This is a genomic window from Acinetobacter sp. 70_2 (assembly GCF_056736115.1).
The window spans coordinates 1,613,141-1,670,811 of the sequence record NZ_JBWZIP010000015.1 but is presented as its reverse complement, the minus strand read 5'-3'; the positions used below and the strand labels follow the sequence as shown (position 1 = coordinate 1,670,811).

The following is a 57,671-nucleotide window of genomic DNA, read 5'->3' as shown; positions in this document are numbered from 1 at the left end:
ACAATGAATCAAAAATATCAAATTAAACTTTCACAATTAATAAAAGGCTGTTTTATTTATGCGATTGCAAATTATGCTTTAGCACAGCCAATTGTTGTTGAAGGTGTCGTGCCAAATGAAGCGAGTAAACAGGCCATTTTAATGAAAATGCAGTCTGTTTATGGTGCAGACCAAGTGGTAGATAAAATACAAGTTCGACCAGTAGCAGCTCCAAATGGCTGGAGTGACTCTGTAACAAGAGTGATTACACCAGACCTTAAAAAAGTTTCTCAGGGCAAGTTAAGTGTTAACGGCACGCGATTTGAACTGACTGGAAAAATGCTAAACCCTACAGAAATACAGCCAACTATTCAGATATTTCAAGGTTTAGTACAGCCACCATATCAATTATTTTCACAGCTTTCTGTAAATCAGGCAGAGCAGAAAGTCATTGATGATGCTTTAAAAAATCGAATTATTGAATTTGAATCTGGTAGTGCCGTGCTCACAGATGCTGGCCAAAAAATTCTAGATGAAATGGCGGTTGCTTTAAATAAAGTTGGCGGTAAAAAAGTCAAAATTGTAGGACATACCGATAGTTCTGGAGATGCGACTAAAAACTTAAAACTCAGTCAAGACCGTGCATTAGCAGTTAAAAATTATTTGGTGAGTAAAAACATTCCTGCTGATCATTTATCTGCAGAAGGATTAGGTTCGACTAAACCTGTAGCGGATAATACCTCTCCAGAAGGAAGAAAGAAAAACCGTCGAATTGAGTTCACCGTTTTATAAACATAAGGAGAAGAATATGGCTAGCCCTTATATTACGATTGGTTGCCCAACGACAGGTGGAGGGCAAGTCATTTCTGGTAATAGTGCATTTTTAATAGATGGAATTGCAATTGCGTGCGTAGGTGATAAAGCAACTTGTCCGGCGCATAAAACGGTTTCTACGATTGTTTCTGGAGATCCAAATATGCAGGTCATGGGAAAATCAGCAGCAAGAGTAAATGATTCATTATCTTGTGGTTGTAAATTATTACCGAAACAAAGTTTGGTTAATCAAGGATAGCAGAGGATATATCTTTTCACTTAAACTATTAACTTGAAAAGATATATGTACTAATTAAATGTTCTTAATGATATTAGATTTTTTATATAGAGATAAGAAATCGACCAAATCATATTAATGATTATGATGCTAGGTTATTTGTCGGATAAAGCTAAATTTTGGTAATATACGGGCATTATGATTTTAAGTATTAAATTATTTAAAAATATTGAGAGTAATGATGAGTAGTTTAAAAATTTTAATTACAAAACTTTCTACAGTTGCGCGCACTGCTTTAGAAAAATCAGCTAATGCTTGTGTTCTTCAGCAAAACTACGAAATTGAAATTGAACATTTATTTTTAGAGCTACTTAATCAGCCTTTAGAAAATGATTTAAAAATTTTATTAAAAAAATATAAAATCTCAGCTGACGCTTTGGCAGATGATTTAAAAGAGACAATCTTTCAATTACCAAAAGGGAATACACGGACTCCAATTTTTGCCAAATCAATTGTGCGTTTATTTGAGCAAGCTTGGTTACTGGCTTCAGCGGAACAAAACCCTGTCATTCGTAGTGGTCACTTATTGGTTGCATTATTAACTGCACCAGATTTATATCAAATCGCAACAAGAGCTTCGAGTTTATTTGATCTTTTACCTATAGATTCAATGAAACATAAGTTTCTTGAGATTTGTGAAAAGAGCGTAGAACAACAAGAAGAAACTAAAACCTCTTCACAAGAAGAAGATGAGCTAGAACAAGTCGCTACTCCAACTGTAAAAACTCAAAAAACACCAGCTTTAGATCAATATACGATTAATTTAACTGAAAAAGCGAAGAATGGTGGAATTGATCCTGTTATTGGGCGCGAATTTGAAATTCGTTTAATGCTCGATATTTTAATGCGTAGACGTCAAAACAACCCGATCTTAACTGGCGAACCAGGTGTAGGTAAAACAGCTGTAGTTGAAGGGCTAGCTTTAAAAATTGCTCAAGGTTTAGTGCCTGAAGCTTTAAAAAATGTACATTTGCATGTTTTAGATATGGGCCTTTTACAAGCAGGTGCAAGTGTTAAAGGTGAGTTTGAAAATCGTTTAAAACAAGTGATTCAAGAAGTTCAGGCTTCGGCTCATCCTATTATTTTATTTATTGATGAAGCACACACACTTATTGGTGCAGGTGGCCAAGCAGGGCAAAATGATGCTGCTAACCTTTTAAAACCTGCTCTTGCACGTGGTGAGCTACGAACGATTGCTGCAACAACATGGGCTGAATATAAACAGTATTTTGAAAAAGATGCTGCCTTAAGCCGCCGTTTTCAGGTCGTAAAGGTTGAAGAGCCGACCGAAGAAGTTGCTGTTGATATGCTGCGTGCAATGATTCCAGTGATGCAAAAGCACTTTAATTTACAAATTGACGATGAAGCAATTATCACAGCTGTACATGCTTCTCATCGCTATATCAGTGGTCGTCAACTCCCGGATAAAGCAGTGAGTGTTCTAGACACTGCGGCAGCACGTGTAGCGTTGACCCAAAATGCACAGCCAGTCAAACTTGATCAATTGAAGGCACAAGAACATAACTTAAAGCTTGAGCAACAGATTTTGGAAAATGAACATCGTCAGATTCCAATACATCATGAACGATTAGAGAAACTGAAAAATCATTTAGAGTCTTTGCAAAATGAGATTCAAGAGACTCAGGAACAATGGCAAAAAGAATTAGAGCTAGTTCGTAAAATCCAGGAATTAGAAGCGCAGAGTCATTCTAATGAGTCTGAAGCCTATGATCAGATTAATTTAATGCGCAAAGACCTTGCTGATCTTCAAGGCCAACAGCCATTAGTTTTTGAGCGTGTAAATTCTCAAATTATTAATGAAATTATTTCTGATTGGACCGGTATTCCTGTTGGGAAAATGGTAAATGATGAAATTAAGCAAATCTTAACGCTTGAAGACAAATTGGGCGAGCGTGTAATGGGCCAAGATTATGCACTTACACAATTGGTTCAGGGCATTAAAACATCAAAAGCTAAATTAGAAGATCCAAATAAACCTCAAGGTGTATTCCTTTTAGTTGGACCTAGCGGGGTGGGTAAAACTGAAACTGCAATCACCTTAGCAAATGAGCTGTATGGCGGTGAGCAGCATTTAATCACGATTAATATGTCTGAATATCAAGAAGCACATACGGTATCTTCACTTAAAGGTGCACCTCCAGGATATGTGGGCTATGGTCAAGGCGGTGTGTTAACCGAAGCAGTGCGCCGTAATCCTTATAGTGTTGTACTACTCGACGAAATTGAAAAAGCACATAGTGATGTACAAGAGCTGTTCTACCAAGTATTTGATAAAGGTACTTTAGAAGATGGTGAAGGTCGCGTTATTGATTTTAAAAACACGACAATTTTATTAACTTCAAATGCAGGTTCTAGTGCAATTATGCAGGCCTGTTTAAATCAGCCTGTTGAAGAGTGGCCTACAGCAGAAGAATTAATCGAACATTTAAAACCAAGTTTATATAAACAATTTAAACCAGCCTTTTTAGGGCGTATGAGAGTTGTGCCATATTTCCCGTTGCATGACGATTTATTGGTTCGAATTATTAAACATAAATTGGGCAAAATTACCGCTCGAATTGAAAAACAATATGGAACAGAAGTCCAATATTCAGATGACTTGGTCGAGTTGCTACTCAGCCGTTGTACTGAAGTGGATAGTGGCGCCCGTAATGTCGATAACATCTTAAATTCGACAGTTTTACCTGCTTTGGCAACTGAGATTTTAGTGGCGTTAGCAGATCAAAAATTGCCGAAAGTGATCATGATTGATGCGAAAGATGATGAAATCCAATATTTATTAGATCCAGTTGCAAAGCCTCCTAAAAAACGGACTAGTAAAAAGTTGAAATCAGAAGTTTAAAATTAATAGAGCCAAAATTAGATGAGTATTGATATTTCTGAACTACTTAAACCCATTAATGACAGCTTACTTTGTGGAGAGGATTATTCATTTTCTAATGAATTTCACGAAATAAAGAAAGCGAGAACAGAGGATGATCTACTATTAGATCAGGGGGATTGGGTTGCTGAGCGGAAACAGGCAGATTGGGATTTTGTTGCAAAGAGTGTAAGTACTTTGCTCACAGAAAAAACCAAAGATATCCGTCTATTAACATGGTTAATAGAAGCCTGGACTCATCTAAATGGTTTTGAAGGTATGGTAAAGGGTTTAACGTTAACCCATACCATGCTGAACCAATACTGGCAGGATATTCATCCGATTATTGAAGATGATGATTTGGACCAACGCATTGGTTTATTACAAGGTTTAATTAATCAGTTGCCTGGTTTGTTGAAGAAAGTCTCTTTAACTAGCGCAGTGCCTTATTACAATTTGCTTGATTACGATAATTTTCTATATCACGAGAACATTCGTCGTAAGCAAACTGAAGAGTACGACAGCCAATCAGGCCCATCTGAATTGGAACAATTTGATCAAGCGATCTTTAATACGTCTAAAACCTTTCAATATTCAAATTATCAAGAGTTTACTTCAGTTTTAACTGAGTGGAATGTCTTAAAACAGACGCTTGATCACTTAATGGGATTAGATGCACCAAGTTTTGCTGCAATTGATTCTGCATTTGAAACAATTCACAGCACTTTACGCAAGATTTATAAAGCAGAGGCTTTTGGTACTGGGCTTGCCCAAACCCAAGAACAGGCCGCTGTGATCACGACTCCATCTATGGAAAATCAAGTGCCTGTACAACAAATCGTATCAGAACAGCCTATGTTTCAGCCTCAAGCACAAACTCACTTGGCTAACCGTGAGCAAGCAATGAAAGTGCTACAAGAAATAGCCGATTATTTTCAGGCCAATGAGCCACATAGTCCTGTGAGTTATATGCTTCAAAAGACCATTAAATGGAGTCAAATGCCATTACATGAATGGTTGGCACAAGTCATTAAAGATGAAAATCCATTACAAATGGTTCAGGAAATGTTAGGTGTACAGCCTAAAAATGAATACGAATAAAGATTGGTAAAGACATATGTTTAAAGCTGAAAAAGTCCTGTGGGGCGAAGGTTTATTTTTAAGACCTCAACATTTCCAAATTCAAGATACTTATCATGAACAACGCTTAAATCACACTGTTCGTGCTGTTGTGCCATTTTCATATGGTGTTCAAAAACTTAGTTTTGATGAAGCACAGCTTAGTACACATATACTTGCGCTTGAGTCGGTAGAAATGATTTGGCAAGACGGTGAAATATACCAAGCACCGGCTTATGACTTACTACCTGAACCAATTTTGCTTGATGAGCTTAATTTACGTGGTGAGATGGTCATTTATTTGGCATTACCACTACTCCAAGCCAATAAACAGAATTTAATCGATCAAAACCAGTCACAGAAGGGACGTTACCAATCGCATCTTGTGGAGACTCACGATCTTTTCACAAATGCGACAGAAGCAGATATCAGCTTGTTACGCCGTCGAGCTGTGTTTAAATTATTAGATGCAAACAGCAATCCTGATCATAATTTGGATGGTTTCCTCTATTTGCCAATAGGTAAAATTAAACGTCAGAGTTCAGGCGCTTTTGAAATTGATCGCAAATTTATTCCACCTATTTTGCATGTCGATGCATCTGAGACATTGGTTTCGAATTTAAAAAGAACATTGAATGTTATTAAGGCAAAAATTAAAACCATTCAAACCAACAACCGTGAAAATGAACAGAAATTAATTGAATTCCGTTCAGGTGATATCGTTTCGTTTTGGTTGGTCAATGCTTTAAATACTGCACATGCTGGTCTGAACCATTTCTTACAATATCCGCAAATTCATCCAGAACGATTGTTTTTTGAATTATTGCGTTTAGCAGGCTCATTATTAACTTTTTCGACAGCTTATGAAGTCGATCAGTTACCTGCATATAAACATCACAATTTGCAAGAAAGCTTTACTCAGCTCGACACCATTTTGCGTGATTTATTAGATACCATTATTTCTAGTCGTTATATCAGTATTGCACTTAAAGAAATTCGACCTTCATATTGGGTGGGAAGTCTTGAGACAGATAAGATTACTCGTGACACTAGACTTTATATAGCTGTATCAAGTAGTGCAATGCAGACTCACGAGTTGATTCAGATTGTACCTCTACGATTTAAAATCGGTAGTACGCTGGATGTTGAGCAGCGTGTTGTTGCAGCATTGCCGGCCATTCCATTACACCACTTAATTCAAGTTCCAACGGCTATTCCGGTACGTTCTGGCGTGAGTTATTTCGAAATCGAACCGCATCATGAACTCTATCAGCGCATGTTGGATTCGGAGACGATTTGTATTTACGTCCCAGCTGGCTTCCAAGATATCAGTATTGAGCTGATTGCGGTTATGAACGCTTAAAGATAAAGGAGAGAAAAATGTCACAATCTACAGGTGCTCCTTCTTTATTTGATGACGGGCAAATCGGGACTGGAGGAAACAATAATAGTCAGTCCCAAGCAAAACTTCAGGCGATTAATCTGATCGACTTATTGCACGATGGTTTTTATTTAATCTTTTTGATTCGAAATCAGTATGTACCAGCTGACCCACAGCGGTTTCGTGAAAAAATTTTAGATTTGCTTAATCGGTTTGAGCAACAGGCTAAAAAGTTGCAGTTTTCAGCAGATGATATTCATGATGCTAAATATGCATTTTGTGCGCTGCTTGATGAAACAATCGTGACCCAACAAGACCCAAGCTATTTTAATTTGCAAAATGCTTGGTTGATTAGTCCATTGCAATTGAGCTTATTTGGTTCTCAATTGGCGGGTTATCAGTTCTTTGAAATATTAGAACAGTTGAGAAGCCGTGGAAAAGACCGTTTAGCTGCTCTTGAAGTATTTCATTACTGCCTATTATTGGGTTTTCAGGGTAAATATCGGATTGAGTCTATTGAAAGCCTGAATCATTTGGTTGCGCGAGTAGGTGACGAAATTGATTATTTAAAAGGTAAAAAAGTTGCTTTCTCGCCGTTCTCGGCAATTCCCGATCAGATACGAAATATTATTCATCGCGAATTACCTTTTTTCTGGATTTTGATTTTCTTGTTGATTTTTGCATTGCTTACCTTCGCGGGTCTAAGATTTATGCTCAATAATCAAAATGATAAAGCATTATCTACTTATCAAAATGTGATTTCTGCCCCACAAGAGCAAGCACATATTACAATTTATTTACCTTGATGATGGAACGAAATGGCTCAGGAAAAACCAACTTCTATTCGAGTTTTGCAATCGAATAAAAAAAAGTCGAGATCACCAGTAATCTATATCATCATTGGTATTATTGCCGGGGTGTTTGTAAGCATCTCACTGTTCCTGTTCTTGTCTCAACCGTATTCGTCAGATCCTACAACTGTTGAGAATAAGTCAAATCAAGATCAGGAACATGATCAAGTATTGATGACGAACTCCTCTGCACATGGGCAAGTTGCAGCTGATCAGCAAGAGCAAGCAGATCCAATGAGCCATGATGGTTTTGAGCAACCTAAAGAAAATGAACTGAGTGGTATTTTTAAACCTGCTCCTCATAAAAATGCAGCTCCAACAACTCAGCAACGTGTTTCACCTTTTGATGCCCAGCTCACGGGGGAACGGGTACCACCTAAGCAACAAGTTGTGGCTAAACCCACTCACCCCATACAGCCAGCTCAGCAAAAACCTATCGCTCAACCTAAGGTAGTTCAAGCTAAACCTGCGGAAGCTAAGAAAGCTCCAGCTGAGCCAGAAGCTGAGGCGGAAACACCAAAAGCATCGGTTGATATCAAAGTGACTCGCAGTCCGTTTGCGGTGAATTAGTAAATTCATGATGATTTTTCTAATTTTCTTTTGTTTTGCCTGCCTTGCTATAGGGCTGGCTTTTTTAATGTCTTATGAACTCAGAAGTAAGGGTAGAACATTTGTTCTATCGTTATTACCTCAGGGGCGTCGGCAACTGAATCAGGTCAGGCAATTTGCCCAAACCATGAATCAGGCAGCCGCACCTGAAAAATTACAATCTCATTGGCATTTGCAGCAATGGTGGATTGTAATTGCAGGATTTTTCTTATTTGCCAGTATCTTAGTTTTTGCCTTTACTCGCCCGATTAGCTCAACTCGGATTGAAGCCGAATATTTGAAAAAAACTGACCCGCAAATTTACGCGTTATTAAATGGAGAAATCTTATCACCACCGCCTGAAGTTGATGAAGGTCTGATTGAAGCGGCAATTGTTGAAGCGACGCAATTAGAGCAGCAGTATGCTTCTCAAGACAGTGGTGCGATTAATTCTTCACCTATTGATAAAGCAAGTTTCGATGGCCGTTCAATTTTAGATACCAATATGGTCAATCGTAAGTGGGACAAAATGAATCCTCGTTATAAGCAGCGTTTGCTTATGGTCTTTAAAATTATGAAAGAGCAATATGGTTATGAGCTTGTTTTGCTTGAAGGTTATCGCAGTCCAGGACGCCAGAATATGTTGGCAGGCAACCCGAATACAACCAAGGCAAAAGGGTATCAAAGTTACCATCAATTTGGTTTAGCGGCGGATGTAGCATTTAAACGAAATGGTAAAGTTGTTATTTCTGAACGTGATCCATGGGCTATGCAGGGTTATCGACTGTATGGGCAAGTTGCAGAGTCAGTTGGACTGACATGGGGTGGTCGCTGGAAATCTATACAAGACTATGGTCATACAGAGTATAGAATGCCAGGTCTGAAGAAAACTCAGGAAATGGCGGAAAAATTAATTGCTGAAAGCTTAAATGAAATAAGTTAAAAGCTTAAGAGAGTGATCGAAAACGATCATGCAATACAGTAGTCATCTTATCAGCAAGCTGGGAAATCAACCCAGCTTTTTCCCATGTGTAAATTGAAACTACCATAGGTGAAGCTTCACCTAACGACCTATATTTACGTACACGACGACCTTTAGTGGTACTTACGGGAAGTAAAGATATTCCCAAACCTGTTTCAACACTCACTAAAACACTTTCTAAACTACTGCCTGTAAAAGCAATATACCAACGTCTCCGTTCGCGTTCTAAGGTCTCAAACATTTCATCTCGATAAAGTCCTCCTTGGGGGAAAGTCACTAAACGAATTGGATCGGACATTGGTGTAGTTGTATTTTCACTTTCAAACCACGCCATTTCTTCTGGAAAAGATGCATAACAATCAGCACTAGCGGCTGGTTCTTTTACAATAATAATATCCAGCTCACCATTTCGATAACGCTCTGTTAGGTTACGGCTTAGGCCAGAAGTAACATCTAAACGAATAGACCGATGGGCTTGTGCGAACATGCCGAAAATTTCTGCCATAGCGGTACTCATCATATCTTCTGGTAAGCCAATCCGAATAGGAATACTACCTGCTGGATCTTTTAGAACGGCCTCTGCTTCTTGTTGAAGTGTCAAAATCCTTTGAGCATAACCAATTAAATATTCACCTGAGGCAGTCAATTGTAAAGGTCGTGATGTGCGATCAATAAGTGAATGACCAACAGATTCTTCAAGACGTGCCAACTGCTGACTAATCGTTGATTGTGTCAGGTGCAACTTATCAGCAGCGGCGGTAAAACTGCCACTTTCGAAAATAGTCACGAATGCACGAAGAAGACGAGGATCAAACATAAGAATTATCACCAACTAGGCAAAGAATGGAATGCTTAAGTATTTATAATCTTAATACAATCGATTAAATAATTTAATTTCCAAATACTTTTAAGCACGCTTATTCTAGTTCCAAATTGTTCTGCTCTTAAAGTTTACTTAGATTTTTTCATACCTAAGTTTCTTATATGGATCAAATTGATCGTTGCTACAGCATGCATGTTCAAGCGAATACCGTGAAATTGAAAAGTTACTTCTTTTAGCAGGTGCAAAGTAGTTGAGGATAACGGATGAAAGAAAATCAAATGTTTTTACGCCAAGCCATTGAACTTGCTTATCACAATATTGAAATGGGTGGCAGGCCATTTGGCGCAGTGATTGTAAAAGATGGCCAAGTAATTGCTTCGGGTGTAAATCAAATTTTGACAACCAATGATCCAACGGCTCATGCTGAATTACTTGCAATTCGTGCAGCTAGTCAAGTTTTAGGATCTGCAAACTTAGAAGGCTGCTCTGTGTATGCAAGTGGACATCCATGCCCAATGTGTATGGCTGCAATGCGTTTAGCAGGTATCAAAGCAGTTCACTATGCGTATTCTAATGAAGACGGAACACCCTTTGGTTTATCTACAGCTGAAATATATGCTGATCTTGCAAAACCATTTGCTGAGCAGACTATGAAAATTGAATATGTACCCGTTCGGTTTGAAGACCGTACCGATCTTTATGTACTTTGGCAAAATTATCAAACCAATAAGTCAGGCTCAGAGTAATGAAGCAGTCTGGAGCTTTCTTGGCTAGGCCCATGCTCATCGTAACAGTCGCTTTGGTTGGACTTAATTTAAGACCTTTTATGACGAGTATTGGTCCATTAGTCTCCAGTATTCGGGCAGGAACTGGATTAAGTCTACAAGGAATAGCTTTACTCACTTTATTACCCATGATGCTGATGGGAGTTATTGCCTTTGTTGGTCCAATCGTCCAGAGCGTGGTTGGGGAACGTAGCGTTGTTTTAGGCTCCTTACTGACTATTTGTATTGGATGCGTACTTAGATTTTTATTTCCTACAGCTGAAGGTTTAATTATCAGTGCAGTCGTGATTGGTTTAGGCGTCGCGCTGATACAAGCAGCTTTTCCTGGCATTATCAAAAGAGAGTTCAGCCAACATATTGGACCGATGATGGGCCTTTATTCAGCCATGCTTATGGGCGGTGGTGCACTAGGCGCATGGTTAGCGCCTGTGGTCTCCAATATAACGGGGGTATGGTCTGTTGGACTGGCTTTCTTTGCTATACCAGCTGTATTGGCATTAATCTCAACATTTATTTTTTTACCCTCTATCGTAAGTTCGAATGCACCTCAAGCACCGGTAAAGATGTTGCTTAAGAAACCTAGAACATGGTTATTAATGCTGTGTTTTGGGCTCGTTAATGGTGGTTATTCTTCGGTGGTTGCTTGGTTAGCACCTTCATTTCAAGATCATGGTTGGAGTAGTGAACAAAGTGGAAAATTGCTCGCTTTACTTGCTTTAAGTCAAGCAGCATCGGCATTAATTTTGCCTATTTTAGCTAGACAATATAAAGATCGCCGTCCATGGCTATGGTTTACTCTATTCATGCAATTTGCTGGGTTTTCTGGACTTGCATTTGTGCCTGAACTTGCCTCTATTTTATGGGCAATTTGTTTAGGCGTTGGCTTGGGAGGCTGTTTTGCTCTAACACTTATTGTTGCACTTGACCATTTTAAAGAACCTAGCAATGCAGGAGCTTTATCTGCACTTATGCAAGGTGGTGGTTTTTTACTTGCAGCAATACCACCTTGGTTCGTAGCGGCATTACATGATTTTACAGGTGCTTATAAAGCGGGATGGATTTTTCATTTATGTTGTGTGATGCTCGTGATGGCTTTAGTGGTAAGGCTGACACCTAAAAGTTATCGCAAAATTCGCCTATAAAATATGGTGTGATTAGAGAATATGACCTATCTAAAGAAATACGATTTGCATGCAAAGAGCATCAAAGAATAATGATAGGATGATACTGAAATTTTTAGATTTTAAATGAATACAACAATATTTGATTTTTATGACATCTTCTTTGAAAAAAATTGCCTTACTTAAACAAGGCTTAGGAAAAAATAGTCCATTTGCGACAGGGGTAGATGGAACTTTACAAGCGATTGAACATTTAGGATATGTGCAGATTGATACCATCTCTGTCGTTGAACGTGCTCATCACCATATATTGTGGAGCCGAGTGCCTGAGTACGATTTAAGTCATTTAAACAGTTTGGTTCGTGAACGTCAGATTTTTGAATATTGGTACCATGCGGCGTCTTATCTTCCTATGAAAGATTATCGCTATGCTTTACCTGCCATGATGTCGGTTAAGAATGGGGAAAGCCGATATTTTAATAGAGGTGATCAACACCTGATGAATGAAATATTAGCGCGTGTTCGTGCCGAAGGTAAAATTCGACTACGTGATATCGACAAGAAAAATAAAAAAAGTTTAGGGAATTGGTGGAATACAGGTCCGGGTCGCCGTGCTTTTGAGCAGTTATATATGCAGGGTGATCTGATGATTTGTGAGCGTAACGGCATGGAAAAAGTCTATGATTTGACTGAGCGTTGCTTGCCTGAAAATATTGATTTAAGGATGCCCACGCTTTACGAATATGCGCAGTATTTATTTAATAATACGCTTCGAGCACATGGGGCTTTCACATGGAAGCAATTAGTTCATTTGAAGAAAAATGATTTAAAAGAGGCTATGCGAGTTGTGCTAAAAGAGCAGGTTGATGCTGGTGTTGTATCAGTGGTGAAACTTGCCGACGGTCAAACTTTATATGTGGATGTAGCTGCAATAGAACAAAAAGTGGAGACTGACTTTGGTTTAAAAATACTTTCGCCTTTTGATAATTCTCTCATTCATCGTGACCGCTTAACTTCTTTATTCGAGTTTGATTATCGGATCGAATGTTATGTACCAGCAGCCAAACGCGTATTTGGATATTTCTGTTTACCTATTCTTTATCAAGATGAGTTGGTCGGCCGAATTGATTGTAAAGCACATCGGAGTGTGAAAGAGTTGGAGGTAATTAGCCTGCATCTAGAAAAAACAGTGAAAGATAAAGAGCATTTCTTTTTCGAGTTAGATCAAGAGCTCAAACGTTTCGCAGCATTTAACCAATGTTTAACTGTGAATGACAAGGTAAGTAAGCTTCTTCGCAGTAAGAAGTAAATAAACACTATTTTGGGTTTAAAAATAAAACACCAAAAGAATTAAGGCTTTTGGTGTTTTTACTTGTTAGGTTAAAGACATACGGTATTCAATAACACCTGGTTTTTGTGCAATCCAGTCATAGAGTTTTTGAGCTGTATGATTGGTTTCTTGTGTATGCCAGTATAAACGATTGCAGTTTTGTTCAATGGCTTGCTTCTGAACATATTCGATAAGTTGCTTACCAATGTGTTGCCCACGGGCTTCAGGTGAAACATAAAGGTCTTCTAAATAGCAGTAATTATTCTCTGCCCATGTTGAACGATGAATAACATAATGCACAATTCCTAAAATATGTTCACCTTGTTTGGCAACAGCACAATACATAGGTTCTTTTGCATCGAAAAAACGATCCCAAGTTATTTTTGTAACATGAGGAGGCAAACTAACTTGGTAAAAATTTTGATAGGCAAGCCAATATTTTTCCCATTGTGCATAGTCTTGTGGCTGAACAGGGGCAATTTGAATATCTTGATTTTGCATAAAAAGTACACTCTATTTTTAAAGTAATGGAAAATTGACAGCTAAAGTGTAGTTTTGAAAGTGGTATTTTTATAAGGTACACTTTTGATATTTTTTACAGTACCAGTTTTGTTATGGCCGCTCCAATTTCTGCGCCTTTTCCTCATTTGATTTTGCCAAAGGGCCAGATTAAAGATGGGCTATATTCAGCTCTACGTGATGCTATTTTAGATGGAAGACTCACTGCCGGAACAAAATTACCCTCAAGCCGTGCTTTAGCAGACATGATGTCAATTTCACGAAATTCCGTATTGGCGGCTCTTGAACGTTTGCTTGATGAAGGATATTTATTTACTAAACCGAGTTCAGGAACTTACGTTGCTGAAGTTGTACCAGATCAACTCATACATATCCAAGAAAGTCCCAAAAAAACGACTACAAGTAAACCTCATGCCTTAAATATAAATCCGAATATAGAAGCATTATTGGCTTCATGGCGAGAGCAGTCATGGTCAAGCCAAAAGAAAAAAATGTTCCATGTAGGGGTAGGCTGCGTAGATTTATTCCCTCATCAGCTTTGGGGAAAGCTATTAACTCAAGCTTGGCGACAATCTTATTATCAACTGGGTCAATTTCACGACCCGCGTGGCTATTTACCACTGCGTCAGGCAATTTGCGAATATGTTCGTTCAACTCGTGGGCTGAATTGTAATGAACAGCAAATCATTATTGTAAACGGGACCCAGCAGGCCATTCATTTGACTGCCTATGCGTTACTTCAAACAAATGATGAGGTGTGCCTAGATGAGCCGGGTTATGATGCAGCTTTTAATATTTTTCGAAGTTTTGGAGCTCAGGTCAACTTAATCGAGAGTGATGAAGAGGGCATGCAAGTCGCAGACATTACCAACCATTATTTAAAAAGCAAACTTGTTTATACCGCACCTTCGCATCAGTTTCCTTTGGGAGGAACTTTGAGTTTGGCTCGCCGTTTTGCTTTATTAGATTGGGCGAACAAAGCAGAAAAATGGATTTTTGAAGACGATTATAATAGTGAATTTCGCTATGGTACTCACCCCATCCAAGCGCTACAAGGCTTAGATCAACAGCAACGTGTTATTTACTCTGGTACTTTTACCAAGATGATGTTTCCTGAATTCCGTTTAGGGTTCATGGTAGTACCTGAAGCATTAATCGAAACCTTTAGTGCTGCTAAATACTATACAGACGTGCGAAGTTCATACTTAGAACAGGTTGCTTTAGCTCTATTTATACAACAAGGTCACTATGCTAGGCATGTGCGTAAAGTTCGAAAAGCATGCTATGAGCGTCAGCAGGTATTAATTAAAGCGATTAATGAGCACCTTTCAGACATACTTGATGTTCAGCCCACAGACTCAGGCATTCATCTTATATGCTGGTTAAAAGATGCATGGACTGAGCAAGAGTTTATTGCTCATTGTTCGGCTTTGGATTTAGCGATTCAGCCTCTGTCTCGATATTGTGAAATTGCGCCGAAAAAAGCTGCTGTTTTGTTAGGCTATGCTGCCCATCAATCTGAGGAAATTATAGAAAATATTAAGAAACTCGCTTTTAGCCTCAAAAAGTAAATAGTTAAATTTTTCAGTCTTATATATGCAATATAGGCTAATTTTATTTTTAATGTATCGTGTAAAATATTTAGTGAAATTTAATAGTTTTATGAAAATTAATTAAAGTTAAAAAATATTTTAAATTTAAAAATTTATTAATATTATTTTAAGCTAGCTTAATTATTCTAAAAACATCAAAGCTCATCTAAGTACACCTTTTAGCCACATTCTCCAGATGTGGCTCTTTTTATTTAAGGTTAAAAAATTTAGAAAACGAAATAAATATAATTAAATATTTATTTTTAAATCGCTATAGAGATTTTTTTAATCTTCTTCCATAGCATTACTATAAAATTTAACACCAAGTTTAATACGATCTCGGCCATTACTCATGCGCCAGCGATTTGTATCACGTAAAGAATATACACAACCACAATATTCTTGCTGATAAAATTCTTCACGTTTACTAATTTCGATCATACGGCTAGAGCCACCATTTTTACGCCAGTTATAGTCCCAGTACTGGATTTCAGGATAGTGTGCAGCGGCACGAATCCCGCAATCGTTGATTTGAGCCATATTTTTCCATCGTGAAATTCCTAAAGAACTACTGATTAAACTAAACCCATGTTCATAAGCATATAAAGCAGTACGTTCAAAACGCATATCAAAACACATGGTACAGCGAATACCACGTTCAGGTTCATTTTCCATACCTTTCGCACGGGCAAACCAATTGTCTGTATCGTAATCTGCATCAATAAATGGAATATTATGTTTTTCAGCAAAGCGGATATTTTCCTCTTTGCGAATGAGGTATTCTTTCACTGGATGGATATTGGGATTATAAAAGAATATAGAAAAGTTTATATTGGACTCAATTAATGCTTCCATTACTTCTCCAGAGCAGGGAGCGCAACATGAATGGAGTAATAATTTATTATGTCCTAATGGCAGTTCAAGTTTTTGTCTTTGAGTAGTCATCATTGAAAATTAAGATATATTTTTATATATTTTAAGTTGTTTAAATCAATATTGGAATGAATTTTTTTCAATTTAAGATGAAAATATTTAATTATTAATTTTATTATATTAACTCAGGCATAAATTAATCTATATTTTTATTCTGTGAAATAATAAACACATTATATTTATGCAATATTATAAAAGTTAATTTGATGTGTCTAAAAGCTCAATTAGATGGAAAAGGGTGATGGTTTTATAGTTTTGTAACTATTTGTCTTTTATATATTTATTTTTTATATTTTGATCTAGGATTAGTGTGATAGATGTCACAAATAAGTATTATTTTTTAAATTTAAATATTTTTTTAGATTTATATTTTTATTAAATTTATACTAAAACAGTTATTCTACTTTTTTAATTTGAGTATGTGATATTTTAAGATATGGACGATTGGCAATGTAAGTATTGTAATGGTTACATTATGGTTAATCATTCAAAGATAGAGGTAGGGGAAAAAGTTTACTTTTTGGTGTATAAATTCGACGCAAAAAATGAAAGAAAAAAACTATATAAAAAAGGAACAGTGATCGCGCGCTGCGATAATATTTTACATATCGAATCAAGAAAGAAGACATATAAAATAGAAGAGGCTAAAGTCTATCCACTCGGTGCGCCCATGCCGTTTGTTTACAATATGTTTTGGATTTGTGGCTGTGAAACTAGACCCTAGTATTTTGTTTATGAAATCTGAAATGCAGTATTAATTTAAGTAATTTGATTATTTTTTATACATTTTGTCGGATCATATTTTTAATTCTTCTCATTGTTTAAAATTTCTATAAATAGTCTGAGCTGTTGAATTGTTAAATTTAGCTCTTCATTTGACAAAGTTTCAGCATCCTTTTATAAAACCTCAACTAAAGTTATGGTTAATAGAAATGACTGAAACGAATCAAAGCCGTTTGTTGACTGTAGGTGAGGTTGCAAAACGTAGTGGTGTTGCAGTTTCAACGCTTCATTTTTATGAATCTAAAGGTTTGATTAAAAGTATAAGAACCAATGGTAACCAACGTCGTTTTACTTTAGTTGTGCTGCGTTATATTGCGATCATTAAAATTGCACAAAAGGTTGGTATTCCATTAGAGGAAATTAAACAAGCTTTAAGCAAGTATCCAATGGGATCTAAATTAACTGCACAGCAATGGAAAGAGTTATCTCTCGACTGGCGGAAAAATTTGGATGATCGTATTCAAAAGCTTACGCGGCTGCGAGATGAGATGGATTGGTGTATTGGCTGTGGATGCTTGTCATTAGAACAATGTCCTTTAAGAAACCCAGATGATGTATTGGGGCAAGAAGGCGTTGGAGCACGTATTTTAGAAAGATCGTAGCTCATACATCTGTTGCTTGATCTTGTTCATCATAATTTACCGCTTGGAATAATTCATTATTTTGTAAGTTACTCTCTATGAAGGTTTTTTATTGTAAACAACGCATATAAAACATGAGTTTTTTTGATATCTTTAGCTTTTTTAGTAAGAAGTAAAATTTATGAAAAAAACTATCTTTCTTGGATTAGCGCTTGTTTCGTTAACGGCTTGCTCAGCAGTACAACATAAAGACTCAACTCCACCAAAAATTGGTTCACCAAATCCAGCAAGTAAATATTGTGTTGAGCAAGGTGGAAAATTAGAAATTAGAAATGAAGCAAATGGTCAGGTTGGGTATTGTCATTTGCCAAATGGTCAAGTGGTCGAAGAGTGGAAATTATTCCGCGATAACCAAGCTAACTGTGTAGCTGAAGAAGCTCAAAAATTAGTTGGTCAGTCTGGCTTAACTGATGACCAAATCAAACAAAAAACCAATTCAGAAATTGTACGTAGAGTCGCTCCAGGTCAGCCAATGACAATGGATTATCGTACAAACCGTGTCACTGTTACCATTGATCCAGCAACTAAAAAAATTACCAACGCGAACTGTGGTTAATTTTTTAATTAAAAATTGATTTAAGACCGAACAAGAAAGCCTGTCAAAAGATGGGCTTTTATTATTTTATTTCACTTACTCAAAAAAAAGCCCCTAGCGGACTAGAGGCAGAAAAACTTCAGATGCAAGAACAGGTGAATTATGCATCTGAGTTAAGTAGGTTGTATCAAACCATGTAAAGCACTTTACCAGTAAAAATGAGTAAAAATAGGGGCGTGCGACTAATGGCTAATATATGCTGTTTGTTATTTATACAAATTGATGCATTAAATTAATTTAAGAATCATTTTAAACATCTACTAAAAAATAGAAGTCTTAAAATTTATGACTATGGACTCATTCATTTCGGGCCAATGTTCAACCGTTGTCTTTTTGTGCGACTACCCAAGAGTTATTCGTGATTTGTGCTTGGCTTAATGATAATTTTAGAGCTATCCGAAAGGACACAATAATGACGAACATACGAATAATAATGAATCTAAGGTAGGACCCAGTGTTTATTAGTGTATTTGATCTTTTTAAAATTGGCATTGGTCCATCTAGCTCCCATACAGTTGGACCCATGCGAGCGGCATACAGTTTTGTGGATGATTTATTGAAGCAAAACGATTTACAAGCAACGGTTAAAGTTCAGGTGAATTTATATGGTTCGCTGTCGGCAACTGGTGTCGGTCATGCGACAGACAAGGCGGTTCTGTTAGGTTTAATGGGCTTTGACCCTGAACATATTGATACTCAACTAAGCACAAGCTTGATTGAAGATGTTCTTGAAAATAAAGCAATTCTGCTTAATCAGCAAAAGACGATTTCTTTTGACTATAAGCATGATGTACTTTTTTTAGATGAATCTTTGCCTTATCACCCCAATGCAATGGAACTGATTGCCTATAATGAAGCCGAAGAAACTTTGTACGCAGAAACTTATTATTCGGTTGGTGGTGGTTTTATTGTTAGTCAAAGGCAATTAACACAAACCCAGACTGAAACCAACGACGTTAAGGTTCCATATCCATTTCACAGTGCGGCTGAACTTTTAAGCTTATGTAAAACTCATCATTTATCAGTGAGTGAGTTAATGCTTGAAAATGAAAAAAGCTGGCGTAGTGAAGCTGAAATTCGTAGCAAGATTATGGAAATCTGGAAAGTGATGCAGCAGTGCATTCACAACGGATTAATTAATGAAGGCATATTACCGGGCGGATTAAACGTAAAACGTCGGGCTAAAAAAATTCACGATAAGTTATTAAATAAGAAAAACTCAAACCTGATTGTGACGACTTTCCATGCGATGGAATGGGTCAATTTATTTGCCTTAGCGGTAAATGAAGAAAATGCTGCTGGCGGTCGAGTGGTGACGGCACCTACAAATGGTGCAGCAGGGATTATTCCGGCAGTTTTATATTACTACGTGACTTTTTCTAAAGACTTTTCTGAAGATAAAGTGGTTCGCTTTTTTCTAAGTGCGGCAGCCGTCGGTATTTTATGTAAACTCAATGCTTCTATTTCTGGTGCAGAAGTAGGGTGTCAGGGTGAAGTCGGCTCGGCGTGTGCGATGGCTTCGGCAGGTTTAGCCGAAATTTTAGGAGCATCTCCTGAGCAAGTGGAGCATGCAGCTGAAATTGGGCTTGAACATAACTTGGGTTTAACGTGTGACCCGATTGGTGGTTTGGTTCAGGTACCTTGTATTGAACGAAATGCGATTGCGGCTGTAAAAGCGATTAATGCAGCACAAATGGCACTTCATGATGAAGGTGAGCATTTTGTGACTTTAGATAAAGTTATTCAGACCATGAAGGAAACAGGCAAAGATATGTCTGAGAAATATAAAGAAACTTCAAAAGGTGGCCTCGCTGTTAACGCGATTGAGTGTTAAAAAAATGAGATGGGGACGAGGAGACCCCATCTCATTTTAAACATTAAGCCTCGCGAGCAACTAAGGTTAAAATGTCGTAGGTTGCGACAAGTTCACCACGTTGGTTTTTGACTTTGATATCCCATACCACAACGCCATGCGCAGGTTGAGATGGGTCTTTTTGTGGTTTAGGTGTTTTTTGTTTACAGGTGAGTTCAACTTGGATTGAGTCACCAATTTTAACCGGTTCAACAAAACGTAAGTTGTCCATACCATAATTGGCAATCACAGGGCCTTGTGCTGCATCTACAAATAGACCTGCTGCAGCAGACACAATGAAGTAACCGTGTGCCACACGCTCTCCAAAGAAAGACTCGGCCGCTGCGATTTTGTCAGTATGTGCATAGAAGTAGTCACCGCTTAAACACGCGAAATTGACAATATCTGCTTCGGTGACTGTACGACGCGCCGTTAATAAACGTTCACCAATCACTAACTCGTCAAAAGACTTTTTAAATGGATGTACACGGTCCTCATTAACTTTCGAGCCAGCAGTCCATGAGTGAGTAATTTGCGTCAGGCTATTTGGAGAGCCTTGAATTGCAGTGCGCTGCATATAATGTTTAACCGCGCGAATACCACCTAACTCTTCACCGCCACCGGCACGGCCAGGGCCGCCGTGTACTAAATGTGGAAGTGGTGAACCATGACCTGTACTTTCTTTTGCTGACTCTGCATCAAGTACATGCACACGGCCATGCCAAGGCGCAATTTTTTGAATAATCTGCTCAATATTCTCATCGTTATTTTTAACGACTGAAGCCACTAAGCTACCTTCACCACGTGAAACAAGATCAGCTAGTTCTTCAATGTTGCTGTATGGCATGAGTGTACATACCGGACCGAACGCTTCTGTGGTGTGAACATTCGTCGCTTGTAAAGGCTGTTCGCACAGCAATAAAGTTGGAGCGAAAAAAGCACCTTTTTCAGGATGGTCGGCATTAAATGTAAAGCTATCATTGCCACCAAAAACAATTTTTGCGTCTTTACTGAGTTCGGCAACTTTTTCTGCAACGTCATGTTTTTGTTTAATGCTCGCTAAAGCACCCATGTTGGTTTCTTCTTTTTGAGGATCACCCACCACAACTTTAGCAAGTTTAGCAGTTAGCTTTTCTTGTACTGTCGCTAATAAATTTTCAGGAACAAATGCACGACGAATTGCAGTACATTTTTGGCCTGCTTTGGTGGTCATTTCACGGAAGACTTCACGCACAAATAAATCGACAGTTTCTTCATTTGCCTCAGGGCTTAAAATTGCACTGTTTACCGAGTCAGCTTCCATGCTAAATGGAATCGAATATTTATTGAGGTGAGGGTGATTACGTAGTTTTTGGCCTGTGTAAGCAGAACCTGTAAATGTCACACAGTCTTGTGGGCCTAGGTGCTCTAACAGGTCATAGGTCTGACCGCAAATGAGTTGTAGAGAGCCTTTTGGTAATACATGAGCTTCTTCAATGGCTTGTACAACCGCTTGAGTTAGTTGAGAGCCATCGGTTGCAGGTTTCACAATACATGGCACGCCTGCAAGAAGAGTTGGTGCAATCTTTTCAAGCATTCCCCAAATTGGGAAGTTAAAAGCATTAATGTGAACGGCAACACCTGCTTTAGGACTTAAAATGTGTTTAGCACCAAAAGTTCCATTTTTAGAGAGTTGAATCCAGCTATCTTCAGTAATAATTTTTTCGTCATTGAGTTCACGGCGAACCAGACTTGAATAAGCAAATAATGTCTGGATCCCACCTTCAATATCAATCCACGCATCTTTACGAGTTGCACCTGTTGCATAAGCAAGTTTGTAGAAGTCTTCCTTACGCTCAAGTAAATGTTGGGCAATTTGTTTTAAGGCATTGGCACGTTGGTGGAATGTCCAGTTAGCCAGTTCTGAACCATTTTGTTTGGCATATTGAACAACACGTTTCATATCAATGCCATGACTACTTACGGCATAAATCGATTCACCTGTAATGGCATGATAAACAGGGCGTAGCTCTTCGTCAGACGAATGCCATGTTCCATAGACATAAGAAGCAAGATGAGACAGTTGATGTTCAGGCTGCTGAAAATCTGTGTCAGTTGAGGTTCCTTCTAGGTGTGCTTGTTCAAGCATGACCAAACTCCTTTTTTATGTGATACATCAATTATAAAAATTGCAAAAATATGATTCATAATTTCAGATTAATTTGTCTAAAAGTCAACTTTATTTTGATTTATAAAAGTAAAAAGGTTTTTTGCAATTGATTTAAGTTTAATAATTTCAATAATTTGATGTGTTTTGTTATTGGTAATTTAATTTGATACTAAAAAAGTGATTGACTTTGTTTTTAGTGTATCGAAAAATAGATTTAAGGGTGATGCCTACAGGGAATGAAAGAATGGAAAACAATTACCAGAAATTTGAACAAAATATTGCCAATGAAATTACGATCGAGGCTAAGGATCAAATGCCCGATGCCTACCGCAAAACATTAATTCGTCAAATTGGGCAACATGGGCATTCTGAAATTGTAGGTATGTTGCCTGAAGGAAACTGGATTACTCGTGCGCCGACTTTAAAACGTAAAGCGGTTTTGCTCGCGAAGGTACAAGATGAAGCGGGTCATGGTTTGTATTTGTACAGCGCGGCAGAAACTTTAGGTGCTGACCGTGATGACATGATGGAAAAATTAATTGATGGAAAAATGAAATACTCATCCATCTTTAACTATCCAACTTTGACTTGGGCAGATGTCGCTGCAATTGGTTGGCTTGTCGATGGGGCAGCCATTGTGAACCAAGTTGCGCTTTGCCGTACCTCTTACGGACCCTATGCACGTGCGATGGTACGTATTTGTAAAGAAGAAAGTTTCCACCAGCGCCAAGGTTTTGAAGCCATGATGGCTTTGGCAGGCGGTACACCAGAACAAAAACAGATGGCGCAAGATGCGGTAAATCGTTATTGGTGGCCAGCACTCATGATGTTTGGTCCAAGTGATGAACACTCTCCAAACAGCGCACAAAGCATGGCGTGGAAAATCAAACGTTTTAGTAACGATGAGTTACGTCAAAAGTTTGTCGATAACACCGTACCACAAGTGTTGCAACTTGGCTTGGAAGTACCAGACCCAGATTTAAAGTTCAATGAAGAAACTGGTCACTACGAGTTTGGCGAGATTGACTGGCACGAATTTAATGAAGTGATTGCCGGACGTGGACCATGTAATCACGAGCGTATCGAAGCACGCCGTAAAGCATGGGAAAACGGCAAATGGGTTCGTGATGCAGCAGTGGTCTATGCGAAAAAACAGCAGCTTGAAGCGAACAAAGTGGCTTAACAAGATTTATGGAAAAATTTGAGGAAATCAAAATGGAAGATAAAAACAACTGGTCGCTCTACGAAGTATTTGTACGTAGTAAACAAGGCTTAAGCCACCGTCATGTAGGCACCTTAAGAGCACCTGATGATGAAATCGCACTGCAACATGCTCGTGATGTTTACACGCGTCGTAATGAAGGAATTAGCATTTGGGTGGTTCGTTCAGAACTGATTAAGTCATCACAGCCAGATGACAAAGCTGAATTTTTCGATCCTTCTTTAGACAAGGTTTATCGTCATCCGACTTTTTACCATATCCCAGATGGCATTGAGCACATGTAAGGGAGATGACACATGAATCATTCAGTTTTATCTAAATTCTTATTACATATTGGCGACAGTCAATTGGTTTTATCTCAGCGTTTAGCTGAGTGGTGCGGGCATGCACCTGAGCTTGAAGTTGATATTGCTTTAGCAAATATCGGTTTGGACTTGTTAGGTCAGGCAAGAAACTTTCTGACGTTGGCTGGTCAATACGATGAAGCTCAACGTGATGAAGATCAGCTTGCGTATTTCCGTACTGAGCGTGAGTTTTTAAACCTATTGTTGTGTGAACAACCGAATGGCGATTTTGCACAAACGATTGTACGCCAGTGGTTGATGGACCATTACCATCTTCATTTATTTACGGCTTTAACACAGAGCTCACTTCCTGAATTAAGTGCGCTTGCTGTGAAATCTTTAAAAGAAGTGAAGTATCACATCCGCTTTTCGACGAGCTGGATGGAACGTTTAAGTTTAAGCACAGATGAAGCGCATCAACGTGTGCAAGACGGTTTAAATAATTTATGGCGCTTTACTGCTGAGTTATTTGAACTGAGTGCAGACGAGCAAGCACTAGTTGCAGAAGGTGTGATTCCAGATTTTTCAAATGAAAAAGAACAATGGAACCAAACCATTGCAGATGAGCTTAAGCGCTTTGAATTAAATATTGCTGTGAACGGTGCTTATCGCCGTGGTGCGAAACAAGGATTGCATACCGAGCATTTAGGTTATTTGTTGGCTGAAATGCAAAGTATTCAAAGAACTTATCCGGGCATGACCTGGTAAGACAAGGAGGTGAGCCATGCAAATGATTCGTCATTGCATCGACCAATGTTGGGATGTTCTACAAACGGTAAGTGACCCTGAAATTCCGGTTTTATCTGTTGTGGATTTGGGCATGATTCGCGGTGTAGAGATTAACGATCAACAAGAAATTATTGTTCGTTTAACTCCGACATATAGCGGTTGCCCAGCAACAGATATGCTCAAAGCACAGATTGTTGAGGCATTTACCGCAGAAGCTTTGACACCAGTCAAAGTCATGGTCGATTTGTCAGAAGCATGGACCACGGACTGGATGTCTGAAGCGGGTAAAAAGAAACTTCAAGTTTATGGCATTGCACCACCAGAAGGGTTGGCGCATCAGTGTGGAACTCACGTTCACTTAAAAGATGGTGTCGAGTGTCCACGTTGTAAAAGCCGACATACCCGACTGTTAACAGAGTTTAGTTCTACCGCCTGTAAAGCACTTTATAAATGTCAGGACTGTCTTGAGCCTTTTGATTACTTCAAATGTATTTAAGTCTTTAGATAAGGAAATCAGCCATGAGCCAATTTGTACCATTAAAAGTAAAAAGTATTACGCCTCAAACCGATCAGGCAATTTGTATTGCATTTGACGTTGTACCTGAACAACAAGAACAATTTCAATTTCAACCGGGGCAACACTTAACCATTCGCCATTTAACAGAAGCTGGTGAAATCCGCCGTTGTTATTCAATTTGTAGCTATGCGGGCAAAGAAGACATCAGTATTGCGGTTAAAAAAATTGATCAGGGTCAATTTTCAAACTGGGCAAATGACCATTTGAAAGTGGGTGATGTGCTTGAAGTGATGCCACCACAAGGCGTGTTTTTTCAAAAAGCAGCCAAGATGGGCGGACAAAACTATTTAGGCGTTGCTGCGGGCAGTGGTATCACGCCAATTCTATCAATTATTAAGCAAGTTTTGTTTGAACAACCTGAAGCTAAATTTACCTTGCTCTATGGCAATCGCTCATGGAAACAAACCATGTTTGCCGAGCAAATTATGGATTTGAAAGATCAGTTTAAAGAACGCTTTCAACTCATCAATATTTTTTCTCGTGAGTTCAACGATAGCGAGCTAATGAATGGTCGTATTGATGAAGAAAAGCTAAAACAACTTTTTGATTTTGATGTGCTTGAAACGAGTTTTGACCATGTATTTGCCTGTGGTCCAGACGAAATGATGAATGCTGTAGAAAGCACCTTGCCGAACTTTGGTATTGCCAAAGAGCGCATTCACACCGAACGTTTCCATACAGGCCAAGCGCGTAAACGTAGCGCTGAAGCGGATGCGAACCGTAAAGAAGAAAAAGTAAACATTATTTTAGATGGCCGTGAACTGATTGTTTCTGTGGCTCAGGACGATGAAAGTATTCTTGATGCGGCTTTACGTGCAGGTGCTGACTTACCGTATGCCTGTAAAGGTGGGGTGTGTGCGACCTGTCGCTGTAAAGTGCTTTCTGGGGAAGTCGACATGTTCCTTAACTATAGTCTTGAAGAAGATGAAGTTGAAAAGGGCTATGTGCTGAGCTGTCAGACCTTACCAAAAGGCCCAAATGTTCGCTTGAGTTTTGATGAATAGAGGCTGTCATGCAAGAGTTGATCAAAGCCAGCACAGCAACTGACGGTGTTTTGTTATTAACCTTAAACCGTCCAGAAAAAAGAAATGCTTTAAACAATGCAACATTGCAGTGTTTGTGCGAGTTGCTCGAAGAAGCTGAACATAATGCTCAAGTCAAAGCGGTGGTTTTAACGGGTAACTCACAATGTTTTGCGGCTGGAGCAGATCTTAGCGAGTTGGCTGCAATGGATGCCGTGTCTTTGCAACTCGATATTCGCCCGAAGCTTTGGCAAAAAATTGATGCATTTAGTAAGCCACTGATTAGTGCAGTGAATGGTTATGCCTTAGGCGCTGGGTTTGAGTTGGTTTTACATTCAGATATGGTGATTTGCGGTGAAAATGCCCGTTTTGCTTTGCCTGAAATTACTTTGGGTATGTTGCCGGGTGCAGGTGGAACACAGCGTTTAGCGCGCTTGGTTGGACAACAGCTTACCATGCGCTGGGCCATGACAGGTGAAATGATTTCGGCAAAGCAGGCAGAGCAACATGGCATTTGCAGTCAAGTGGTTCCGACAGAATTAACCGTTGAATATGCGGTTCAACTTGCAGCCAAAATTGCCAAACAAGCGCCTTTAGCGATTCGTGTGATTAAACAATCAATTAAAAGTATTCATGAAACGACTTTAAGTCAGGGACTCAAGTTTGAACGTCAAAACTTTGTCTGGCTGGCGGCTACAAAAGATCGAAACGAAGGGATTAATGCTTTCTTTGAGAAAAGAAAGCCAGTGTTTAGAGGTGAGTGATGGACTATCAAAATATTATTGCTGAAGAAAAAAATGGTGTTGGCTACCTGACATTTAACCGCCCAAAAGCACTGAATAGCTTTAACGTTGATATGCACCGTGAAGTGGCTGAGGTTTTAAACCTGTGGACCAAAAATCCGGATGTTCGCTGTGTGGTGATTAGTGGCGAAGGTCGCGGCTTTTGTGCAGGGCAAGATTTAGGTGATCGTGTAGTAGACCCAAACGCTGAAGCTCCAGATTTAGGATATTCCATTGAAACTTACTATAACCCGCTCATTAAAATGATTGTAAATATGCCAAAGCCTGTGATTTGCGCGGTAAATGGCGTGGCAGCAGGTGCAGGGGCAAATATTGCACTAGCGTGTGATTTGGTGATTGCAGCTAAATCGGCAAACTTCGTACAAGCCTTTTGCCGTTTAGGTTTGGTTCCAGACTCTGCGGGTACATGGTTTTTACCACGTGCTGTAGGTCATGCACGTGCGATGGGATTGGCTTTGTTAGGTGACAAGCTCCCAGCAGAAACCGCAAAAGAATGGGGCATGATTTGGGATGTAGTTGAGGACGCTGAGCTTAAAACAAAAGTCACTGAACTCGCTGAACGTTTAGCGAAACAACCTACATTTGGTCTATCTCTCATTAAAAAAGCCATTCATCAATCAAGCAATAACACCTTTGATGAGCAAATGCTTTTAGAGCGAGATTTACAACGTATTGCGGGTCGCTCCGAAGATTATCGTGAAGGGGTACAAGCCTTTATGAATAAACGTGAACCAAATTTTAAAGGGCGCTAAGCATGACAGATTTAGACTTATCTCGTGCCCGAATTGCCGTTATTGGTTCTGGCACTATGGGCATCGGCATTGCCCAGTTAGCCATCGTTAATGGGCACTCGACCATTTTATATGATCTGGATGCTCAAAAAGCGCAACAAGCCGCTCACGGCTTGGGGCAGACGTTTAAAAAGCTAGTTGAAAAGAGCAAGCTCACAGAGCAGCAAGCTGATGAGGCTTTAGCGCGTTTAACGGTAGTGAATCAAATTGAAGCGCTGCGTGATGCCGACTTGGTCATTGAAGCGGTCGTTGAGAAAAAAGAAGTTAAACAGTCTTTATTTAAGCAACTCGCTGAAATTTGTAGTGCGCAAACCATTTTTGCAAGTAACACATCTTCAATTTCAGTGACTGCAATTTCGGCAGGCATTACTCACCCTGAGCGTGTAGTGGGTTTACACTTTTTTAACCCTGCGCCAGTCATGAAATTGGTTGAAATTGTACAAGGCTTAAAAACACCAAACAGCTTATGTTTGGCTTTAAAAAACTTGATGCTCAGCTGGAAAAAAATTCCGGTACTCACCAAGTCGACTCCCGGGTTTATTGTTAACCGAATTGCACGTCCATTTTATGCAGAAGGCTTTAGAGCACTGCAAGAACAAGTTACCAGCTACGACCAGCTAGACTATGCCTTAAAGCAATGTGGCGGTTTTGCGATGGGGCCATGTGAACTCACCGACCTAATTGGACAAGATGTTAACTTTTCGGTGACGCAAAGCGTTTATCAAGAGTTTTTTTACGAACCACGTTACCGCCCAAGCCTCATTCAAAAAGAATTGGTCGATGCGGGTGCTTGGGGCCGTAAGTCAAAACAAGGCTTTTATCGCTATAACGAAAAAAATCAGTACGAGACATTTCAGCCTCAAGCTGTGGTTGCCAAGCCAATCGATGCTCATATTCAGCTAAAAGGGACTTGGTCGCAAATACCTGCTTTTTTAACGCGTTTAGGTTTAAAAAGCGGATCTAGGAGCGACGACAATATCCTTCAAATTGATGATATCGACTTACGTTTAAGCCAAGGTGAGTCTGCCAATATTCATTACTTAAGCCGTAAAGTGGTTTTAATGGATTGGCATCATGATTTTGAGCAGGCGGAGGCTTTAGTACTGAGTCATAACGAACTTTGTGAAGCAAGTGATCTGGCTAAAGTTGAAGCTTATTTTGCACAGTTTGGTATCAGCGTGATGTGGATTAAAGACCATCCGGCACTGTTAACCTTACGCACCATCGCTTTACTCATTAATGAAGCCTGCGAAGCAAGTTTACATGGTGTTGCGAGTCTGGAAGATATTGATAATGCCATGAAATATGGAGTGAATTATCCTAAAGGTCCTTACCAGTGGTTGACACAAATGGGCGGTGCGTATGTGCTCCAAACCTTAAATAACTTATATGCACTGTATGGAGAGGAAAAATATCGCGCGAGTATCTACCTCAAGCAATATGTAGCAAAAACTCAAAATATTGCTACTCAATATTCACGCGATATGACCGAATTTGCATAATCAGGAGTCAACATGGAAGACGTTTTAATTTGCGATTTTATTCGTACCCCAATTGGACGATATGCAGGTGCCCTAAGTGCTGTACGTGCAGATGATTTAGCTGCATTGCCCATCAAATATTTAAAAGATAAACACCCGAACTTACCGTGGAATACGGTAGACGAAGTGTTTTTGGGATGTGCCAATCAAGCAGGTGAAGACAACCGTAACGTTGCACGTATGGCAACACTGTTAGCAGGCTTACCTGATACAGTTCCTGCCATGACCGTCAATCGTTTGTGTGCATCGGGTTTAGATGCGGTGGGACTTGCAGCACGCTCAATTAAAGCAGGTGAAGCACAGTTCGTGTTGGCAGGTGGCGTAGAGTCAATGAGCCGTGCGCCATTTGTACAAGCTAAACCGACTGAAGCGTTTAGCCGAACCCCTGAAATTTATGACACCACCATTGGCTGGCGCTTTGTAAATAAGCAACTTAAAGCGCAATACGGCACCGACAGCATGCCTGAAACTGCCGAAAATGTAGCTGAAAAATATCAGATTAGTCGTGAAGACCAAGATGCGTTTGCATTGCGTAGTCAACAAAAAACGGCTGCGGCACAACAAAACGGTTTCTTTAACGATGAGATTTTGCCTGTCGAGATTGTAGACCGTAAGAAAAACGTAGTTGTGGTGAACCGTGATGAACATCCGCGTGAAACAACACTTGAAGCACTCACTAAACTAAAAGCACCATTTAAAAAAGAAGGCGGTTCGGTGACTGCCGGAAATGCCTCTGGTGTAAATGACGGTGCTGCGTGTGTGTTAATTACCAACCGTGAATTTGCAGATACACATGGTTTAAAACCTTTAGCACGCGTGATTGGCATTGCAAGTGCAGGGGTTGAACCCAAATATATGGGTATAGGTCCTGTTCCGGCTGTACAGAAAATTTTAAAGCAAACAGGTTTAACGCTAGATCAGATGGATGTGATTGAGCTGAATGAAGCATTCGCAGCCCAATCTTTGGCTTGTATGCGTGAACTTGGTTTAAAAGATGACGATGAACGCGTTAACCCAAATGGTGGTGCGATTGCGTTAGGACATCCGCTCGGTATGAGTGGTACACGTTTAGTCATTACCGCAACACGTGAGCTAAAAAAACGCGGTGGACGCTATGCACTTTGCACGATGTGTGTAGGTGTTGGACAAGGTGTCGCACTGATTTTGGAAAACTTAAATTAATCCAGACGGTTTTTAAAATTACATAATGAGGAGAGAGGCGATGGACAGCCTTACAATGGATAATGTTGAGCAATTAACACTTGCAGAGCTTAGAGAGCTGCAAACTAAACGGTTAAAGCAAACCCTGACTTTTGTATATGAAAATAGTCCGGTCTATAAGAAAAAGTTCGACGATGCAGGTGTGCATCCTGATGACTTCGTGACTTTAGACGATCTGGCAAAGTTTCCATTTACCACTAAACAGGATTTAAGAGACAACTATCCGTTTGGGATGTTTGCCGTACCGCAAGAACAGATTGTGCGTTTACATGCATCATCGGGTACAACGGGTAAACCGACAGTAGTGGGTTATACCCAAAAAGATATTAATACTTGGTCAGACATTGTTGCGCGTTGCTTACGCATGGCAGGATTAACCGCGAAAGATATGGTTCAGGTGGCTTATGGCTATGGACTATTTACAGGTGGACTAGGCGCACATTATGGTGCCGAGCGCTTAGGTGCAACGGTTATTCCAATGTCTGGCGGGCAAACTGAAAAGCAAGTTCAGCTTATTCAAGACTTTAAGCCGACTGCAATTATGGTTACACCATCATATTGCGTGAGCATTATTGAAAAGCTCGAACAACAATTTGGTACTGCACGTAATACGTCTTTAAAAGTCGGTATTTTTGGTGCCGAGCCTTGGACTAACGAACTGCGCCGTGAAATTGAAGAACGCTTAAATATTAAAGCACTCGATATTTATGGCTTGTCTGAGGTGATGGGTCCGGGCGTTGCGATGCAGTGCTTAGGTGAGGGCGAGGGATTAACGATTTGGGAAGATCATTTCTACCCAGAAATTATTAACCCTGAAACAGGTGAAGTTTGTAAAGATGGCGAACTTGGCGAGTTAGTCTTTACCACCATTACCAAAGAAGGTTTACCGATTATTCGTTACCGCACTCGTGATTTGACCCGTTTACTCGCTGGAGAAAATCTGGCAATGCGTAAAATGGATAAAATTGTGGGCCGTAGTGACGACATGCTGATTATTCGCGGCGTGAATGTTTTCCCGACCCAGATTGAAGAGCAAATTTTGCAAGTTCCACATTTAGTACCGAATTATGAAATTTTGGTGACTAAAAAAGGATATATGGATACTTTGCATATTCGTACAGAGATGTGTCATAACTGTAATATACAGGCCAATCAACTTGCTCAAGAGTTGATGAAACGTATTAAAACCATGATTGGGATTAGCGTTACTGTAGAAGTTGTGACAGAAGCGACCTTACCTCGTTCGGAAGGAAAGGCAAAGCGGGTAATCGATATGCGTCAGATTGCTTAACATCAAGATCATTCAGGGTATAGAATCTATACCCTGAGACTAAACGCCAAGACATGAGTATGAGTGCAAAAATACAGCAAATAATTGATTCTGTTGTAAAGAATGAAACCTTAAGTGGAACTTCGCTTATTTCGACAATTTTTGGAGATTCAGTACTTCATCGGGGTGGAAACATTAGTCTTGCGAGCCTGATTCAGTTATTAGAGCTATTTGGTTTTAATGACCGCGCTGTAAGAACCTCTGTTTTTCGTTTAGTTAAAAATGATTGGTTATGTTCGGACAAAATCGGCAGAACCAGTTTTTATCGAATTACTGATTCGAGCCGTTCGACCTATTTGCAAGCCGAGCAACGCATTTATAACGACCAGATGAAAGAGTGGGACCATTATTGGGATCTTATTCTGATGTCTAGCCTCGACACTGAAAATAAAGCGCTGTTAAAGAAAGAACTCGAATGGTTAGGATTTGCCAATATTTCGACAAACTTAATGGCTTATCCGGGTTGTAACCGTATTGAACTGCAACGCTTGTTGGTTGACTTAAATATGAGTGAGCAAGTGGTGGTGTTTAAAGCCGAAACCTTGCAGCTCTTTAATAATTCGGTCGATACCATTGGTCGTATGCTCAGAACCAACTGGCCCATCGATGAATTACGCCAAAGATATTTACAGTTTCTCGATATTTTTAGAGAAATTGGCGTGTTGCTGATGCAGGAAAACGAACAACTCGAACCTGTTCAGGCCTTTCAAATTCGAACTTTGCTGATTCATTATTATCGACGGATTTTATTGAAAGACCCTGCATTGCCACTTGAGTTGTTGCCAACTGACTGGCCCGCGATTAGTGCAAGAACGTTATCAATGAATATTTATAAAAAAGTATTTGAACCTGCCGATGAATACTTCTTGTCTGTTGCCGCAACAGCAGAAGGACCCATGCCAAATGCCACAGCACATTATTGGCGCCGTTTCGGAGGTTTGGTGGCGACAAATGAGAGGTTAAATCATGCCTTGTTATAGTATTGACGGTGTTATTCCAGTCGTTAGCCCAGACGCTTTTGTACACCCAACCGCTGTGTTAATTGGTGATGTGATTATTGAAGCGGGCGTATATGTAGGGCCATTTGCTTCATTGCGTGCCGATTTTGGTCGTATTCATATTAAGCAAAATGCCAATATACAAGATAGCTGCACCGTACATGGCTTTCCGCAAAGCGTGACGTTAGTTGAGGAAATGGGGCACATAGGGCATGGCACAACTTTACATGGTTGCCGCATTGGTAAAAATGTTTTGGTGGGCATGAACAGTGTAATTTTGGACTATGCTGAAATTGGTGAAAACACCATTATTGGCGCAAATAGTTTGGTTAAAACCAAAGATATTATTCCGGCAAATGTATTGGCAATGGGTAGTCCTGCCAAGGTTGCACGTGATTTATCAGAACAAGAAAAAAAGTGGAAAACCAGAGGTACGCAAGAGTACATTGAACTTGCACAGCGCTGCTTAAACTCAATGCAAGAAGTTCAGCCTTTAAGCTCAGAGTTGAATGAGCGCCTGACCTATAAAGACTTTAATTCTTCAAACTATCAGATTAAACAAGATAGCGTTTAACGGCTTTTAATCAGTCGATTTCAATACACATGAGTTCATAAAACTTAAGGAATACTCGCACGAGTAGGGAGACGTTTGTGCAAAATATGGAAACTACCGCAGTTGATCAATTCGCAGAGCTATTGGGTGTTCAAGTGCTGCATCGCAGTTTTGATGAAGCACGTTGTCAGCTTAATGTGAAAGACGAACACATGAATGCCTTGGGCGGCGTGCATGGTGGTGTTATATTTTCTTTAGCTGATATCGCTTTTGCGATGGCTTGTAATGCAGGGGATGCACCATATACAGGACTACAAGCGGATATTCGCTATATGAGCGGTGCAAAAGATAGGGTGTTATTTGCAACGGCAACCAAGGTTGGAAGCAGTAAAAAATTCGCGCATTATGAAGTGTTAATAACAGACGGTTTGAATAATAGAATCGCTTTATTTACATCTACGTGTTATAGGCTTGCGCCGTGATATGTGGCTAGTTTTGAGCAGAGTGCTCAGGCTAGTTTAATTTTGACATATTTGCCAAATTAAAAGTCTCTAAAAAATTAAGAGGCTTTTATATATTTTATATAAAAATCAAAATGTATTAATCTGTAATTTATAGAGATATAAATTAAATTGGATAGCTAACATGGATATTGCTGCTTTTAGTGATTATGGCGAAATAGATGCAAAAATTATTGAAAATTATGCTGAAACATTAGGCTTTAAATTTCCAAAATCTTACGTTCAATTATTAAGTAAACACAATGGCTTAATACCTGAAAAGAACTGTTTTCAATTTTTAGATCACAATGATGAAATCACAGATAGAGTTATTAGTTTTTATAGCTATGGTTATGAAAAGATAGAGATTTGGGATGAAGATGACCGTAAAAAATATAATGAATCTATCAAAGAGTATGAAGCAATTGAGTTAAATCAGCCTGAAGAATATATGTATGATGAATATATGTATAAAAATATGGTAATTATAGGTGATTGTGCTGGTGGTGACCTTATAGCTTTTGATTATAGAGATAATCTGAATACGGATGAGCCTGTTATTACTCTAATTTATCATGATGATCTTATTGCAATATCACCTACTCAAGATAAGTTGAGAACTATAAAAATAGCAGATAGCTTTAATTCTTTTATAGCATTGTTGAAAGAAGATGATTTTTAAATATTTCTGAAATTAGAAGAACCAAATTGAACAGTTTGTCGCGAGTTGATTATGTTCCAAAGCTAAGTCATGGTTATTGTACTTAGCTTTGGTTTTTTGAGAAGGGTATATTGAGTTAGACTACATTTAAAAGCTACTCACTTTTATAAATAATGAGTTGTGAAGGGGCCTTATTTTTCAGGGTCTAGATAAACAACACCTAAATTAACTTTTTTATAAGGTCTGAATTCACCTTCATCAGCTTTTATTCTTTTATATTTCTCCTCAGAATAGTCTATATCTTTTACCTTAAACCCCTCAAAACTAATATAAATTAAAGCAGCCATATTAGAGTATTCCTGCATGTCTGGTTTTAAAAAGTAATATTTTTTTGCAATAGGCTTTAATGTAAAGCTACCATCTTTATTTGAAACAAGCTCGGGAACGTCATTTGGAGTTAAACCATTAAATCCAATAAAGCCCTTTTGTTGTCTTAGAGGTTCTTTCGTCGCGTTATTATAAATATAGCCTGTCACTTCCGGAGTAAGATAAATTTCTTTCTGTGAGCAAGCTGTAAGAGTTACTGTCATACAAAAAAAGAGTAGCAGTGTTATTATTTTTTTCATTGTTTTGAGATTCCTGAAATAAATAAAAGCCCAGTTACATCTTTTTTATTTGCAACCATATTTTTATCCCAATTTGGAATTGCTGTTAAATTACCTTTAGCATATTTCATCAAATCTATTTTCTCCTGATGTAGGGGAGGTTGTCCCAGATTTTGGAACTTGCCAAATCTCTGATGAACTATGGTGTGTTATTGAATCCATGATCCTTCCAAGGGAAGTTTTTCAAATCTTTCTGCTGGAAGTAATATGCCTTTACTTGTTCTTCTATCATGAAAATAAAAGTCGGTATGATGAGAAATAAGGTCATCAAATTTAAGTTGTTTTTGCCAAATATACTTTATGAGGCAGACATGATAGCTAAAAAAATCTTCAAATTTATTAAAATCATTTGAAGAACGTAAATAGCTTCCCATTTTATTCCAAAAATTTTGATCAGGATTCATGTTTGCCATCAATGCGACAAGGTTCATTGAATCAACTTCTTGGATCTTTATATGTTGAAACTCGATATTGATTTCTAAAATCGCATCTTTGGTAGTTTTGCCATTTTGATTAAACTCTTTTGCAATTAATAAGATGGTTGTCATTTCTGAAAAATGGCAAACGTCTTTTAAATTACAATATCTATAGTAGGTATTTTCTAATATCTTATCTAAATTTCTTTTATGTGTTGTCTCTGTCATACATTCAATATAAAAACATTCAGCTATTAAGTAGTCGCCTGCTGAGGCAAAGAAGCCAAAAGGAATTTTTCTCAATTTTTGATAATTGTCATCTATTTTTAAGATAATATTTTCTTTTTCATTGCCATAATGTAATACACCTCTTCTGTCCGTTGCCAGAATGGCAAAATCATTCAGATTAAAAGCTATAACTAAAGACATAATAATTACAAATATTTTTTTAATATATAATATAATTTAGCAAAAAATTAAGCAGTTGATAAATAGAGAATTTAAAATGGGCGGAAAATTTGTAGTTAGAGCAGGGCAACACAAGTTTGAAAGTGGTGAGAAAATTGTTTCACCTGTGAATATATTGCCTACTGCACCCAATAATTATAGCCATAGAGTAAATTATAAGTTTGAATATACAGATGAAAATGGTGAGAAAATTGATCCACCTGAAGACTTTCACAAACAAGTGTTCGTTATAGATACAGATAGTAAGAAGTTACTTGTGCAAAGAAATCTTAATAATTCTAATGAGGACACAACACTACGATTTTATACAGCGGAGGCGAAACCATTTAAAGCATTATTATTCAATAGTGAAAATATAAGAATGGATAAACCTGATGACATATTTTTTAATGAGGATGAAGTCGATGATACATCATCATTTGATGGTATTTCTGTAACTGATAGTGATGAATAAACACAATGGCACTAACTGAATATAAAATCAAAGTTGTTGATGCTAGCAACAAGCCTTTGCTGAACTTTCCTATGGCAACACGCTATGTTGGTGGGGATAAAAAAAATAATAAATTAACAAGTGATACTGAAGGTATTTTAACTTTTCAATCTGATGGTCGAGCCGTAGAAGTATTTGTGCTAGCTCCTATTGATAAAAATGGTCAACCAGATATGACCAAATTTAAAGAAGATAGCGACAATGATAATGCCTATTATCAAATTACAACGCTCAATGTGTTGAGAGAATTACCGTCTACCATTAAGTCACCTTATTTTTTGACTGACTATGGTATAGCAAAGACAAAATTCATATTTTATGAAAATGAACAAGACAAGAAAGTTTATTCATTACCTCTTACAGTGAAAGTTTCTTATTTAGTTGGTGAAGCTAAAAATTCTCCACAGTTCATTGAGGTTACTCGAGAAGTAAAAAATGGTGAATTAAATATTACGTCTATTTTACATAGCCGAATACAAGTTCACCCATTTAAACCTGATAATACTCCATTTAAAACACCTCAAGGGTATACACCTCGATCAACTACACCAATAACTTTATCTGTTTACTTTGATATTAAAAGTAATAACTCGACTACTGAACCTGATGAGCCAGATTTATCTGTAAAAGTTCCGGAGGTTGGTGATATAAAATGCCTAACTTGTGGTAAATCATTGAAAATTGATCTTGATTTTATTAAAAAGGTGGCTCCGAAAGCTAAGAAAGATTTTCAACAGGCTTTACTGAACTTACCCAAATTCCTTAAGAAATATTCTAGTAATACTTGTAAAGATTTAGTACATATTTTGGCTCAAGGGAAAATTGAGACAGAAGAATTTAAAGCTTTAATTGAAAGTATGATTTATACCACTCGATCATACACAGGTAAATCTTTGTATAATATGATGAAAACAAATTTTACGAATGCTTTTAAAAGACATGGTATGGAAAAGCTTACTTTAGATCAGAGGTACAAATATGTAGAGAAGCACTTCATGTCAAATGATCCAGCGATTGCTCAATTCCTTTATTCAGTTCCTGAATATCCAAACAAAAACTATAGAGGACGAGGTCTAATTCATTTAACACACTTTGCAACGTATGTTCGTTGTGCTAAAGAGACCGGTTTAGATATAGAAAAAAATCCTGAATTATTACAAACTGATTATAATGCTGCTATTGAAAGTGCTACATGGTTTTGGAAAGACAATAATATCAATAACATTACAAAGAAAGATAATAGTAAAATTAATGATGACAAACTTACAAATAAAGTAACTGTAGTGGTCAATCCTGGAATGAAAAAGGCGAAAGAAAGACGAGACGAAAAATTAAAAATAGCAACAGAATTTATAGCTAAGTATGGAGAGTGTAAGTGAAAAAATATATATGGATTCTATTTGTATTTTTATCCTTTAATGTATATGCCGATACAAATAAGTGCATTAATTTTAAAAAGGATTATAGTCATTATAATAATGAAAATATGTATGATTTGGATGCCTACCTCACTGATTGTCATCAAAAATCTAAAAAAATAGAAACTTTTGGATATTTTGGAGATAGCCCTAAAGTAAATTATTACTTTTTTCAAAAAATAGACGGTGTTAATCGTTTATTTATTTCTACTTATGTTTTAACAGATCAGTATGAAGAAAATCCCAAATATGTATATGAAGATGGTAAGTATAATTTCCTGAAAGTATTTGATTGTTATGACTTTACTTGTAAAGCTAATAAAAAGATGACTGATTTTTTTGGTGATGGTGCTAATTTAATCGAAGTTAAAAGCTATAAAAAAATGTGGAAATATCCTTATTCTGTAGCTAATGATGTAAAAAAAGAATTAAATTCCAATTTTTTTAAAAACTGGTGGAGTAATCAGTTAAAGTCCGGTGTTGTGAAAAATAAAACTGAAATTTATAAAGAGGCTGGGTTAAATTCTGAAAAAGCTGGTTATCTTATTTCTGGTGATAAATTTAGTATTTCAGGTGTTTACTCTAGATGGTTAAATATTTCTTATGTTAATAAGAATCATAAAACCATAACTGGTTGGATTCGCTGTGAAGATACGAATATTTGTAGTTGATTCTTATGAAAAAAACATTACTTCGTTTAATTGTAGTTTCATATAGCTTCTTTACTGTAGCACCAGTTTATGCAGAAACTATATTTCAATGTACTACAAAAAATAATAAAGTAATAAAGGTCGTTGATGCGGATAAGACTATTCAATATTCTTTTGGTAAATCGCTGAAAACACCTGAAATAGCATTGTCTATTCCTCGCAATAAAGTAACGACCTATCAATGGGCTGGCATAGGTCGTGATGAAAATTACTCAATTCAAGTCCCAAATGGCAAGATCGTCTATGACGTTTTTCATAGCTTTGATAGAAGTACAGGTAAAAACTCGGCTGGCATCAATGTAATGCAAGAGGATGAACAGCTTGCAACTGTAAGTTGTGATATGAGCAAGCCTATTATTAATAAATTAGAAGGTATTAAACTTAGATCAGAGTTCTAACTCGACTGCAAAAGGGGATGAACTCTTATTTTTAAGTTTTTAGCATTTCCTATTTTTCGCAAAAACTAATTCCTGACTTACGTTTTAAAACTTTGCGCATTATGAGGTGGTGATAACAGACGGACTGAATAATAGAGTCGCTTTGTTTACATCTACGTGTTACAGACTCGCGCCGTAAGATGAGGGTCAATAGTAATTAGCAGTTATCAAAGTTTACAGAAACTGGATATACCTATATAAAATCAAAAAGGAGCTAGAGGCTCCTTTTTGGTGATTGTGTTGTTACCACATAATAGGAGTTTTGGTAGCTGTGTCTATAGCAAACTTCCTGAAAAGATCCCCTAGTGCTAAGTTGCGATACTGGTTTGAGGAAATTTGTGAAAAATCAAACCATTGCTCAGATGTGAATTGATTTATATGGGAGCAAGGTGGATAGCCGTTTTGAACCAAAAAAGTATTCATTTCTTCTTGCATTTTATCGATTTCAAACATGTTTTTTAAACCTAAAAAATTTTTGAATCATCATTATAGGTGAGCATTAGAACCCAAATTTTTTTTGTTCCACATAGTTTTTTTAGTCGTTTTTTGTGCTTTATGACTAAGATAGAAAAATATTTCACCTGTATTTGGCCCATTAACATTAGTGATGAAAGGTGAAAGTATATTGGCTAAATCAGCTTGGGTTGGTTCACTAGCTATGCCTTATGCTTATGAACAATTAATTGTTTAATTGAAAAAGCCTCTGCTAAAACAGGGTTTTTTTTATTAATGCCACTAAATGAAATAGGCTCAACCCAATAGATTGAGCCTTATTTTTCTGTACCTTATGTAAATTACCAATCAAAGCGTTCATATCTTGATTTTTCAGATTGCTCATCTGCTTTAGCTTGAACGTCGATACGTTTTAACCATTCATTCTCCTTATGATTAATCAAGGATATAAGTTCAGGATGTGATAACTCTAGTTTTGCTTTTAGAGCAGTGATAGAAGGAAGCCTTCTTTTCATTTCCTCTGACCAGCTCCCTGAAGCTGAACGTATGGTAAAAATATTTGTTTCAATAATTTTATTTAGTGTGTTTTCCTTTGTAGTACTAATATCTAGTAATCTAGTTGTTATATCTAACCATTTAATATCACCATTATTTTCGATGATAAATAATCTAGAGTTTTCAACCCATAGATCTAGTTTGTCTTGATCATTGTTAATCCAACGTAACACTTCATCTTCATTTGCATAAACAAGAATCTTTAAGAAATCAGGTTTCCATATTTCATCCATAAATTTTTTATCTTCTAAAAATATAGAAATAAATTCTGTTGTACACTTTTCCACACATAGCTTTAATAGTTTGAACATTTTGGAAGTTCTATGTAAGGAAATATATTCATCAGTATTAAAAATACTTTTAATGTCATTTAGGGTTTTGTTTTGGGTAGTTTGTTCTAGCGACAATAAATATTCTAGAGCATCTTCACTATGGTCATAGTTATTGTTGTCTTTAAATATTTCCTGAGCGTGATTAATTAGGATGTGTTGATATTTGTCAGCTAATTTTTTTTGAAAAAAACTTTCTTCTAAAATTTCATATTTAACCTGATTAATATCTCCAATATTAACTAATGCATCAAGTAAAATTTCATACTGAGTATTCGTTATTCTATTATGAAATTTACATGCAGATAATCTAGGGAAATTTAAAACTTCCATTTTTTTGCTTGTAATTAAACTTGAAAAGTATAAAAAATCATCGTCATTCTCACAAGTTTGTATTAGTAATAAACATACCATATATTTATAGTTTTCATGATTTATCATAAATTCAATTATATATTTAAAATCATTTATTGATTGCTTTTTATAACCTTTTAAAATTCCTACTAAGAAATCAGAAGAACGTAGTTTGTTTTCAATATTTAAAGATTTAATAGATTCTATGAATTGATTACTATCAGTAAATACTTGTGCTGAATTTTCACCTAATGTTATTAGGTGGTTGCTTTCTACCCAGCCACTACTTGCATTTATTAAAAGTTCTAGATTCTCTTTTAATAAATCAATATTTTGAAGATGATTAGAAATATAATCAATAAGATGATCATAGTTATCGAATTCTGGGATTTTTATTGAATCTTCTTCATCAGAATTTTTTGTCATTCTATATAAATCATAATCTGAAACTAAAATATAAGACTTTATTAGTTCGCTTATATTGGATTTATTTGGTCTTAAATTAAATTCTATTTTACCTAACTCTTCTAAAATCTTTGGAGCTTTACTTTTTAACTCTTCGGAATTCCATTTGATAATATTCAATATATTATTATGAGCTTCAACAAAAAAACTTCTTTTATTAAAAATTTCTAGATGCTTTTTTACTATTCCAGTTTCTTTACATGTCCAAATTATTTCCTTAAGATGATTTGCAAAAATTGTTCTTACTTTAGCTATCCCCCGAATATCTAATTCGTTCAGAAGTTCTAACAAAAAATCAACCCAAGATAGAATTTCCTCAGAGTTTTTAGGATGATACCCATAATCAGAAGACTTTCCACTTTCATTAGATTCTCTTATGAAATATCCATATTCATGAAAATTTAAAGCTGTGGAGATACAATCTAGTAAAATAGATTGATATTCTTCTTGTGATTTTAGTTCATTTAATATTTCTTTTTTCTGTTCTAAGTCAGCTAGAGTTTCAGATGTATATAATCTAAATAAAGAAGTAACTAAATCGCGAATTGAATTGTTTTTTTCATTTTCTTTTTCATCTTTAGCAAAATAAATTAATAATTTAAAAGCAGTTTTAAAATTATTTTTTTGATAGGCTAAAGATCGAATCAATCGAGATAACTCAACAAAGTGAGGGTTTTCTCTTGTTAAGAATTCTTTATCTAATGCGTGTTTCTGCTCAATTAAAGCTAGTAATTGATCTTCTGAAATTAAAGATAATAGTCGGACTTTCACTAAATCGTGACTATCATAGGTGCCATTTAAAATTTTTTCACCTAACCAGCCATCATTGCTAAGCCATAAATTAGCTAGTTCTTTTACTTTAGGTACATCATGTAAATAGCTTAAACGTTTAATAAAAGAAGTCTGAAGCCGAGCAGGCATTTTTTTTGCAAATTGATCAATTTGCTTTACTAATTTTGTCGAAATGAGTTCTTTAGCTAAATGGTTTGCTAAAGCATGAGGCAATATTGCTCTCCATTTTCCACGCTGTTGCACAATATCTTTCTTCTTAAGAGTTTCTATAGCCTCGATAGCAAACTCTGCATTTACTCTTGCTAATCCTGCTAAGAAATCTAATTCAGAGTTTTCTTCTTCGCTATCCTCGATATTAAACGAATAAACTAAAGCAAAATTTTCTGCAACTTTTAATAATTCTGTATTTACATGACCTTGCTGCCAGAACAATCTTTCAAAAAGTTCCTTGTCTGTTAGTAGGGCTAAGTTATCTGTTCTTTCAATATTCGATGCTATGGCTAAAGCCAAACGATAGTTCCCACCAGCAAACTCTGCAATTTTACGGCTGTTTAGGTTATTAATATGAGGATAATGACGCTCAATAACTTTTTGAACAATTTCTACACTAATCGGTTTTAATTTATAAACATCTGTTCTTTCTGGTAAGTCATCTTTTACATCATATTCAATCGTCATTAAAGCAATTTGTGAGTTTTGAACTTTTCTTGTTAGGTTGGCATGAGTATCTTGTCCACAATTATCTACAATTAAAATATAAGGTTTATTTTTCTGTATTAGTTCTTCAATAAAGTGTTCAGGCATAGGGTTTGGTGAGTCACCTAAATCACAGTACCAAACTTGCCGATGATCTAAACTATTTTCACCGATACGCTCATCAAATAATGCCTGTGCAAAACGAGTTTTGCCTACACCTGATAAACCAACTAATCGGACTGAAGAATTAGAGCTACTAAGCTTTTTACGAATTTCATTAATACCATCGACAACACTTAATTCATTATTCTCTTGGTGGTTTGGTGAAATTACTTTCACATTATCATCAATAAAGTATTCTGCTTCGATTTCGGCTTTCTTATTTGACCAATCACTAAAACGTTGCCAACCTTTTATTGACTCTTTTGAAAAGAAATATTTTGCAATATCATCATTTTCAACACAAACAAATTCTGAATCAAAAAAAGATGCTTCTCTCCAAACTAATTCAATATTTAATTCTTTAGCCTTAGAAACGATGTCTTTTAAGGCTTGGGGTTCCGTCATCTTTTTTTCTTTTTGTTTATATGCTTGAGCCCAAGATTTATTGGTATAAATTAAAATTTTAGTTATTTCTGGATAGTCTCTTTTTGCATTTTTAAGCATTTCTAAAAAATCTTTTTTATGATCTGAAAGAGAGGATAAATAGAACTTTGCCTGAAAACCAATAACTTCCTCATTAATTTGAATTGGATTTTTTTCAATCGCAGATTGATTGTTAAAGCCCAACCATCCTTTGGGGAGGTTGAATTCTCTGCAAAATAGTAAATAAGAAAACCATTCGAACATTTCTTCTTTATTAGTAAAATTCGCATTAAAAGTTTCCCAATCTGGTTTTATCATTTTTTATAACCTATTAAATATTTTAAGAAATTATATCTTTATCAAATTTATACGAGCTTACGCAAGATCTAAGTATTTTATTATTTGACTAATTTCAAATAAATGTTTTATTTAAATTTGAATTCTTGTGTATTCTTATAATTATTAATAGTACAACATAACTCTTGTTTATTAAATTCTATGATACCTATTTATCAATTCTTTTCTTCCAACCCTCTATAACGCCCCACTTAACAATAACTCCCTCATTATTTAGCCTTACTTTTCTAATGATTTAATTTAAAACAAATGGCATTTTGCGTGCTTGACTGCAAAAGGGTTGGGAACTATTCTTTGCCTGCTGGCCTACATTGCCAGACGGTCGTCGCGGACCGTGATGAAAGATCGCATCAGAGTTATTCCTTCTGAGGGATAGTCTTATGCGTGAACTCCTCGTCTCCTCCCGTTGCGGTAGGACGGGAGAGGGACACCTTCGGGTGTGCTGGTTATATCTTTCACCAGTCCGCGAACCCTTTCTCGTTCTGCCACCCTAATTTTAATGTCTGGCAGAACTCCCAATAAAAAGGAGTTGGCTTTGCACATCCATTATTTCTTGGCTATCAATGCCAAAAGCTATAACGACACAGCTTAAAAATTAAAGCAGCTTGATTGCCCTAAGGTTTTCAGGCTTAGAGTCATTTTTACTTAAAACTTAGCAACAACAAACTTGAGATGTGCCAAGCACAGTCTTTACGGCTTTGCTGTGCCTTTTTTTCTCCCAAAAGGGCACAGGCTTTTTATCTCATTTAGAAACAACAAGAATTTATAACGGAAAAATTATGCGAAATTTAGAAATCTCTTCCAAAAAACTACAGGTTATTCAAACCGCAATTCAACTCTTTACCACCCGTGGCTTTCACACCGTAGGTGTAGACCTGATTGCTAAACAATCCCAAATCACCAAATCTACGTTTTATAAATATTTTGGCTCAAAAGAACGCTTAGTCGAAATGTGCATCGCCTTTCAAAAAAGCCTGCTCAGAGAGAAAGTGCTCGCTATTATTTACTCAAGCCTTTATCGCACTTCAAAAGATAAACTCAAAGAAATTATTGTTTTACATACCAATTTAAACAGCCTCTATAACCTTTTACTTAAAGCCATTTTTGAAATAAAACTACTTCACCCGCAGGCTTACCGTATGGCGGTTGAATATCGAAAGTGGCTGTGCCATGAAATTTTCGATCTGATTTTTTGCGGAGAAATTCAAGAGCCACAATTCGATGCCAACATGGTGATAAACCTGATCGATGGTTTACTGCTACAGGTTTTAGGCTCGCAAGGTTTGGAGGAAAGAAATGTAGTGTTGGATTATTTTTTAAACTCTTTTGTTAGAAACTTTAGTCCATGATTGAGGGAAGCATAAGCCCTAATGATAAATAGCGATTAGATGAGCTTTGAGCATTGCAATATCAGACCAATAAGTTGACTTCAAATTGTGGCTTAAGTGGTCTGAGGTCAAGTTTTTTTAAAGAGACTTAAGCAATATGGTTTGCGTAACTTCAATCAAATACTGAAATATTTCGAATCAGCATATGAGTTGCCTACGTCAGTCATCGTCTCGTGCAAAAGTATGCTGAATATAAATAGAGGAGTCATTCATGGGTACGCGTTCAACCATTATGGATACCAATAGCTTTCGTCCAGAACATGCTGCTGAGCTGGATCATGCTACCCGCAAACTGACCGATAAAAGAAATAAAATTTTAGGTGAATCCTATCGCTTGTTTTATCGTAATCCCGTGCATCTGGTGAAAGGACAGGGACAATATTTATGGGATGCAGCAGGTCATCAATATCTGGATGTTTACAACAATGTTGCCAGCATTGGTCATTGTCATCCTGCGGTGATTGAAGCGGTAAATGAGCAAATGAAAATGCTCAATACGCATACGCGTTATTTACATGAAAATATTTTGGATTATACCGAAGAACTTCTACAAACCACTCCCGATGAAATTGACCGTGCCATGTATATGTGTACGGGCTCCGAAGCGAATGATTTAGCGATTCGTATTGCCCGTGAATATAGCGGCGGTACAGGAATCATTGTGTCTCAAGAGTCGTATCATGGAACCAGTAGCTTAACCTCAGGATGCTCTCCAGCACTTGGAACTGAGCAGCCTTTAGATGCGACAACTCGTCTAGTTCCGGCACCTGATTATTATCGAATTCAAACTGATGATTTGGGCACTTGGTTCGCACAGCAAATCCAGCAACAAATTGATGATATGAATGCAAAAGGTATTAAGTTTGCAGGTTTTTTAGCGGACTCAATATTCTCTTCTGACGGTGTAATGCCTAATCCTGTTGGGTTCTTACAAAAAGCGGTTGATGTCGTGCATGCCAATGGCGGTATCTTTATTGCTGATGAAGTACAACCGGGTTTTGCGCGCACTGGCGATTCTTTCTGGGGCTTTGGCCGTCACAATGTTGTGCCTGATATCATTACCACAGGTAAGCCAATGGGTAACGGAGTTCCAGTGTCAGGGCTTTTAGCCAAGAGTGAAGTCCTCGCTGCTTTTAGCGATAAAATTCCATATTTTAATACCTTTGGCGGTAATCCTGTTTCTATGGCAGCGGCACAGGCTGTACTTAAAGTCATTCAGGAAGAAGAGTTGCAAACCCATAGCAAATATGTGGGAGGGCTACTTCTCAAAGAACTCACTAAACTTATGGATAAACATGAGATGGTCGGTGATGTCCGTGGCGCTGGTCTGTTTATAGGGTTTGAACTGGTTAAAGATAGAGCGACAAAAGAGCCGAATAAAGCATTGGCTTTGAACCTTATTGAAGAGCTCAGAAATACTCATCGAGTTTTAACCTCGGTTGCAGGTCCTTATGGCAATGTATTAAAACTGCGCCCACCTTTGGCTTTCCAAATAAAAGATATCGATTGGTTAGTTGGAGCTTTGGATCAAGCCTTAACAAAATTAAAGTAAGTTGCTTAAATATAAAACATACCCTTCAAGTTGGATGTTAAATCTAATTTGAAGGGTATTTTGTTGTTCAATTATCTTATGTGTCTTTAGACGTTATCTCGAATTAGTTAAATAATAAAAAGGCCTTTATTCAAGGCCTGTATTTGCAAGGTTTTAGTGTCTTAATTGACGTGGAGTCACACCAAACCAGCGCTTAAATGCACGAGATAAAGCACTTACTTCTGAGTAACCTAGCAGGAATGCCATTTCTGAAATTGGAATATTTTTCTGCTTAATATAATGCTCGGCTAACTCACAACGGACCTGATCAACTAAATGGGTAAAGGTGAGTCCTTCATTTTTTAAACGGCGGGTAAGGGTGCAACTGGTTAAACCAATATCATGAGCAATTTTTTCAAGGTTGGGTTCACCTTCACTCAGTTCAAGTTGAATGTGAGAGCGAACCTGATCTGCAAGACTTTGACTTGGTGACGCGCGATTGAGTAGGTGCAGTGTATCTAAAATCACTGTTAACAAAATAGAATCGCGGCCCGGCATAGTATGCTGGACGTCTTTTTTTGAAATGATGATGGAGTTAAAAGGTTGATCAAAATAAACAGGCGCGTTAAATAATTTGCTGTGTTCTTGCCAGAATTCAGGTCGAGTATGCTCAAAGTGAATTGCGCGTGGTGAATAATGAGGACCCATTACTTCACGGATCACATTCATAAACATGCCCATGGTCAGTTCGGCATCTTGGCGTCGAGTTAAAATCGCGCCGTGTTGAACTTGATAATCTATGCGCCAGCTATCTCCTAAATCTACCATCCGATTAAGCGTATCTTTCTGATGCAAATAAAAATTATTGGTCATGTTCATGAGTGCAGACTCTAATGTATTTGAGCAAAGACCAATGTACCCAATAAGCCCTAATGATTTCGGTTGAAATTGTTGACCATAATGCAGACCAAAATTATCACAACCAGAAACCAGCGCTGCCTGTTCTAGCACCTTGCAATAATTGGGGAGTTGTAAGCTCAAAGTTGGGCTGATTAAAAGTTCAGGATTAATACCACTAATTCCTAAAACACGATCAACATCGGCACCTTTTTGACAAATAAACTCGCTTAATCCAGAGGCAGCCGCAGACAATACACCCTGATTACACATATTTGAATCGACGTGATGAGCAGGATTGAGATGTAACATGTCAAGTCTCATAATATTTATTCCTAACTATTATTATATTAAGCAAAAGCCATACCAGTTTTTGCTTACATCCATGATTTTGTGTGATTAAAAGTATTTATAAAATAATGGTTTATGTGTTGCTATTTTAAGTTTCAGGTTTGATTCTTTAAGAAAAGATCAATCATTGTATTTAAGGTTGGTTAGCGAACTAAAAGAAGGCAGAAAATGCATTAGAGATAGGCAAAAAGGGCGGAACTAAAACAAGAAATTAAGCGGCTTCTCATGCATACAACATGTATTGTAGGCATGAGAAAATAAGTGAAATATTAATTTTTTGTAGTTTTTGCCGTTTGCGCACCATAACTTAAACTGGCCATTGAAGGTCTAAATTGACCTGTATTGGCATCGCGGCCCTGTAGTAAAAATTTAGGATTGGTTTGCCCATAGCCCTGCACAGCCTGCTGAGAAAACTTTCCAATATCAGAGCTCGGACTGCGCAATCGATTGATAATTAGTACCTTCTGAGTCGCCGCAAAATCTTGCATCATATTTTGATCGCCTTCACTGTCACCTGCGATAAAAATTGGCCCGTAACCATATTTAGAGACTAAAAAACGCTGGATGGTTGCGGTTTTGCCTTTACCTTGAGTTTGCGCATAACCATGACGAAATTCAGGTAAAATTCGATTTTGTGCATCTCGTTCTAGCTCCATGGCGTAGGCATTTTTTTCATTAATGTTATAACCGATCTCTGGATTAGAAATAATTTCCTTAATCACATCAATAAAAGATGCCGAGCAGACATAGACATCAATGCCATTGTCCTGAAAGGCCTTAAATAGATTTTGCATTTCACGGTATGGTCTTAAACCATTTTCCCAAGTGGTTTTCACAACACCTGCTTGGCCCGAAAGTGCTGCGGGGGAAGTCCATGTCACAGGTCCAATCGGTTGCTGCATTTGCCAAGCCACCGTTGCTTTTACCAAATTACGGACTTGTTGTTCAGTAAGCCCAGTAAACAAATAAGTGACCCACGGATATGCAACTTCATGATCAAAGGTGTCTCCAATTGCCGCATATAGATATCTCATTTTAGTAATGAAATCGAGATAATGCGGATCTTGTTTAATTTGATCCAGACTTTGCTTACCTTTTAGACCGCTATAGTGGTGATAAAGCCATGTATAGCTGGCAATAATATCTGGGGCGATTTTATCAATATTGACGGCTTGACCTTGCTGGTTATTGTAGACCGCTTCAAAGTTTTGCGAGCTAATTCCTTTACGAATAATCTGATTAAGCTGCTCTGGCGTGACATTAAACGCTAAGTGTTCAAGCTGATAAATTAACGTTGCTTCTTCGATGTCTAAAAATACCGAGGTATTGTCAAAGTCAGTGACAATATACGGGCGTTTGTCAGGATTGTAGTTTGGGCTATCTTTTCCATAAGTAGCAATCAATTGATTAAGTTGGTCAAAGTTAAAAGCATCCCATTGACCTTTTTGTATATATTCCTTTTTGGTAATAGTGACTGCGGGAGATGTGTTTTGTACAGGGTTGTAGTTACATGCGCTTAGGGCAATCATGCTTGCCAGACTACTGGTGAGTAATAGTGCTTTGGCAACTTTGCTCAGTTGATGGGTAGCTTGCATAAACCCTTCCTTTAAATTCTATAAAATTTAAAAACTAAAAATTGAAAATGAAGAAAAGCGATCTAAATCACTTTTCAAAGTCCGACAGGCATTTGTCCGTTTAGATATTTTTTGCAGAGACGCACAGTTTCATTGGACCATTGATCGCCAAGACTTTGAGCCATTTCTGTTTGTGCGTGAGAACCATTCCAAGCCATCATTTGAATGCGGCGTTGCATGATAAAAGTCGGGATCATTTCATATTCTTCAGACTGAATATGACCTACGCGCTCGTAGCCCTTTAACCAGTAATCAACCCAATGAGGTGCATTTGCATAATGTTCATTGAAGCTAATTGCAGCGGCGAGATCATGCATAAACCAGCTCATTCCGCAGTCATCAAAGTCGATCACACCGATACGTTCTTGTTGTAGTAATAAATTGGTTAAACGCAAATCGGCATGAATCAGGCCATAGCGTTCCTGAGTTTTGCCAAAGAAATTTAAATCTTTCGAAATCTGTGCAATCGCTTCTTCAATTACGCCGTGATCTTGTGGTCTTAAATGAGGTGCATTTTTCCAGTTTCCCCAGTGACCATCTGCACCGACCATAGTTTCATGATTCCACACAATACGTTGAAAGTTTTCAGGCGCTTGCCATGTCTTACTATGTACGTGCAGCTTTGCGGTAATTTGTCCTAATTGTTCAAATGCAGTGGGGTCAACTTCAACAGTTGGCATGTCGCCCTCAACCCAGTTAAAAAGTACTGCATAACGATAAATATCATTCGATAGTTTTAAAGTAATTACGCGTTCACCCGATTGATCTGCAATCGCAACAGGAACTTGAATACCACTCGCATTTAAAGCATCTAACCATTCAAGCTCACTTTGTATATCCAGTTTGCTGTGATAGTTCGGACGGTGAATTCGAAGTGCATATCGGGCAGATCCAGTCGAAACTTGATAGGTTGCATTTTCAGACTGACACAGTAGTTTGACCTGTCCTTGATAGTCTGATGGATATTGCTTAATTGCTTGTTCTGCCAGTATTTGTAATTGAACTTGGCTTAAAAATTCATTTTGTTCTACAGACATAACCCATCTCCTCAATTTAATTTTTAAACACGTTTCGTGTTGAGATGCCGTCGATCTTATAAAAGAAAAAATGAATCAACTTGACTTCAAGTGGTCGGGGAGATGTTTTGCTGTCAAGTTTTATGAATATCTTTTGCGCAACTATTGGTGGTGTAAATTTAGTCGATAAGGCATACGACAATGAAAGAATCTGAATTAAGCGTAGATGTTGGTGCTTTACAACAGGACGCAGAGTATTTTGCAAAACGTCAGTTAAAAAAGGGGGCAGTAGGTTGGTTACTTTTAGTGGGGCTAGGTGTCTCTTACGTCATTTCGGGTGACTTTGCAGGTTGGAATTTTGGACTGGCACAAGGCGGCTGGGGTGGACTCTTTATTGCAACGGTCATTGTCGCGTTTATGTATCTCTGCATGAGCTTTGTGATGTCCGAGATGTCGACAATGTTACCTACCGCTGGCGGAGGCTATAGTTTTGCCCGTGTTGCATTTGGTCCTTTTGGTGGATACCTCACAGGGACTGCGATTTTAATTGAATATGCAATTGCACCTGCCGCCATTGCTGTATTTATCGGTTCATATTGCCAATCACTCTTTGGCATTGGCGGCTGGGCCGTTTATTTAATTTGCTATTTGGTTTTTATGGGCATTCATCTCAAAGGTGCAGGTGAAGCGCTTAAAATCATGTTTGGAATTACCGCCGTTGCTTGTATTGCACTGGTTGTATTTATTGTTGCGATGCTTCCACATTTTGACAGCGCACGTTTGTTTGATATTCCAGTCAGTTCTCATGCAGGTGCAAGTCAATTTTTACCATTTGGCTATATGGGAATATGGGCCGCAGTACCTTATGCCATCTGGTTTTTTCTTGCAGTTGAAGGGGTACCATTGGCTGCCGAAGAAGCAAAAGATCCAGTACGTTCGTTGCCACGCGGCTTGATTGGTTCAATGTTGATATTGGCATCGTTTGCACTTTTAATCTTATTTTTGGGAGCAGGCGCTGCGGGTTCAAATGCTTTAAAAAATTCAGGGGCACCTTTAGTTGATGCACTCATTGCGGTATATGGTCAGCACACATGGTTGGCAAGTTTTGTTAACTTTGTGGGTCTTGCTGGACTTGTCGCCAGTTTCTTCTCAATTATTTATGCCTATTCACGCCAGATTTTTGCATTGTCACGTGCGGGATATTTACCAAAAAACTTATCGCTTACCAATGAAAATAAAGCGCCATATTGGGCCATTATCATTCCGGGCATTATCGGCTTCTTACTTTCTTTAACAGGTGAGGGTGACTTACTCATTTTAATGGCTGTATTCGGTGCAACAATCTCTTATGTGTTAATGATGCTCTCACATATCAAGTTGCGTTTATCTCGTCCTGAATTACCACGTCCGTATAAAACCCCTGGAGGAATATGGACGTCTTGTATCGCTTTGATTCTTGCTGCTGTTGCTGTAGTTGCAGGTTTAATGGTGAATCCAAAAGTTTGGTTATTGGCCGCGCTGATTTATGTCGGATTTATACTCTATTACTTGTTATATAGCCGTCACCATTTGGTGAAAGGCACGCCTGAGCAAGAGTTCGCCATGATTGATGACTAATTTTAAGTGGGTTAAAAATAAAGAGGCTTCGGCCTCTTTTAAATTTTTATAAGTTATATCTGACTCATGGAATCAATTATTTTCGCCAGTAAAAAGATCACCTCTTCGGACTCTCTGTCAATGTGGGAACTTTTACATTTTTCGTTCCCATGCTTTATTTATCTCTATTCAAATGTTAATAGACTTAATAATAACCTCACGGTACGTAACTTATATGGCCCAGAAATAAATATTATATTAAGGCTTATCACTATTAGATCCAGAAATTCTGGGATTTTATTTACTCAGCTAATTTTGAACATAATTTCATCAAATTAAGTAATACTCTTTTTTATAGGATCAAACTTTTTTATAAATGCAGCTATATAATTTACACAGGATGAAGAATGAATAATTTGAATTTTAAAACTCTAAAGAAGTACTGGCTGCGATTCGTGGGTATTGTTGTAATCGCAGGCGCTTTAGTATTGGCATTTGCTTGGACCGCTGGTCTATTTGGACATCGAACAACATCCAAAACTTTTTTGGGTGACACAATAAACAACTTTGATCCCGGATATCGACGTGCACACGGTAAAGGTATTTGTTTTGATGGCACTTACCATAGTAATGGTGCAGCAGAAGCACTCTCTAAAGCCACTGTGTTTGCCAAGTCTGATATACCAGCAATTGGCCGATTTTCTATTGGAAGCGGTAATCCGCATGCTGCAGATAATTCTACCGCAACAGTGAGTATGGCTTTATTACTTTCTCCAGCCGATCATTCGCAGTGGCGCATGAAATTAAACAACTTTCCCTATTTCCCTACGCGAAATGCCGAAGGTTTTTTGGCGCAGCAAAAAGCATTTAAACCGGTCCCGTCTACTGGTAAACCTGATCCAGCCCTTGTTGAGGCTTTCTTAAAAGAATATCCCGAAGCGCGTAAGTCTATTGAGCAAAAGGCCAAGATGCCATTAACCGGTAGTTTTAGCGGTGCAGAATTTTATGTTGTAAATGCCTTTATATTGCGAGCGGCCAATGGACAAGAACAGCCAGTCCGTTGGTCTATGCGTCCTCATTCAAAATTTATTAGTCTGACCAAAGAACAACGTGATCAAGCTGATCATGATTTCTTATTTAAAGACATCAAAAAACGTTTGGCTGAAGGGCCGCTCTATTGGGACTTAGTTTTGCAACTTGCCGAGCCAGGAGACCCGGTGAATGACCCATCTCAGCCTTGGCCAAAAGACCGTAAAGAAGTTATAGCCGGAACATTAGAAGTCAAAAATGTGACTGATCAGGTAAATGGCGCATGTCGCGATATTAACTTTGACCCAACTTTGGTGCCACTCGGAATTGAGTTATCAGATGATCCCGTACTCGCAGCACGAGCGGCGATCTATTCACAGTCTTACAATGCTCGATTACGTGAAATTGGATTTGGCAAAGCAACCGATGCCGTGGGCAAATAGGAGAGCTGAACAATGCAAAATAAATCTAACGATAATGCTCCACGTCATTTTAATTTAACTGCTCGAATACTGCATTGGCTTATGGCAGTAGCAATTTTAGCTATGCTATTTATTGGGGTAGGAATGACCACCTCAATGACTTGGCGTCCGTGGTTAATCGATATTCACCGTCCTTTAGGAATCGCAATCTTACTATTGGTGATCATCAGATTAATAAATCGACTTTATTACCCAATTCCACCATTGCCGCCGACTGTACCGCGCTGGCAGGCGTTTATTGCTCATGCATCACATTGGCTGCTTTATATTTTGATGTTTAGTTTGCCATTGCTCGGATGGGCAACGCTATCGGCAGGTAATTGGCCTGTCACTTTATTTCCGGGTTGGGACCTTCCGCCTATAGCACCCTCCAACTCGACACTTTACGCTTGGTTCCGTACATTACATGGAATTTTGGCTTGGCTATTATTTGCTGTCGTTATTGGTCATCTTTCTGCTGCGTTATTACATGCATGGATTTATCGCGATGGTGTATTTTCGAGTATGGCTTTGGGGCCGTCTTCTAAAAAAGAGGACGCTGACTAGTTTGCTTGAAGTTTTTCGATTGAAGGATGAGTTAATACTGAGGTTTTTATAGAGTTTATTTAAAACATATAAATAAGCTGCCCGATATAACAACTTAAAATAGAATTGATTTCTCAAGTTTAGAAATCAATTCAGCTATTTAGATACCTTCAAAAAAATTCATCATGACATCACAGCATTCTTAGCGTTTACTTTTACCAATCCGACAGATCGTGAGGAGAGGGCTGGGAAGATGATAGAGTGCTTAAGGGTTGATCTTGCCACGTCGTGCATCGACGACATAATTGCCATCCACACAATTAATTGATATCAGATTATCACTCTCATCTACATAGTCAGCATTCAAAACTGAACTACATGGATGTTGTTGTAGTCTCAGCGCACTAGCCACAACCTCTAATATTTCGGTCTGAGTTGCAGCACGCTCGGTGGGCATCTTTGGCATTTCAGCTATTTGATTGGCATTAAAATAAACATTTTGCGTAAAACCGAGTAATTGGCCAAGTAAGGCTTGAGACAATTCTTGTTGGGGCTGCGCATTAACATTGCTCATCAGCATTGCTGAAACAAACCCAAATAGGCAAATGCGTGATTTCATTTACCTTTAACCTCACCTGTTAGAGGCAACACTTGATAGCTTTCCCCGCCAGCACACTTCACAGATATTTTTGAACCATTGGCATCTAGCGCACGAGCGTCAACCACACTATTGCAGTTTTTACCACGAACTCGAACACCAGCCGCCACACCATTATAAAGTTCAGCTTTCGTCAACGGATGTCCTTTAGGAAATTGAGGCATATCCGCTGCTTTTTTTATACCTACAAATGCATTGTATACAAAAGCTCTTAAGCCCAAGTGAGTTGCATCCATAGGGGCTTCCTCGGCGTGAGCAGCAGAGACCAATAACAAACCTGTAAGCAATGCGATAACGTTATATTTCATATAAGTAATTCTTGTAAAGTGAGTCGAGCGAATACTCACATAAACGCTTTTTATAGTCAAGAAAGTTGAACTTCACTTTATTGATTTTCTTCTAATAAAAGAATAACTTAAAAGTTATCTTAAGTGCGCTGCATAGTGAAGAGGTACGGTTGAAAATTTGATTGAAAAGACTAGCCTTATTAAAGCTTAATTCCTCATGTTAAGGCCTTATTTATTTTAAGCTTGTTTGTTCAGTTCAGACGGTAAATGCTGTGCTAAATAATCAATTGCAAGACGGGTTTTTAGTGGCATAAACGGTAACGCAGGCCATACCAAATGAATCGGAAAAGCAATGCTCGACATGGTTTCTAATACTTGTACGAGCGTACCGTCCTGTAATTCATTTTGAATGAGCCAATCGGGTAGCCAAGCGATACCTGCTCCAGCAAGCGCTGCATTTTTAATGGCTTGTAAGTCATTTAAAAGAAGTTTTGCTTTGGGCTTAATAAATAAAGGCTCGCTATTTTCCTTTTGAAGTTGCCACTTTTTTATTTGACCAAAATGCGGATCGGCAATTGTGGTGTGGATGTCTAAGTCTTCAATATGTTCTAGGGGAACTGCTTCATTTTCATTTAAATAGTTAGGCGAGGCACAAAGTAGCATTCGATGCTCACCAATCGGTTTGGCAACGAGCTGAGTTGTATCAGGCAATGTTCCGATTCTTATACATAAATCAAAACCTTCTTCGACCAAGTCTACAGTTCGATCATTAAATGAAATTTCTAGCTGTAAGTCCGTATGCTGCTGAGCAAATTTAACTATGAGCGGGGCAGCAAAGACTTGTCCGAATAGCACTGGCACAGACATTCGCAAACGGCCTGTTGCGTTAATTTTCCCTTGGTCTAACAAAGCTGCCGCATTTTGTATTTCACTCAATGCTCTGCGGCTATGTTCATAAAACAAAGCACCTTCATCAGTCATGCTAAGCGAACGTGTTGTTCTTTTAAATAGAGCCACACCAAGTTGTTCTTCAAGCCGAGCAATATTTTTACTTATGGCTGAGCGAGTTAAATGCAATTGTTCGGCAGCTTTTACAAAACTTCCAGCTTCAACCACAGTCACAAATATAGAAATTGCACTTAGCTCATGTTGCATGATTGTTGCCTAAAAGGAACCAATGATAAGAAATAATATCACCACTGTTGAATTTATTGTGGAGTTAATATGGCTTCATTGAAAACGTGGAGATGGTCATGGCTAAAATATTGGTATTAAAATCCAGCATTATGGGTGAGGGTTCACAAACCAATCGCTTAATTGATGTAATGCTTGAACACCGTAAAGACCAAGGTTTGCAAGATGACATTACCATACGCAATTTAGCTGAAATGAACCTGCCTGTATTAGATCTGGAAATTTTTCAGGCGCTTCGTGGGGCTGAAAATAACAATCAAGACATTCAACGAATCGTTGCTTTATCTGATGAATTAATTGCTGAATTAAAAAGTGCTGATTTACTCGTGATTGGCGCGCCCATGTACAATTTAAATGTACCGACTCAGCTCAAAAACTGGTTTGACTTAGTGGCACGAGCAAGACAAACATTCCGCTATACCGAAACTTACCCTCAAGGTTTGGTTGATGGCGTAAAAGCCGTGGTGGTAAGTAGTCGGGGCGGTATTCATGTCGGCCAAGAAACTGAGGCAGTCACGCCTTATCTCAAAGCAGTGTTAGGGCTAATGGGCATTCATGAGGTTGAATTTATCTATGCAGAAGGTCTAGATATGCAAGCTTATCGCAGCAATGCAATAGACCTCGCAAACCAGCGAGTTAAAGAATTCGCTATTTAAAAATCATGAGCAGAAACTCTTGTACCTCTAATTGATAACAAGAGTTTCTAAGTCTATTTAAATCACATTTCTAAGTTCATTTGCCGTGTTGCGCAGTAATGGCAATATTTGCTGAACCAAATAATCTTCTTGTACACGGTTGGTCTGAGACATGCAGTTAAGTGCTGCAATGGCTTGACCTTGTGCATTAAAAACGGGCACGGCAATCGCAATCACACCAAGCTCATGTTCTTCTTTAGAAAGACAATAATCCGATAACGAAATGCCCTTAAGCACTTCAGAAAACTTTGACTCATCTACAATGGTAAAAGGCGTTAAGCGTTTTAAACCATAAGTTTTGACCCATGCGTGCTGAGCTTCTTCAGACAGTGCTGCTAACAATACTTTACCTGTGGACGTGGCATGGGCAGGGAGTCGGTTTCCTAAATGCATGCCATAAGGGCTAACGCGTAAATTATCTTGTTGTGGTAAATAACTACGGGCAATCGGCACGACTTCGTTATCGTCTAACACCACAATTGAAAAAGTCAGGGATGTCTGCGCGCACAAAAGATTTAAAAAGGATTGAGCAACTTTAGGCAGGTGGGCAGAGCTTAAATAAGAACTCGAAAAGCGCAGCACGCGATGAGTGAGCCAAAAGTAATGTTCATCGGTTTCTAAATAGCCTAAGTATTTTAAAGTCTTCAGATAACGCCTTGCCGCGGTACGACTAATACCGGTTCGCTCGGCCACTTGAGTCACATTGAGCCGTTGCCGATCTGTTCCAAAAGCTTCTAGTAAAGCCAAGCCTTTTGCTAACCCTGCAATGTAATCATCTTGACGTATTTTCTCATGCGAGTTCGGGTGCTCTAGAAAAGCATCGAGAGAAGGCATCCTTTCATTCCTGTGATTTTATTGTTTCTGTCCGCTATTCGGACAAACTAAATG

The 57,671-nt window shown here is 38.0% G+C and carries 56 protein-coding genes and 1 pseudogene (1 of these 57 cut by a window edge); 42 read left to right on the top strand and 15 right to left on the bottom strand.

Features of this window, described 5'->3' with window-relative positions:
- From tagF to AC1PJ9_RS16905, 9 genes are all read left to right on the top strand, one after another.
- A protein-coding gene (tagF, locus tag AC1PJ9_RS16945) for a type VI secretion system-associated protein TagF (RefSeq protein ID WP_017398210.1) crosses the window boundary here: on the top strand, position 1 shows a 1-nt sliver of it. 959 nt of this gene lie to the left of the window's left edge; only 1 of the gene's 960 nt is visible here; its start codon lies beyond the left edge, outside the window; the stop codon is cut by the window's left edge — 1 of its three bases falls inside, at position 1.
- Positions 2–3: 2 nt separating this feature from the next.
- On the top strand, positions 4–771 hold the full coding sequence (locus AC1PJ9_RS16940) for an OmpA family protein (RefSeq protein WP_022574836.1): 768 nt from the start codon (positions 4–6) through the stop codon (positions 769–771).
- Positions 772–787: 16 nt separating this feature from the next.
- Entirely contained in the window at positions 788–1,051 is a 264-nt protein-coding gene (locus tag AC1PJ9_RS16935) for a PAAR domain-containing protein (protein WP_002048345.1), read from the top strand.
- 217 nt (positions 1,052–1,268) lie between these two features.
- A complete protein-coding gene (gene tssH / locus AC1PJ9_RS16930; RefSeq protein WP_311087896.1) occupies positions 1,269–3,953 on the top strand; it encodes a type VI secretion system ATPase TssH in 2,685 nt (894 codons plus the stop codon).
- A 21-nt stretch (positions 3,954–3,974) separates the two neighbouring features.
- Positions 3,975–5,072, top strand: a complete 1,098-nt coding sequence (gene tssA / locus AC1PJ9_RS16925; RefSeq protein WP_311087895.1) for a type VI secretion system protein TssA — start codon at positions 3,975–3,977, stop codon at positions 5,070–5,072.
- Positions 5,073–5,088: 16 nt separating this feature from the next.
- Entirely contained in the window at positions 5,089–6,453 is a 1,365-nt protein-coding gene (gene tssK / locus AC1PJ9_RS16920) for a type VI secretion system baseplate subunit TssK (protein WP_004702450.1), read from the top strand.
- A gap of 17 nt (positions 6,454–6,470) precedes the next feature.
- A complete protein-coding gene (gene icmH, locus AC1PJ9_RS16915) occupies positions 6,471–7,277 on the top strand; it encodes a type IVB secretion system protein IcmH/DotU (RefSeq protein WP_263613411.1) in 807 nt (268 codons plus the stop codon).
- A 12-nt stretch (positions 7,278–7,289) separates the two neighbouring features.
- Positions 7,290–7,892 (top strand): hypothetical protein, encoded by a 603-nt coding sequence (locus AC1PJ9_RS16910; RefSeq protein WP_311087894.1) that lies wholly within the window; start codon positions 7,290–7,292, stop codon positions 7,890–7,892.
- A 7-nt stretch (positions 7,893–7,899) separates the two neighbouring features.
- Entirely contained in the window at positions 7,900–8,853 is a 954-nt protein-coding gene (locus AC1PJ9_RS16905; protein ID WP_263613413.1) for a M15 family metallopeptidase, read from the top strand.
- Positions 8,854–8,857: 4 nt separating this feature from the next.
- Here the strand turns inward: AC1PJ9_RS16905 and AC1PJ9_RS16900 are convergent, their stop codons facing one another.
- Positions 8,858–9,709 (bottom strand): LysR family transcriptional regulator, encoded by an 852-nt coding sequence (locus tag AC1PJ9_RS16900; protein WP_311087893.1) that lies wholly within the window; start codon positions 9,707–9,709, stop codon positions 8,858–8,860.
- Between the two features lie 269 nt (positions 9,710–9,978).
- On the opposite strand from AC1PJ9_RS16900, the gene AC1PJ9_RS16895 reads away from it, so the two are divergent.
- From AC1PJ9_RS16895 to AC1PJ9_RS16885, 3 genes are all read left to right on the top strand, one after another.
- Positions 9,979–10,461 carry a nucleoside deaminase gene (locus AC1PJ9_RS16895; RefSeq protein WP_311087892.1) on the top strand — a complete coding sequence of 161 codons (483 nt, stop codon included), beginning with the start codon at positions 9,979–9,981 and terminating at the stop codon, positions 10,459–10,461.
- A complete protein-coding gene (locus AC1PJ9_RS16890; RefSeq protein WP_311087891.1) occupies positions 10,461–11,642 on the top strand; it encodes a cyanate transporter in 1,182 nt (393 codons plus the stop codon). The genes AC1PJ9_RS16895 and AC1PJ9_RS16890 overlap by 1 nt, the downstream gene beginning before the upstream one ends.
- 130 nt (positions 11,643–11,772) lie before the next feature.
- Positions 11,773–12,930 (top strand): winged helix-turn-helix domain-containing protein, encoded by a 1,158-nt coding sequence (locus AC1PJ9_RS16885; protein WP_311087890.1) that lies wholly within the window; start codon positions 11,773–11,775, stop codon positions 12,928–12,930.
- A 66-nt stretch (positions 12,931–12,996) separates the two neighbouring features.
- Here the strand turns inward: AC1PJ9_RS16885 and AC1PJ9_RS16880 are convergent, their stop codons facing one another.
- Entirely contained in the window at positions 12,997–13,452 is a 456-nt protein-coding gene (locus AC1PJ9_RS16880; protein ID WP_311087889.1) for a GNAT family N-acetyltransferase, read from the bottom strand.
- 113 nt (positions 13,453–13,565) lie between these two features.
- Here AC1PJ9_RS16880 and pdxR point away from each other — a divergent pair, with 113 nt between their 5' ends.
- Positions 13,566–15,041: a MocR-like pyridoxine biosynthesis transcription factor PdxR gene (gene pdxR, locus AC1PJ9_RS16875; protein WP_311087888.1), complete on the top strand. Its 1,476-nt coding sequence runs from the start codon at positions 13,566–13,568 to the stop codon at positions 15,039–15,041.
- A gap of 306 nt (positions 15,042–15,347) precedes the next feature.
- Here pdxR and AC1PJ9_RS16870 read toward each other — a convergent pair whose 3' ends face one another.
- Positions 15,348–16,007, bottom strand: a complete 660-nt coding sequence (locus AC1PJ9_RS16870) for an epoxyqueuosine reductase QueH (protein WP_263614959.1) — start codon at positions 16,005–16,007, stop codon at positions 15,348–15,350.
- A gap of 424 nt (positions 16,008–16,431) precedes the next feature.
- Here AC1PJ9_RS16870 and AC1PJ9_RS16865 point away from each other — a divergent pair, with 424 nt between their 5' ends.
- From AC1PJ9_RS16865 to AC1PJ9_RS16850, 4 genes are all read left to right on the top strand, one after another.
- A complete protein-coding gene (locus AC1PJ9_RS16865; RefSeq protein ID WP_263613420.1) occupies positions 16,432–16,719 on the top strand; it encodes a hypothetical protein in 288 nt (95 codons plus the stop codon).
- Between the two features lie 208 nt (positions 16,720–16,927).
- Complete coding sequence (soxR, locus tag AC1PJ9_RS16860; protein ID WP_263613421.1) at positions 16,928–17,380, top strand: redox-sensitive transcriptional activator SoxR; 453 nt, start codon at positions 16,928–16,930, stop codon at positions 17,378–17,380.
- A 160-nt stretch (positions 17,381–17,540) separates the two neighbouring features.
- Positions 17,541–17,975: an I78 family peptidase inhibitor gene (locus AC1PJ9_RS16855; protein ID WP_311087887.1), complete on the top strand. Its 435-nt coding sequence runs from the start codon at positions 17,541–17,543 to the stop codon at positions 17,973–17,975.
- A 493-nt stretch (positions 17,976–18,468) separates the two neighbouring features.
- On the top strand, positions 18,469–19,848 hold the full coding sequence (locus AC1PJ9_RS16850; RefSeq protein ID WP_311087886.1) for an L-serine ammonia-lyase: 1,380 nt from the start codon (positions 18,469–18,471) through the stop codon (positions 19,846–19,848).
- 43 nt (positions 19,849–19,891) lie between these two features.
- Here AC1PJ9_RS16850 and paaZ read toward each other — a convergent pair whose 3' ends face one another.
- Entirely contained in the window at positions 19,892–21,994 is a 2,103-nt protein-coding gene (paaZ, locus tag AC1PJ9_RS16845) for a phenylacetic acid degradation bifunctional protein PaaZ (protein ID WP_311087885.1), read from the bottom strand.
- Positions 21,995–22,259: 265 nt separating this feature from the next.
- Here paaZ and paaA point away from each other — a divergent pair, with 265 nt between their 5' ends.
- From paaA to AC1PJ9_RS16775, 14 genes are all read left to right on the top strand, one after another.
- Positions 22,260–23,198, top strand: a complete 939-nt coding sequence (gene paaA / locus AC1PJ9_RS16840; RefSeq protein WP_046879723.1) for a 1,2-phenylacetyl-CoA epoxidase subunit PaaA — start codon at positions 22,260–22,262, stop codon at positions 23,196–23,198.
- A 32-nt stretch (positions 23,199–23,230) separates the two neighbouring features.
- Positions 23,231–23,521, top strand: coding sequence for a 1,2-phenylacetyl-CoA epoxidase subunit PaaB (gene paaB / locus AC1PJ9_RS16835; protein ID WP_311087884.1), 291 nt, complete (start codon positions 23,231–23,233; stop codon positions 23,519–23,521).
- Between the two features lie 12 nt (positions 23,522–23,533).
- Positions 23,534–24,289 (top strand): 1,2-phenylacetyl-CoA epoxidase subunit PaaC, encoded by a 756-nt coding sequence (paaC, locus tag AC1PJ9_RS16830; protein WP_311087883.1) that lies wholly within the window; start codon positions 23,534–23,536, stop codon positions 24,287–24,289.
- Positions 24,290–24,305: 16 nt separating this feature from the next.
- Positions 24,306–24,806 carry a 1,2-phenylacetyl-CoA epoxidase subunit PaaD gene (gene paaD / locus AC1PJ9_RS16825; RefSeq protein ID WP_009391055.1) on the top strand — a complete coding sequence of 167 codons (501 nt, stop codon included), beginning with the start codon at positions 24,306–24,308 and terminating at the stop codon, positions 24,804–24,806.
- Between the two features lie 23 nt (positions 24,807–24,829).
- Entirely contained in the window at positions 24,830–25,891 is a 1,062-nt protein-coding gene (paaE, locus tag AC1PJ9_RS16820) for a 1,2-phenylacetyl-CoA epoxidase subunit PaaE (RefSeq protein WP_311087882.1), read from the top strand.
- Positions 25,892–25,899: 8 nt separating this feature from the next.
- Positions 25,900–26,673 carry an enoyl-CoA hydratase-related protein gene (locus AC1PJ9_RS16815; protein WP_311087881.1) on the top strand — a complete coding sequence of 258 codons (774 nt, stop codon included), beginning with the start codon at positions 25,900–25,902 and terminating at the stop codon, positions 26,671–26,673.
- On the top strand, positions 26,673–27,464 hold the full coding sequence (paaG, locus tag AC1PJ9_RS16810; RefSeq protein WP_057051632.1) for a 2-(1,2-epoxy-1,2-dihydrophenyl)acetyl-CoA isomerase PaaG: 792 nt from the start codon (positions 26,673–26,675) through the stop codon (positions 27,462–27,464). The genes AC1PJ9_RS16815 and paaG overlap by 1 nt, the downstream gene beginning before the upstream one ends.
- 2 nt (positions 27,465–27,466) lie before the next feature.
- Positions 27,467–29,005, top strand: coding sequence for a 3-hydroxyacyl-CoA dehydrogenase (locus tag AC1PJ9_RS16805; protein ID WP_311087880.1), 1,539 nt, complete (start codon positions 27,467–27,469; stop codon positions 29,003–29,005).
- A gap of 12 nt (positions 29,006–29,017) precedes the next feature.
- Positions 29,018–30,226, top strand: a complete 1,209-nt coding sequence (gene pcaF / locus AC1PJ9_RS16800; RefSeq protein WP_311087879.1) for a 3-oxoadipyl-CoA thiolase — start codon at positions 29,018–29,020, stop codon at positions 30,224–30,226.
- Between the two features lie 40 nt (positions 30,227–30,266).
- Positions 30,267–31,556, top strand: a complete 1,290-nt coding sequence (gene paaK, locus AC1PJ9_RS16795; RefSeq protein ID WP_311087878.1) for a phenylacetate--CoA ligase PaaK — start codon at positions 30,267–30,269, stop codon at positions 31,554–31,556.
- A 53-nt stretch (positions 31,557–31,609) separates the two neighbouring features.
- Positions 31,610–32,575: a phenylacetic acid degradation operon negative regulatory protein PaaX gene (paaX, locus tag AC1PJ9_RS16790; protein WP_000062822.1), complete on the top strand. Its 966-nt coding sequence runs from the start codon at positions 31,610–31,612 to the stop codon at positions 32,573–32,575.
- Positions 32,562–33,167: a DapH/DapD/GlmU-related protein gene (locus AC1PJ9_RS16785; protein WP_311087877.1), complete on the top strand. Its 606-nt coding sequence runs from the start codon at positions 32,562–32,564 to the stop codon at positions 33,165–33,167. Before paaX ends, AC1PJ9_RS16785 begins: the two co-directional genes overlap by 14 nt.
- A 77-nt stretch (positions 33,168–33,244) precedes the next feature.
- On the top strand, positions 33,245–33,628 hold the full coding sequence (locus tag AC1PJ9_RS16780; RefSeq protein WP_311087876.1) for a PaaI family thioesterase: 384 nt from the start codon (positions 33,245–33,247) through the stop codon (positions 33,626–33,628).
- Between the two features lie 163 nt (positions 33,629–33,791).
- Positions 33,792–34,328 carry an SMI1/KNR4 family protein gene (locus AC1PJ9_RS16775; protein ID WP_311087875.1) on the top strand — a complete coding sequence of 179 codons (537 nt, stop codon included), beginning with the start codon at positions 33,792–33,794 and terminating at the stop codon, positions 34,326–34,328.
- Between the two features lie 170 nt (positions 34,329–34,498).
- On the opposite strand, the gene AC1PJ9_RS16770 is transcribed toward AC1PJ9_RS16775, so the two are convergent.
- On the bottom strand, positions 34,499–34,933 hold the full coding sequence (locus AC1PJ9_RS16770; RefSeq protein WP_311087874.1) for a hypothetical protein: 435 nt from the start codon (positions 34,931–34,933) through the stop codon (positions 34,499–34,501).
- A gap of 188 nt (positions 34,934–35,121) precedes the next feature.
- Positions 35,122–35,817, bottom strand: a complete 696-nt coding sequence (locus AC1PJ9_RS16765) for a hypothetical protein (protein ID WP_311087873.1) — start codon at positions 35,815–35,817, stop codon at positions 35,122–35,124.
- A gap of 76 nt (positions 35,818–35,893) precedes the next feature.
- On the opposite strand from AC1PJ9_RS16765, the gene AC1PJ9_RS16760 reads away from it, so the two are divergent.
- From AC1PJ9_RS16760 to AC1PJ9_RS16740, 5 genes and pseudogenes are all read left to right on the top strand, one after another.
- Positions 35,894–36,310, top strand: coding sequence for a hypothetical protein (locus AC1PJ9_RS16760; RefSeq protein WP_311087872.1), 417 nt, complete (start codon positions 35,894–35,896; stop codon positions 36,308–36,310).
- A 5-nt stretch (positions 36,311–36,315) separates the two neighbouring features.
- Complete coding sequence (locus tag AC1PJ9_RS16755; RefSeq protein ID WP_311087871.1) at positions 36,316–37,728, top strand: glycoside hydrolase family 19 protein; 1,413 nt, start codon at positions 36,316–36,318, stop codon at positions 37,726–37,728.
- On the top strand, positions 37,725–38,438 hold the full coding sequence (locus AC1PJ9_RS16750; protein ID WP_311087870.1) for a hypothetical protein: 714 nt from the start codon (positions 37,725–37,727) through the stop codon (positions 38,436–38,438). Before AC1PJ9_RS16755 ends, AC1PJ9_RS16750 begins: the two co-directional genes overlap by 4 nt.
- A gap of 5 nt (positions 38,439–38,443) precedes the next feature.
- Complete coding sequence (locus tag AC1PJ9_RS16745; RefSeq protein ID WP_311087869.1) at positions 38,444–38,875, top strand: hypothetical protein; 432 nt, start codon at positions 38,444–38,446, stop codon at positions 38,873–38,875.
- Positions 38,876–38,966: 91 nt separating this feature from the next.
- A pseudogene (locus tag AC1PJ9_RS16740) lies at positions 38,967–39,053 on the top strand (PaaI family thioesterase); the annotation flags it as partial.
- Between the two features lie 104 nt (positions 39,054–39,157).
- On the opposite strand, the gene AC1PJ9_RS16735 reads toward AC1PJ9_RS16740, so the two are convergent.
- Positions 39,158–39,367 carry a hypothetical protein gene (locus AC1PJ9_RS16735; protein ID WP_311087868.1) on the bottom strand — a complete coding sequence of 70 codons (210 nt, stop codon included), beginning with the start codon at positions 39,365–39,367 and terminating at the stop codon, positions 39,158–39,160.
- A gap of 341 nt (positions 39,368–39,708) precedes the next feature.
- Positions 39,709–43,461 carry a hypothetical protein gene (locus tag AC1PJ9_RS16730; RefSeq protein WP_311087867.1) on the bottom strand — a complete coding sequence of 1,251 codons (3,753 nt, stop codon included), beginning with the start codon at positions 43,459–43,461 and terminating at the stop codon, positions 39,709–39,711.
- Between the two features lie 818 nt (positions 43,462–44,279).
- Here AC1PJ9_RS16730 and AC1PJ9_RS16725 point away from each other — a divergent pair.
- Positions 44,280–44,849 carry a TetR/AcrR family transcriptional regulator gene (locus AC1PJ9_RS16725; RefSeq protein ID WP_311087866.1) on the top strand — a complete coding sequence of 190 codons (570 nt, stop codon included), beginning with the start codon at positions 44,280–44,282 and terminating at the stop codon, positions 44,847–44,849.
- 250 nt (positions 44,850–45,099) lie between these two features.
- Positions 45,100–46,440: an aspartate aminotransferase family protein gene (locus AC1PJ9_RS16720; protein ID WP_002157177.1), complete on the top strand. Its 1,341-nt coding sequence runs from the start codon at positions 45,100–45,102 to the stop codon at positions 46,438–46,440.
- A 153-nt stretch (positions 46,441–46,593) separates the two neighbouring features.
- On the opposite strand, the gene qhpR is transcribed toward AC1PJ9_RS16720, so the two are convergent.
- The 3 genes from qhpR to AC1PJ9_RS16705 all read right to left on the bottom strand — a co-directional run bounded on the left by qhpR (position 46,594) and on the right by AC1PJ9_RS16705 (position 50,338).
- The gene (gene qhpR / locus AC1PJ9_RS16715; RefSeq protein ID WP_000902934.1) at positions 46,594–47,628 is read right to left on the bottom strand and encodes an AraC-like transcriptional regulator QhpR; all 1,035 of its coding nucleotides are present in this window, start codon (positions 47,626–47,628) and stop codon (positions 46,594–46,596) included.
- A gap of 308 nt (positions 47,629–47,936) precedes the next feature.
- Positions 47,937–49,262, bottom strand: coding sequence for an HAD family hydrolase (locus AC1PJ9_RS16710; protein WP_311087865.1), 1,326 nt, complete (start codon positions 49,260–49,262; stop codon positions 47,937–47,939).
- A 74-nt stretch (positions 49,263–49,336) separates the two neighbouring features.
- Positions 49,337–50,338, bottom strand: a complete 1,002-nt coding sequence (locus AC1PJ9_RS16705; protein WP_311087864.1) for a phosphotransferase enzyme family protein — start codon at positions 50,336–50,338, stop codon at positions 49,337–49,339.
- A 180-nt stretch (positions 50,339–50,518) separates the two neighbouring features.
- Between AC1PJ9_RS16705 and eat the strand changes: the two genes are divergently transcribed.
- The 3 genes from eat (at position 50,519) to AC1PJ9_RS16690 (ending at position 53,970) form a co-directional block, all read left to right on the top strand.
- The gene (gene eat / locus AC1PJ9_RS16700) at positions 50,519–51,934 is read left to right on the top strand and encodes an ethanolamine permease (RefSeq protein ID WP_174743854.1); all 1,416 of its coding nucleotides are present in this window, start codon (positions 50,519–50,521) and stop codon (positions 51,932–51,934) included.
- Positions 51,935–52,320: 386 nt separating this feature from the next.
- A complete protein-coding gene (locus AC1PJ9_RS16695; RefSeq protein ID WP_311087863.1) occupies positions 52,321–53,385 on the top strand; it encodes a catalase family peroxidase in 1,065 nt (354 codons plus the stop codon).
- A gap of 12 nt (positions 53,386–53,397) precedes the next feature.
- Positions 53,398–53,970, top strand: a complete 573-nt coding sequence (locus AC1PJ9_RS16690; RefSeq protein ID WP_311087862.1) for a cytochrome b — start codon at positions 53,398–53,400, stop codon at positions 53,968–53,970.
- A gap of 244 nt (positions 53,971–54,214) precedes the next feature.
- Here the strand turns inward: AC1PJ9_RS16690 and AC1PJ9_RS16685 are convergent, their stop codons facing one another.
- The 3 genes from AC1PJ9_RS16685 to AC1PJ9_RS16675 form a co-directional block, all read right to left on the bottom strand.
- The gene (locus tag AC1PJ9_RS16685; protein ID WP_311087861.1) at positions 54,215–54,568 is read right to left on the bottom strand and encodes a hypothetical protein; all 354 of its coding nucleotides are present in this window, start codon (positions 54,566–54,568) and stop codon (positions 54,215–54,217) included.
- On the bottom strand, positions 54,565–54,915 hold the full coding sequence (locus AC1PJ9_RS16680; protein WP_200028844.1) for a hypothetical protein: 351 nt from the start codon (positions 54,913–54,915) through the stop codon (positions 54,565–54,567). Before AC1PJ9_RS16680 ends, AC1PJ9_RS16685 begins: the two co-directional genes overlap by 4 nt.
- A gap of 216 nt (positions 54,916–55,131) precedes the next feature.
- On the bottom strand, positions 55,132–56,049 hold the full coding sequence (locus tag AC1PJ9_RS16675; protein WP_311087860.1) for a LysR family transcriptional regulator: 918 nt from the start codon (positions 56,047–56,049) through the stop codon (positions 55,132–55,134).
- Positions 56,050–56,147: 98 nt separating this feature from the next.
- Here AC1PJ9_RS16675 and AC1PJ9_RS16670 point away from each other — a divergent pair, with 98 nt between their 5' ends.
- Positions 56,148–56,744: an NAD(P)H-dependent oxidoreductase gene (locus tag AC1PJ9_RS16670; RefSeq protein WP_311087859.1), complete on the top strand. Its 597-nt coding sequence runs from the start codon at positions 56,148–56,150 to the stop codon at positions 56,742–56,744.
- Between the two features lie 57 nt (positions 56,745–56,801).
- On the opposite strand, the gene pobR is transcribed toward AC1PJ9_RS16670, so the two are convergent.
- Positions 56,802–57,617: an IclR family transcriptional regulator PobR gene (pobR, locus tag AC1PJ9_RS16665; protein ID WP_311087858.1), complete on the bottom strand. Its 816-nt coding sequence runs from the start codon at positions 57,615–57,617 to the stop codon at positions 56,802–56,804.
- Positions 57,618–57,671 lie beyond the last annotated feature (54 nt).

Coding starts and splice junctions, on each gene's coding strand:
- AC1PJ9_RS16940 (WP_022574836.1), top strand. CDS start 4: ATGAATCAAAAATATCAAATTAAACTTTCACAATTAATAAAAGGCTGT.
- AC1PJ9_RS16935 (WP_002048345.1), top strand. CDS start 788: ATGGCTAGCCCTTATATTACGATTGGTTGCCCAACGACAGGTGGAGGG.
- tssH (WP_311087896.1), top strand. CDS start 1,269: ATGATGAGTAGTTTAAAAATTTTAATTACAAAACTTTCTACAGTTGCG.
- tssA (WP_311087895.1), top strand. CDS start 3,975: ATGAGTATTGATATTTCTGAACTACTTAAACCCATTAATGACAGCTTA.
- tssK (WP_004702450.1), top strand. CDS start 5,089: ATGTTTAAAGCTGAAAAAGTCCTGTGGGGCGAAGGTTTATTTTTAAGA.
- icmH (WP_263613411.1), top strand. CDS start 6,471: ATGTCACAATCTACAGGTGCTCCTTCTTTATTTGATGACGGGCAAATC.
- AC1PJ9_RS16910 (WP_311087894.1), top strand. CDS start 7,290: ATGGCTCAGGAAAAACCAACTTCTATTCGAGTTTTGCAATCGAATAAA.
- AC1PJ9_RS16905 (WP_263613413.1), top strand. CDS start 7,900: ATGATGATTTTTCTAATTTTCTTTTGTTTTGCCTGCCTTGCTATAGGG.
- AC1PJ9_RS16900 (WP_311087893.1), bottom strand. CDS start 9,709: ATGTTTGATCCTCGTCTTCTTCGTGCATTCGTGACTATTTTCGAAAGT.
- AC1PJ9_RS16895 (WP_311087892.1), top strand. CDS start 9,979: ATGAAAGAAAATCAAATGTTTTTACGCCAAGCCATTGAACTTGCTTAT.
- AC1PJ9_RS16890 (WP_311087891.1), top strand. CDS start 10,461: ATGAAGCAGTCTGGAGCTTTCTTGGCTAGGCCCATGCTCATCGTAACA.
- AC1PJ9_RS16885 (WP_311087890.1), top strand. CDS start 11,773: ATGACATCTTCTTTGAAAAAAATTGCCTTACTTAAACAAGGCTTAGGA.
- AC1PJ9_RS16880 (WP_311087889.1), bottom strand. CDS start 13,452: ATGCAAAATCAAGATATTCAAATTGCCCCTGTTCAGCCACAAGACTAT.
- pdxR (WP_311087888.1), top strand. CDS start 13,566: ATGGCCGCTCCAATTTCTGCGCCTTTTCCTCATTTGATTTTGCCAAAG.
- AC1PJ9_RS16870 (WP_263614959.1), bottom strand. CDS start 16,007: ATGACTACTCAAAGACAAAAACTTGAACTGCCATTAGGACATAATAAA.
- AC1PJ9_RS16865 (WP_263613420.1), top strand. CDS start 16,432: ATGGACGATTGGCAATGTAAGTATTGTAATGGTTACATTATGGTTAAT.
- soxR (WP_263613421.1), top strand. CDS start 16,928: ATGACTGAAACGAATCAAAGCCGTTTGTTGACTGTAGGTGAGGTTGCA.
- AC1PJ9_RS16855 (WP_311087887.1), top strand. CDS start 17,541: ATGAAAAAAACTATCTTTCTTGGATTAGCGCTTGTTTCGTTAACGGCT.
- paaZ (WP_311087885.1), bottom strand. CDS start 21,994: ATGCTTGAACAAGCACACCTAGAAGGAACCTCAACTGACACAGATTTT.
- paaA (WP_046879723.1), top strand. CDS start 22,260: ATGGAAAACAATTACCAGAAATTTGAACAAAATATTGCCAATGAAATT.
- paaB (WP_311087884.1), top strand. CDS start 23,231: ATGGAAGATAAAAACAACTGGTCGCTCTACGAAGTATTTGTACGTAGT.
- paaC (WP_311087883.1), top strand. CDS start 23,534: ATGAATCATTCAGTTTTATCTAAATTCTTATTACATATTGGCGACAGT.
- paaD (WP_009391055.1), top strand. CDS start 24,306: ATGCAAATGATTCGTCATTGCATCGACCAATGTTGGGATGTTCTACAA.
- paaE (WP_311087882.1), top strand. CDS start 24,830: ATGAGCCAATTTGTACCATTAAAAGTAAAAAGTATTACGCCTCAAACC.
- AC1PJ9_RS16815 (WP_311087881.1), top strand. CDS start 25,900: ATGCAAGAGTTGATCAAAGCCAGCACAGCAACTGACGGTGTTTTGTTA.
- paaG (WP_057051632.1), top strand. CDS start 26,673: ATGGACTATCAAAATATTATTGCTGAAGAAAAAAATGGTGTTGGCTAC.
- AC1PJ9_RS16805 (WP_311087880.1), top strand. CDS start 27,467: ATGACAGATTTAGACTTATCTCGTGCCCGAATTGCCGTTATTGGTTCT.
- pcaF (WP_311087879.1), top strand. CDS start 29,018: ATGGAAGACGTTTTAATTTGCGATTTTATTCGTACCCCAATTGGACGA.
- paaK (WP_311087878.1), top strand. CDS start 30,267: ATGGACAGCCTTACAATGGATAATGTTGAGCAATTAACACTTGCAGAG.
- paaX (WP_000062822.1), top strand. CDS start 31,610: ATGAGTATGAGTGCAAAAATACAGCAAATAATTGATTCTGTTGTAAAG.
- AC1PJ9_RS16785 (WP_311087877.1), top strand. CDS start 32,562: ATGCCTTGTTATAGTATTGACGGTGTTATTCCAGTCGTTAGCCCAGAC.
- AC1PJ9_RS16775 (WP_311087875.1), top strand. CDS start 33,792: ATGGATATTGCTGCTTTTAGTGATTATGGCGAAATAGATGCAAAAATT.
- AC1PJ9_RS16770 (WP_311087874.1), bottom strand. CDS start 34,933: ATGAAAAAAATAATAACACTGCTACTCTTTTTTTGTATGACAGTAACT.
- AC1PJ9_RS16765 (WP_311087873.1), bottom strand. CDS start 35,817: ATGTCTTTAGTTATAGCTTTTAATCTGAATGATTTTGCCATTCTGGCA.
- AC1PJ9_RS16760 (WP_311087872.1), top strand. CDS start 35,894: ATGGGCGGAAAATTTGTAGTTAGAGCAGGGCAACACAAGTTTGAAAGT.
- AC1PJ9_RS16755 (WP_311087871.1), top strand. CDS start 36,316: ATGGCACTAACTGAATATAAAATCAAAGTTGTTGATGCTAGCAACAAG.
- AC1PJ9_RS16745 (WP_311087869.1), top strand. CDS start 38,444: ATGAAAAAAACATTACTTCGTTTAATTGTAGTTTCATATAGCTTCTTT.
- AC1PJ9_RS16735 (WP_311087868.1), bottom strand. CDS start 39,367: ATGTTTGAAATCGATAAAATGCAAGAAGAAATGAATACTTTTTTGGTT.
- AC1PJ9_RS16730 (WP_311087867.1), bottom strand. CDS start 43,461: ATGATAAAACCAGATTGGGAAACTTTTAATGCGAATTTTACTAATAAA.
- AC1PJ9_RS16725 (WP_311087866.1), top strand. CDS start 44,280: ATGCGAAATTTAGAAATCTCTTCCAAAAAACTACAGGTTATTCAAACC.
- AC1PJ9_RS16720 (WP_002157177.1), top strand. CDS start 45,100: ATGGGTACGCGTTCAACCATTATGGATACCAATAGCTTTCGTCCAGAA.
- qhpR (WP_000902934.1), bottom strand. CDS start 47,628: ATGTTACATCTCAATCCTGCTCATCACGTCGATTCAAATATGTGTAAT.
- AC1PJ9_RS16710 (WP_311087865.1), bottom strand. CDS start 49,262: ATGCAAGCTACCCATCAACTGAGCAAAGTTGCCAAAGCACTATTACTC.
- AC1PJ9_RS16705 (WP_311087864.1), bottom strand. CDS start 50,338: ATGTCTGTAGAACAAAATGAATTTTTAAGCCAAGTTCAATTACAAATA.
- eat (WP_174743854.1), top strand. CDS start 50,519: ATGAAAGAATCTGAATTAAGCGTAGATGTTGGTGCTTTACAACAGGAC.
- AC1PJ9_RS16695 (WP_311087863.1), top strand. CDS start 52,321: ATGAATAATTTGAATTTTAAAACTCTAAAGAAGTACTGGCTGCGATTC.
- AC1PJ9_RS16690 (WP_311087862.1), top strand. CDS start 53,398: ATGCAAAATAAATCTAACGATAATGCTCCACGTCATTTTAATTTAACT.
- AC1PJ9_RS16685 (WP_311087861.1), bottom strand. CDS start 54,568: ATGAAATCACGCATTTGCCTATTTGGGTTTGTTTCAGCAATGCTGATG.
- AC1PJ9_RS16680 (WP_200028844.1), bottom strand. CDS start 54,915: ATGAAATATAACGTTATCGCATTGCTTACAGGTTTGTTATTGGTCTCT.
- AC1PJ9_RS16675 (WP_311087860.1), bottom strand. CDS start 56,049: ATGCAACATGAGCTAAGTGCAATTTCTATATTTGTGACTGTGGTTGAA.
- AC1PJ9_RS16670 (WP_311087859.1), top strand. CDS start 56,148: ATGGCTAAAATATTGGTATTAAAATCCAGCATTATGGGTGAGGGTTCA.
- pobR (WP_311087858.1), bottom strand. CDS start 57,617: ATGCCTTCTCTCGATGCTTTTCTAGAGCACCCGAACTCGCATGAGAAA.